This window comes from Halomonas rhizosphaerae (genome assembly GCF_030012485.1).
In the GTDB taxonomy this organism is placed as follows: domain Bacteria; phylum Pseudomonadota; class Gammaproteobacteria; order Pseudomonadales; family Halomonadaceae; genus Halomonas; species Halomonas rhizosphaerae.
In genome coordinates, this window is the sequence record NZ_JASCQQ010000039.1 from 115,344 (window position 1) to 172,683 (window position 57,340).

At 68.0% G+C, this 57,340-nt stretch carries 49 protein-coding genes (2 of these 49 only partly in view); 28 read left to right on the top strand and 21 right to left on the bottom strand.

Features of this window, described 5'->3' with window-relative positions; translation table 11 throughout:
- The 3 genes from ylqF to htpX form a co-directional block, all read left to right on the top strand.
- On the top strand, positions 1-132 hold the final stretch of the coding sequence (ylqF, locus tag QLQ86_RS19130) for a ribosome biogenesis GTPase YlqF (protein ID WP_282818067.1). It extends 834 nt beyond the left edge of the window; only the last 132 of its 966 coding nucleotides appear in the window; its start codon lies off the left edge, out of view; it ends in the stop codon at positions 130-132.
- Positions 133-208: 76 nt separating this feature from the next.
- A complete protein-coding gene (locus QLQ86_RS19135) occupies positions 209-1,438 on the top strand; it encodes a pyridoxal phosphate-dependent aminotransferase (RefSeq protein ID WP_282818068.1) in 1,230 nt (409 codons plus the stop codon).
- A 121-nt stretch (positions 1,439-1,559) separates the two neighbouring features.
- Positions 1,560-2,459, top strand: a complete 900-nt coding sequence (gene htpX, locus QLQ86_RS19140) for a protease HtpX (RefSeq protein WP_282818069.1) — start codon at positions 1,560-1,562, stop codon at positions 2,457-2,459.
- Positions 2,460-2,611: 152 nt separating this feature from the next.
- Here the strand turns inward: htpX and pdxB are convergent, their stop codons facing one another.
- A complete protein-coding gene (pdxB, locus tag QLQ86_RS19145; RefSeq protein WP_282818070.1) occupies positions 2,612-3,775 on the bottom strand; it encodes a 4-phosphoerythronate dehydrogenase PdxB in 1,164 nt (387 codons plus the stop codon).
- 116 nt (positions 3,776-3,891) lie between these two features.
- Between pdxB and QLQ86_RS19150 the strand changes: the two genes are divergently transcribed.
- On the top strand, positions 3,892-4,173 hold the full coding sequence (locus QLQ86_RS19150) for a hypothetical protein (RefSeq protein WP_133635141.1): 282 nt from the start codon (positions 3,892-3,894) through the stop codon (positions 4,171-4,173).
- A 24-nt stretch (positions 4,174-4,197) separates the two neighbouring features.
- Here QLQ86_RS19150 and QLQ86_RS19155 read toward each other — a convergent pair whose 3' ends face one another.
- Positions 4,198-4,557, bottom strand: a complete 360-nt coding sequence (locus QLQ86_RS19155; protein WP_282818071.1) for a glutaredoxin family protein — start codon at positions 4,555-4,557, stop codon at positions 4,198-4,200.
- The gene (gene rlmKL, locus QLQ86_RS19160; RefSeq protein ID WP_282818072.1) at positions 4,554-6,758 is read right to left on the bottom strand and encodes a bifunctional 23S rRNA (guanine(2069)-N(7))-methyltransferase RlmK/23S rRNA (guanine(2445)-N(2))-methyltransferase RlmL; all 2,205 of its coding nucleotides are present in this window, start codon (positions 6,756-6,758) and stop codon (positions 4,554-4,556) included. Before rlmKL ends, QLQ86_RS19155 begins: the two co-directional genes overlap by 4 nt.
- Before the next feature lie 261 nt (positions 6,759-7,019).
- On the opposite strand from rlmKL, the gene rmf reads away from it, so the two are divergent.
- Complete coding sequence (gene rmf, locus QLQ86_RS19165; protein ID WP_082042631.1) at positions 7,020-7,226, top strand: ribosome modulation factor; 207 nt, start codon at positions 7,020-7,022, stop codon at positions 7,224-7,226.
- Between the two features lie 102 nt (positions 7,227-7,328).
- On the opposite strand, the gene QLQ86_RS19170 is transcribed toward rmf, so the two are convergent.
- Positions 7,329-8,354: a quinone-dependent dihydroorotate dehydrogenase gene (locus QLQ86_RS19170; protein ID WP_282818073.1), complete on the bottom strand. Its 1,026-nt coding sequence runs from the start codon at positions 8,352-8,354 to the stop codon at positions 7,329-7,331.
- A gap of 202 nt (positions 8,355-8,556) precedes the next feature.
- On the opposite strand from QLQ86_RS19170, the gene mgtE reads away from it, so the two are divergent.
- Positions 8,557-9,909 (top strand): magnesium transporter, encoded by a 1,353-nt coding sequence (gene mgtE / locus QLQ86_RS19175; RefSeq protein ID WP_282737037.1) that lies wholly within the window; start codon positions 8,557-8,559, stop codon positions 9,907-9,909.
- An 87-nt stretch (positions 9,910-9,996) separates the two neighbouring features.
- Here mgtE and QLQ86_RS19180 read toward each other — a convergent pair whose 3' ends face one another.
- The 4 genes from QLQ86_RS19180 to QLQ86_RS19195 form a co-directional block, all read right to left on the bottom strand.
- Complete coding sequence (locus tag QLQ86_RS19180; protein ID WP_282818074.1) at positions 9,997-14,838, bottom strand: NAD-glutamate dehydrogenase; 4,842 nt, start codon at positions 14,836-14,838, stop codon at positions 9,997-9,999.
- 189 nt (positions 14,839-15,027) lie between these two features.
- The gene (trmA, locus tag QLQ86_RS19185; protein WP_282818075.1) at positions 15,028-16,134 is read right to left on the bottom strand and encodes a tRNA (uridine(54)-C5)-methyltransferase TrmA; all 1,107 of its coding nucleotides are present in this window, start codon (positions 16,132-16,134) and stop codon (positions 15,028-15,030) included.
- A 64-nt stretch (positions 16,135-16,198) separates the two neighbouring features.
- On the bottom strand, positions 16,199-16,975 hold the full coding sequence (gene murI, locus QLQ86_RS19190; protein ID WP_282818076.1) for a glutamate racemase: 777 nt from the start codon (positions 16,973-16,975) through the stop codon (positions 16,199-16,201).
- Positions 16,976-17,130: 155 nt separating this feature from the next.
- On the bottom strand, positions 17,131-17,676 hold the full coding sequence (locus QLQ86_RS19195) for a hemerythrin domain-containing protein (RefSeq protein WP_282737075.1): 546 nt from the start codon (positions 17,674-17,676) through the stop codon (positions 17,131-17,133).
- 211 nt (positions 17,677-17,887) lie between these two features.
- On the opposite strand from QLQ86_RS19195, the gene QLQ86_RS19200 reads away from it, so the two are divergent.
- Positions 17,888-19,228 carry a replication-associated recombination protein A gene (locus tag QLQ86_RS19200; protein WP_282818077.1) on the top strand — a complete coding sequence of 447 codons (1,341 nt, stop codon included), beginning with the start codon at positions 17,888-17,890 and terminating at the stop codon, positions 19,226-19,228.
- 133 nt (positions 19,229-19,361) lie between these two features.
- On the opposite strand, the gene lolA is transcribed toward QLQ86_RS19200, so the two are convergent.
- Positions 19,362-19,991, bottom strand: coding sequence for an outer membrane lipoprotein chaperone LolA (gene lolA / locus QLQ86_RS19205; protein WP_282818078.1), 630 nt, complete (start codon positions 19,989-19,991; stop codon positions 19,362-19,364).
- 114 nt (positions 19,992-20,105) lie between these two features.
- Positions 20,106-23,300: a DNA translocase FtsK gene (locus QLQ86_RS19210; RefSeq protein ID WP_282818079.1), complete on the bottom strand. Its 3,195-nt coding sequence runs from the start codon at positions 23,298-23,300 to the stop codon at positions 20,106-20,108.
- 155 nt (positions 23,301-23,455) lie between these two features.
- Here QLQ86_RS19210 and aat point away from each other — a divergent pair, with 155 nt between their 5' ends.
- From aat to infA, 3 genes are all read left to right on the top strand, one after another.
- Positions 23,456-24,190, top strand: coding sequence for a leucyl/phenylalanyl-tRNA--protein transferase (gene aat / locus QLQ86_RS19215; RefSeq protein ID WP_282737030.1), 735 nt, complete (start codon positions 23,456-23,458; stop codon positions 24,188-24,190).
- A 31-nt stretch (positions 24,191-24,221) separates the two neighbouring features.
- Complete coding sequence (locus QLQ86_RS19220) at positions 24,222-24,959, top strand: arginyltransferase (RefSeq protein ID WP_282737029.1); 738 nt, start codon at positions 24,222-24,224, stop codon at positions 24,957-24,959.
- Between the two features lie 135 nt (positions 24,960-25,094).
- Positions 25,095-25,313 carry a translation initiation factor IF-1 gene (infA, locus tag QLQ86_RS19225; protein WP_040185975.1) on the top strand — a complete coding sequence of 73 codons (219 nt, stop codon included), beginning with the start codon at positions 25,095-25,097 and terminating at the stop codon, positions 25,311-25,313.
- Positions 25,314-25,461: 148 nt separating this feature from the next.
- Here the strand turns inward: infA and clpA are convergent, their stop codons facing one another.
- From clpA to icd, 3 genes are all read right to left on the bottom strand, one after another.
- A complete protein-coding gene (clpA, locus tag QLQ86_RS19230; RefSeq protein ID WP_282818203.1) occupies positions 25,462-27,738 on the bottom strand; it encodes an ATP-dependent Clp protease ATP-binding subunit ClpA in 2,277 nt (758 codons plus the stop codon).
- Between the two features lie 137 nt (positions 27,739-27,875).
- Positions 27,876-28,202, bottom strand: a complete 327-nt coding sequence (clpS, locus tag QLQ86_RS19235; protein ID WP_282737073.1) for an ATP-dependent Clp protease adapter ClpS — start codon at positions 28,200-28,202, stop codon at positions 27,876-27,878.
- A gap of 230 nt (positions 28,203-28,432) precedes the next feature.
- Complete coding sequence (gene icd / locus QLQ86_RS19240) at positions 28,433-29,689, bottom strand: NADP-dependent isocitrate dehydrogenase (RefSeq protein ID WP_282737028.1); 1,257 nt, start codon at positions 29,687-29,689, stop codon at positions 28,433-28,435.
- A 177-nt stretch (positions 29,690-29,866) separates the two neighbouring features.
- On the opposite strand from icd, the gene QLQ86_RS19245 reads away from it, so the two are divergent.
- From QLQ86_RS19245 to QLQ86_RS19290, 10 genes are all read left to right on the top strand, one after another.
- Positions 29,867-32,104, top strand: coding sequence for an NADP-dependent isocitrate dehydrogenase (locus QLQ86_RS19245; RefSeq protein WP_282818081.1), 2,238 nt, complete (start codon positions 29,867-29,869; stop codon positions 32,102-32,104).
- A gap of 135 nt (positions 32,105-32,239) precedes the next feature.
- Positions 32,240-32,851, top strand: coding sequence for a pseudouridine synthase (locus QLQ86_RS19250; RefSeq protein WP_282818082.1), 612 nt, complete (start codon positions 32,240-32,242; stop codon positions 32,849-32,851).
- Positions 32,848-33,297, top strand: coding sequence for an NUDIX domain-containing protein (locus tag QLQ86_RS19255; RefSeq protein WP_282737025.1), 450 nt, complete (start codon positions 32,848-32,850; stop codon positions 33,295-33,297). The genes QLQ86_RS19250 and QLQ86_RS19255 overlap by 4 nt, the downstream gene beginning before the upstream one ends.
- Positions 33,298-33,399: 102 nt before the next feature.
- The gene (gene mnmA, locus QLQ86_RS19260; RefSeq protein ID WP_282818083.1) at positions 33,400-34,509 is read left to right on the top strand and encodes a tRNA 2-thiouridine(34) synthase MnmA; all 1,110 of its coding nucleotides are present in this window, start codon (positions 33,400-33,402) and stop codon (positions 34,507-34,509) included.
- The gene (gene hflD / locus QLQ86_RS19265) at positions 34,509-35,150 is read left to right on the top strand and encodes a high frequency lysogenization protein HflD (RefSeq protein WP_282737023.1); all 642 of its coding nucleotides are present in this window, start codon (positions 34,509-34,511) and stop codon (positions 35,148-35,150) included. The genes mnmA and hflD overlap by 1 nt, the downstream gene beginning before the upstream one ends.
- A gap of 46 nt (positions 35,151-35,196) precedes the next feature.
- Positions 35,197-36,561 (top strand): adenylosuccinate lyase, encoded by a 1,365-nt coding sequence (gene purB, locus QLQ86_RS19270; protein ID WP_282737072.1) that lies wholly within the window; start codon positions 35,197-35,199, stop codon positions 36,559-36,561.
- Positions 36,558-37,736 (top strand): cupin domain-containing protein, encoded by a 1,179-nt coding sequence (locus QLQ86_RS19275; protein WP_282818084.1) that lies wholly within the window; start codon positions 36,558-36,560, stop codon positions 37,734-37,736. Before purB ends, QLQ86_RS19275 begins: the two co-directional genes overlap by 4 nt.
- Before the next feature lie 4 nt (positions 37,737-37,740).
- Complete coding sequence (locus tag QLQ86_RS19280) at positions 37,741-38,172, top strand: GNAT family N-acetyltransferase (RefSeq protein ID WP_282818085.1); 432 nt, start codon at positions 37,741-37,743, stop codon at positions 38,170-38,172.
- Between the two features lie 389 nt (positions 38,173-38,561).
- Positions 38,562-40,160: an isocitrate lyase gene (locus tag QLQ86_RS19285; RefSeq protein ID WP_282818086.1), complete on the top strand. Its 1,599-nt coding sequence runs from the start codon at positions 38,562-38,564 to the stop codon at positions 40,158-40,160.
- Between the two features lie 215 nt (positions 40,161-40,375).
- The gene (locus tag QLQ86_RS19290; RefSeq protein WP_282737019.1) at positions 40,376-40,843 is read left to right on the top strand and encodes an outer membrane lipoprotein; all 468 of its coding nucleotides are present in this window, start codon (positions 40,376-40,378) and stop codon (positions 40,841-40,843) included.
- Between the two features lie 124 nt (positions 40,844-40,967).
- Here QLQ86_RS19290 and QLQ86_RS19295 read toward each other — a convergent pair whose 3' ends face one another.
- Positions 40,968-41,249, bottom strand: coding sequence for a hypothetical protein (locus QLQ86_RS19295; protein ID WP_282737018.1), 282 nt, complete (start codon positions 41,247-41,249; stop codon positions 40,968-40,970).
- Positions 41,250-41,482: 233 nt separating this feature from the next.
- Between QLQ86_RS19295 and QLQ86_RS19300 the strand changes: the two genes are divergently transcribed.
- Positions 41,483-41,965: an FKBP-type peptidyl-prolyl cis-trans isomerase gene (locus QLQ86_RS19300; protein ID WP_282818087.1), complete on the top strand. Its 483-nt coding sequence runs from the start codon at positions 41,483-41,485 to the stop codon at positions 41,963-41,965.
- A gap of 80 nt (positions 41,966-42,045) precedes the next feature.
- Here QLQ86_RS19300 and QLQ86_RS19305 read toward each other — a convergent pair whose 3' ends face one another.
- Positions 42,046-42,690, bottom strand: coding sequence for a CDP-alcohol phosphatidyltransferase family protein (locus tag QLQ86_RS19305; RefSeq protein ID WP_282737016.1), 645 nt, complete (start codon positions 42,688-42,690; stop codon positions 42,046-42,048).
- A gap of 1 nt (position 42,691) precedes the next feature.
- On the bottom strand, positions 42,692-44,884 hold the full coding sequence (locus QLQ86_RS19310; protein WP_282818088.1) for an FAD-dependent oxidoreductase: 2,193 nt from the start codon (positions 44,882-44,884) through the stop codon (positions 42,692-42,694).
- Positions 44,885-45,073: 189 nt separating this feature from the next.
- On the opposite strand from QLQ86_RS19310, the gene msrA reads away from it, so the two are divergent.
- On the top strand, positions 45,074-45,706 hold the full coding sequence (gene msrA / locus QLQ86_RS19315; RefSeq protein WP_282737014.1) for a peptide-methionine (S)-S-oxide reductase MsrA: 633 nt from the start codon (positions 45,074-45,076) through the stop codon (positions 45,704-45,706).
- Here the strand turns inward: msrA and QLQ86_RS19320 are convergent.
- Positions 45,628-46,887, bottom strand: coding sequence for an MFS transporter (locus QLQ86_RS19320; protein WP_282737013.1), 1,260 nt, complete (start codon positions 46,885-46,887; stop codon positions 45,628-45,630). The two genes, msrA and QLQ86_RS19320, sit on opposite strands and share 79 nt — an antisense overlap.
- 110 nt (positions 46,888-46,997) lie before the next feature.
- Here QLQ86_RS19320 and QLQ86_RS19325 point away from each other — a divergent pair, with 110 nt between their 5' ends.
- Positions 46,998-47,885: a LysR family transcriptional regulator gene (locus QLQ86_RS19325; RefSeq protein WP_282818089.1), complete on the top strand. Its 888-nt coding sequence runs from the start codon at positions 46,998-47,000 to the stop codon at positions 47,883-47,885.
- 5 nt (positions 47,886-47,890) lie between these two features.
- On the opposite strand, the gene QLQ86_RS19330 is transcribed toward QLQ86_RS19325, so the two are convergent.
- Both QLQ86_RS19330 and QLQ86_RS19335 read right to left on the bottom strand, forming a co-directional pair.
- The gene (locus QLQ86_RS19330; protein ID WP_282737011.1) at positions 47,891-48,508 is read right to left on the bottom strand and encodes an NlpC/P60 family protein; all 618 of its coding nucleotides are present in this window, start codon (positions 48,506-48,508) and stop codon (positions 47,891-47,893) included.
- 219 nt (positions 48,509-48,727) lie between these two features.
- Entirely contained in the window at positions 48,728-51,193 is a 2,466-nt protein-coding gene (locus QLQ86_RS19335) for a DUF1266 domain-containing protein (RefSeq protein WP_282818090.1), read from the bottom strand.
- Between the two features lie 206 nt (positions 51,194-51,399).
- Between QLQ86_RS19335 and QLQ86_RS19340 the strand changes: the two genes are divergently transcribed.
- The 3 genes from QLQ86_RS19340 to QLQ86_RS19350 all read left to right on the top strand — a co-directional run bounded on the left by QLQ86_RS19340 (position 51,400) and on the right by QLQ86_RS19350 (position 54,959).
- Positions 51,400-52,845: an NAD-dependent succinate-semialdehyde dehydrogenase gene (locus QLQ86_RS19340; protein WP_282818091.1), complete on the top strand. Its 1,446-nt coding sequence runs from the start codon at positions 51,400-51,402 to the stop codon at positions 52,843-52,845.
- A 34-nt stretch (positions 52,846-52,879) separates the two neighbouring features.
- Positions 52,880-54,178: a 4-aminobutyrate--2-oxoglutarate transaminase gene (gene gabT / locus QLQ86_RS19345; protein WP_282818092.1), complete on the top strand. Its 1,299-nt coding sequence runs from the start codon at positions 52,880-52,882 to the stop codon at positions 54,176-54,178.
- A 166-nt stretch (positions 54,179-54,344) separates the two neighbouring features.
- A complete protein-coding gene (locus tag QLQ86_RS19350; RefSeq protein ID WP_282737007.1) occupies positions 54,345-54,959 on the top strand; it encodes a hypothetical protein in 615 nt (204 codons plus the stop codon).
- Between the two features lie 71 nt (positions 54,960-55,030).
- On the opposite strand, the gene QLQ86_RS19355 is transcribed toward QLQ86_RS19350, so the two are convergent.
- Entirely contained in the window at positions 55,031-55,273 is a 243-nt protein-coding gene (locus tag QLQ86_RS19355; protein WP_282818093.1) for a GlsB/YeaQ/YmgE family stress response membrane protein, read from the bottom strand.
- Positions 55,274-55,340: 67 nt separating this feature from the next.
- Positions 55,341-55,889 (bottom strand): DUF924 family protein, encoded by a 549-nt coding sequence (locus QLQ86_RS19360; protein ID WP_282737005.1) that lies wholly within the window; start codon positions 55,887-55,889, stop codon positions 55,341-55,343.
- Positions 55,890-55,974: 85 nt separating this feature from the next.
- On the opposite strand from QLQ86_RS19360, the gene QLQ86_RS19365 reads away from it, so the two are divergent.
- On the top strand, positions 55,975-56,193 hold the full coding sequence (locus QLQ86_RS19365) for a hypothetical protein (protein ID WP_282818094.1): 219 nt from the start codon (positions 55,975-55,977) through the stop codon (positions 56,191-56,193).
- A 165-nt stretch (positions 56,194-56,358) separates the two neighbouring features.
- A protein-coding gene (locus QLQ86_RS19370) for a solute:sodium symporter family transporter (protein WP_282818095.1) crosses the window boundary here: on the top strand, positions 56,359-57,340 show its 5' portion. Its footprint extends 614 nt past the window's final position; only the first 982 of its 1,596 coding nucleotides appear in the window; its start codon is at positions 56,359-56,361; the stop codon falls past the right edge of the window.

The following is a 57,340-nucleotide window of genomic DNA, read 5'->3' on the forward strand; positions in this document are numbered from 1 at the left end:
GAGGTGCTGCTTCACGAGCTGCGGGACGGCAAGCTAGGCCGGTTGACCCTGGAGACGCCGGCGGACATCCCGGCCGAGCCCGAACCGGACGCCGCCGACGCGGTTGGTAGCGACGGTGCCGAGCCCGCATAATCACCGGCAATAATCCCCCGAGACGACGCCCGCCCCGGCAGAGGCGGCACACCGACATCACTGGATCTCAGCGCCCATGGACACTCCCCCGATCAGGAAATCGCACAAGCTCGAGAACGTCTGCTACGACATCCGCGGCCCGGTGCTCGAGCACGCCAAGCGGCTGGAAGAGGAAGGCCAGCGCGTCCTCAAGCTGAACATCGGCAACCCCGCCCCCTTCGGCTTCGAGGCGCCGGAAGAGATCCTCCAGGACGTGATGCGCAACCTGCCCACCGCCCAGGGCTACTGCGACTCCAAGGGGCTCTACTCGGCGCGCAAGGCGATCATGCAGGAGTGCCAACGCAAGGAGATACCCGGCGTCGGCATTGAGGACATCTACATCGGCAACGGCGTCTCCGAGCTGATCGTGATGGCCATGCAGGCGCTGCTCAACGACGGTGACGAGGTGCTGATCCCGGCCCCGGACTACCCGCTGTGGACCGCGGCGGCCAACCTCTCGGGCGGCCATGCCGTGCACTACCTGTGCGACGAGCAGGCCGACTGGGCGCCGGACATGGCCGACATCCGCGCCAAGGTCACCGCCCACACCCGGGCGATCGTGATCATCAACCCCAACAACCCCACCGGGGCCGTCTATCCGCCGGCGGTGGTGCGCGAGCTGTTGGAGATCGCCCGCGAACACGACCTGGTGGTGTTCTCCGACGAGATCTACGACAAGATCCTCTACGACGGGGTCGAGCACATCTCCACCGGGGCGCTGGCCGGCGAGGACCAGCTGGTGGTGACCATGAACGGGCTCTCCAAGAGCTATCGCTGCGCCGGATTCCGCAGCGGCTGGATGATCCTCTCGGGGAACATCGCCAAGCAGCGCGCGGCCGACTTCATCCAGGGGCTGACCATGCTGGCCTCGATGCGCCTGTGCGCCAACGTGCCGGCCCAGCACGCCATCCAGACCGCCCTGGGGGGCTATCAGTCGATCAACGACCTGATCCTGCCCGGCGGACGCCTGCTCGCCCAGCGCGACATCACCGTCGAGAAACTCAATGCCATCCCCGGGGTCAGCTGCACCCGACCCAAGGGGGCCCTCTACGCCTTCCCGCGGCTCGACCCCAAGGTGTTCAACATCCGCGACGACCAGCAGCTGGTGCTCGACCTGCTGCTGCAGGAGAAGATCCTGCTGGTGCAGGGCACCGCCTTCAACTGGCCCGACCCCGACCATGTGCGCATCGTCACCCTCCCCTGGGCCGACCAGCTCGAGGACGCCCTGGACCGCTTCGCCCGGTTCCTGTCGCGCTACCGCCAGTAGGCCGGAGCATCCCCCTTCTGCCCGCCGCTTGAAACCCGGCGGGCAAGCGCGTATCTAAGCAACAGCTTGTGCAGGCCGCTGAGAGCGGCAACCCCTTTCCGACGACTGGAGATTTCCGGCAATGATGAGAATCCTGCTCTTCCTGGGCACCAACCTGGCCGTGATCGTGGTGGCGAGCATCACCCTGCGCCTGCTGGGGGTGGAGGGCTACCTGACCGAACAGGGCATGAACTTCAATGCCCTGCTGATCTTCTGCTTCATCTTCGGCATGGCCGGCTCGATGGTCTCGCTGTTCATCTCCAAGTGGATGGCCAAGCGCACCACCGGCACCGTGATCATAGAGTCGCCGTCCAACGCCACCGAAAAGTGGCTGGTCGATACCGTAGCGGAATTGGCCCGCGACGCCGGCATCAAGACGCCGGAGGTGGGCATCTTCCCGGCGCAGCAGTCCAACGCCTTCGCCACCGGCTGGAACAAGGACGACGCCCTGGTGGCAGTCTCCGCCGGCCTGCTCAACCGCATGCGCCCGGAGGAGGTGCGCGCGGTACTGGCCCACGAGATCGGCCACGTGGCCAACGGCGACATGGTCACCCTGGCCCTGATCCAGGGCGTGCTCAACACCTTCGTGATGTTCTTCGCCCGCGTGGTGGCCCAGCTGGTCGACAGTTTTCTGCGTCGCGACGATGGCGGCGGCTTGGGCTTCATGGGCTACTTCGCGGTGGTGATCGTCGCCGAGATCGTCTTCGGGCTGATCGCCTCGGCCATCGTCGCCTGGTTCTCGCGCTTCCGGGAGTACCGCGCGGACAGCGCCGGGGCGCAGCTCGCCGGCAGCGGCGCCATGATCAACGCCCTGGCTCGCCTCAAGGCCGAGACCGAGATGCCCGACCAGATGCCGGACACCATGCGGGCCATGGCCATCACCAAGGGCCAGACGCGCTCGCTGATGGAGCGGCTCTTCGCCAGCCACCCACCGCTGGATGATCGCATTCGTGCGTTGAAGGAAGCGGCCTACCGGCAGTAACGGCGATCCGCGGCGAGCTGCCCCGCCGCTGCACTCAGCACAGGCCGTATCCGCGTCCTCAAGGAGACCGCCTACTGGCAGTGACGCCATTCCCCTGATACAGCGGGCCCCCCAATTCGGCGGGCCCGCTGTCGTTTGTCGCCCCATCGTCGTCAGGCGGTGGCAACCCGGAAGCCCGCGCCGCTCAGCAGCGGCGCGAGATCTCGGGCCCCCTCGCGAAGCTCGATGTCTAGGGTCGCGAGCTCCCGGCGCAGTGGATAGGCGGCCCGGCAGGCATCGAAGCCCTTGGCCATGCCCTGGCGGCGGGCCTCGCGATGCAGGCTGTCGTGGTCACGCCGCACGTCGTAGACGGCGCGAAGGCACAGGCGCAGCGCCTCCTCGGGGCCGAGGCCGGCATCCAGGACGAGACGCCTGACCGGGGGCGGGGGCGCGAGGTCCGCCAGCGTCAGTCGCGCCGGCAGGCCGACATGCCGGGCCAGGGCGCGATAGATCCGTTGGGTGCCGCGCAGCTTGCCGTCCAGGCTGTAGCCGGCGACATGCGGCGTGGCGATGGCGGCGAGATCCGCCAGGCCGCTGTCGATGGCGGGTTCGTGCTCCCAGACATCGAGCACCGCGCTGACATCGCCCTGCCCCGCCAGCCGCTGCCGCAGTGCCTGGCCATCCACGCAGTCGCCGCGTCCGGCGTTGAGCAGCACGCAGCCCGGGGCCAGGGCCGCGATGCGCTGGGCATCGAGCAGGTGCCATGTCGGATGGGATCCCTCGGTCACCAGCGGGGTATGCAGGCAGATCACGTCGCATTCGTCGATCAGGGTATCCAGGTCCACGAAGCCGGCCAGCCCCTCCCCCTCGGTGACTTCTGCCGCCACGCGGGGCGGATCGCAGGCCACGCAGTCGACACCCATGGCCGCGAGGCGCGCCAGCAGGCACCCGCCCACGTTGCCCACACCGACGATGCCGACGCGCCGCTCGGCCAGCCGCCAGCCCTGGCGCTCGGCCAGGGTCGAGAGGCTGCCCAGCACGTAGTCCACCACCGCCTCGGCATTGCAGCCCGGGGCACTGGCAAAGGCGACGCCGCGCTCGGCCAGGGCCCCCTCGTCCACGTGGTCGGTGCCGATGGTGCAGGTCCCGACGAAGCGCAGCCGGGCGGCGTGGGCCAGCAGGGCCTCGTCGACGCGGGTGATGGAGCGCACCACCAGGGCGTCGGCTTCCTGAAGCGCGGCGGCATCGATCTCGCGCCCCGGCAGGCGGACCACCTCGCCCAGTGCCCCGAAGCAGGTATCCGCGGCGGGCACGTTGGCGTCGACGACGATTCTCATGGCTGACTCCCGTCCTGCTGGTGATACGACTTGTTCAGTGTGCCCAAGCCCTTACAATACCGCCATTGCCACTCGCGCGCCGCAGACCTGCGGCGCCCTCCACCTCGGGAGCTGCCGTGATCGTCCGCTGGGAAACCGACCATGACTATGTGCTGGTGCATGTCCATCAGGACATGTTCGGCGACTGGATCTTCAGCCGTGCCTGGGGGCAGATCGGCACCCAGTTCGGCGGCCTGAAGCATCGCCTGGCCGATGACCACGACCAGGCGATGATGTGGCTGGCCGACGAGACCACCATCCTGTCCTCACGGGGCTTTCGCAAGGTACTGGAGGTGGAGGCCGAGAGCGCCGAGGGACGCGACGCCGTCAGCCAGCTCTCGCTGCTGGACTCGCTGTAGGCGCCGAGTGCCGGGCGAGGGCCATCAGCCCAGATAGCGCCGCCCGCCGCGCAGGGTTGCCCCCTTCGTCGCCCTTTTCGTCACCCCGGGCGACGTCTCGCCACTCAGCTGTTGCTGCAGCTGCTGCCAGGCGGTCTCGTCCAGCCAGCCCCGTGACGCCAGCCAGCCGGCCAGGCGGTGGGGTTCCATGCCGCGGTCCAGCTCCTTCCCCGCCTCGTCCACCAGGACCGGGATGCGCACCCCATAGCGCGCGACCAGCCCCTCGTCCTCGCTGATCTCGACCCGCTCCAGCCGGTACCGCTCGGCACATAGGGTCGCCAGCACCGCCTCCAGCTGTTCGCAGAGATGACAGCCCAGGGTGGTATAGAGCCTCAGTCGGATCATGCGCCCTCCCGATGGCGAATCAGGAATACATGATGCAGGTCCGGGCGGCGTTGAAAGTCAGGATCGAATGTCTTCGCCGAGATATCCTCCACCCGGAACTGCTCGGCGAGGTCCGCATCCAGCGTGAAGCGCCGCTGGTTGTTGGAGAACACCAGGGTCCCCCCCGGCGCCAGACGGGCCATGGCCAGGCGCACCAGCCGGCCGTGGTCGCGCTGGACGTCCAGGGTATCGGCCATCTTCTTGGAGTTGGAGAAGGTCGGCGGATCCAGGAAGATCAGGTCGAACTCGCCGCCGGCGGTCTCCAGCCAGCGCAGGCAGTCGTCGCGCACCACCCGATGGCGCCCCGGGTCGAGCCGGTTGAGGGCGAAGTTGTCCCGGGCCCACTCCAGGTAGGTGTTGGAGAGATCGACGCTGACGCTCTCGCTGGCCCCGCCGGCCGTCTCCGTGCCCTCTTTCTGCGAACCGAGGGCGGCCTGGACCGTGGCGGCCCCGGTATAGCAGAAGAGGTTAAGGAAACGCTTGCCGGAGGCCATCTCGCCGAGCAGGCGTCGCACCGGGCGATGGTCGAGGAAGAGGCCGGTGTCCAGGTAGTCGCGCAGGTTGACCCACAGCCGCGCCCGGCCCTCGCGCACCTCGAAGCGCTCACCGCTGGCCGCCTGCTTGCGGTACTGCGCCTTGCCGCTCTGCCGCTCGCGGCGCTTGACCACGACCTTCCCGGCATCGACGCCGAGCACGTCGGGTATCACCCCCAGCGCCTCGTGCAGCCGCTTCTGGGCCTGGGCGACATCGACGGACCTGGGCGGCGCATACTCCTGGACGTGCACCCGGTCGCCGTAGAGGTCGATGGCCAGGGCGTACTCGGGCATGTCGGCATCATAGAGCCGGTAGCAGCTCTCGCCGCTCTTCTTGAGCCACTTCTTCAGCCGCCGGCGGTTCTTCTCCAGGCGGTTGGCGAACATCTGCGCCCCCTCGGAGCGCACGGGGGCGGCCTCCCCGGACGGCGACTCCTCCGCCTCGGGAATCGCCATCAGCAGCAGCTTGGCCTCCAGGGGGCCGTTGCGCAGCGAGTACTGCTTGCGGGCGCGCAGCCCGATGCGATGCCCGAGGTCCGGGTTGGCGGTGAAGACCGCCAGCTGCCAGCCTGGGAAGGCCACCCTGACCCGCTCGCCGAGCTGGCCGTAGAGGCGCACCAGTTCGGGAAGCTCGCCGAGGCGCTCGCCGTAGGGGGGATTGGTCATCACCAGTCCGCGGGGCGAGTCGGGCAGCCCCTCGGGGCGCGCGAGCCCGGTCAGCGAGCCCCCCTCGAGCTCGATCAGCGCCGGCACGCCGGCGCGCATGGCGTTGGCCTTTGCCGCGGCCAGCGCCGGGGGACTCTCGTCGAAGCCATAAAGCCGCGAGCGGCAGCGCTTTCGCCCGATGCTGGCCCGTGCCTCGGCCTCGCGCTTGAGCTCCCGCCAGCAGCGCTCGTCGTGGCCGGCCCAGCCGTGGAAGCCGAAGCGCTCCCGGGCCAGGCCCGGGGCGATATCGGCGGCCATCAGGGCGGCCTCGATCAGCAGGGTGCCGGCACCGCACAGCGGGTCGACCAGCGGAGCCCCCTCCCGGGCCATCGCCGGCCAGCCGGCGCGCACCAGCAGGGCGGCGGCCAGGTTCTCCTTGAGCGGCGCATGGCCCACGTCGCGGCGATAGCCACGGCGGTGGAGGCTGTCGCCCGAGAGGTCCACGCCCAGGGTCAGCCGCCCACGGTGCAGGTGGGCATAGAGGCGCAGGTCCGGCTGCCGGGTATCGACGTCGGGCCGCGGCCGGCCCTCGGCGTGGAGGCGGTCCACCACCCCGTCCTTGACGGTCTGGGCACCGAAGCGGGTGTGGCGGATCGCCTCGGCGCGGCCGTGGAAGTCCACCGCCAGGGTCGCGCCCGGTGCGAGGTGGTCCCGCCAGTCGATGGCCGCGGTGGCGGCACGCAGCGCCTCGGGGGCCTCGACGCCCTCCTCCTGTGCCAGGCAGAGCACCAGCCGGTTGGCCAGCCGCGACCAGAGGCAGATGCGGTAGGCGCTCTCGAGGCTCGCGCGCAGGTGGACCCCGGCCACCGTGGTCTTGCCGGGCACGGCACCCAGGGCGGCCAGCTCATCGGCCAGCAGCAGCTCGATGCCCCGCGGGCAGGTGGCCAGAAGATCCAGTGAATCAGGGGAATGCAGTTCAGTCATGACATATCCATCGGCGTGGCGCCTGGCCGGAGTGAAGGCGTGACGGGCAGGTAAACGCCTTGTTACAAATCATCGGTCGACAATCGTCGTCATCCTGGGCTATCAATGACTGAGTAGCTACTGAATGACGCATGCGTTCTGTCAGCGGGCCTCGAGTCGTCGTGCAGCACGGAGTTGCCGCAGAGACCGATGTTGCCCGGGCAACATGAATCCGGTCTCGAGGCCGGGTTCTCGTCGGTACCTTCATCAAGAGGTAGTCCAATGAAACGACAGAAACGTGATCGCTTCCAGCGTGCCTATGTTCATGGGTACAAGGCGGGACTCTCAGGTCGTTCCCGCGATGACTGTCCAAGTCAGGATATCAATCTACGCGAGTACTGGATGAGCGGTTGGCGTGAAGGTCGTGGGGATCAATGGTCGGGCATGACGGGAGTCTCCGGCATTCACAAGAACCCCATGGTGATGTGACCCCCGCATTCACCGGGTCATCAGCCCATCGTCAGAGGTGTTGACGAACATATCAAGCCCATGGCCGTGCCATGGGCTTTTTAGTGGCCGCCCGCCGGGCCCTCACTGCCCGGCGAAACGGGCCTGCAGCGCCCGGGCACACTCCCCCACCAGCGCCGGCCCACGATAGATGAAGCCGGAATAGAGTTGCACCAGATCGGCGCCGGCCGCCACCTTGGCCAGCGCCGCCTCGCCGCTGTCGATGCCGCCCACGCCGATGATCGGCATGCCGGGGAGGCGGCGGCGCAGCTCGCGGATCACCGTGTTCGACGGGTCGAACACCGGCCGCCCGGAGAGCCCCCCCTGCTCGTCGGCATGCTCGAGCCCCGCTACCGCCTCGCGTGAGACCGTGGTGTTGGTGGCGATCACCGCGTCGATGGCGTTGTCCTCGAGGGTGCGAGCCACCAGGCCGACCTCCTCGGGGCTCATGTCCGGGGCGATCTTCACCGCCAGGGGGACGCGGCGACCGCCATCACGGTCGAGCCGGGTCCCCTCCTCGCGCAGCGCACCGAGCAGCGCATCCAGATGCTCGCCGAACTGCAGGTTGCGAAGCCCCGGGGTATTGGGGGAGGAGATGTTCACCGTGATGTAGTGCGCATGGCCGTGCACCTTGCGCAGGCAGGTCAGGTAATCGTCCACCGCCTGCTCCACCGGCGTGGTGAGGTTCTTGCCGATGTTGATGCCTATCACCCCGTCGTAGCGGCTCGCCTGCACACGGGCGACCAGGTGATCCACCCCGGCGTTGTTGAAGCCCATGCGGTTGATGATGGCGCCGGCCTCCGGCAGGCGGAACAGCCGCGGCCGGGGGTTACCGTCCTGGGCCCGGGGCGTCACGGTGCCCACCTCCACGAAGCCGAAGCCCAGTGCGCCCAGGGCATCGAGATGCTCGGCGTTCTTGTCCAGCCCGGCGGCCAGGCCCACCCGGTTGGGAAAGCGCAGCCCCATCAGCTCCACCGGGTCCTCGACCCGCCCGCCACCGAGTCGCCCCGCCAGGCCCAGGCGACCGGCCAGGTCGAGCCCCTTCAAGGCGACCCCGTGGGCGGTCTCGGCGTCCAGGCGAAACAGCAGCGAGCGGGCGAGCGAATACATGGCGACTCCGGACAAGGGTGGCAGACGGGGCGGCAGAGTATAGCAGTGCCGCGGACGGGAAACGACGCCGTCACGTTGCCATGCGGCCGCCGCCGCGGGGTCCCGCGCCGGCACCGTCAAGGGCCGTTCTGTGGTCTACTGTGGGCAACGTCGTTGCGATCACGGCCGGATGGGCCGTGCAGCCGAAGCCAGGGAGACCCATATGGCCGATACCACCGAAACCCTCGAGGACCGCCTCTCGCGCATTCACCGGGCGCTGGGCGACGAGCGGCTCGATGCCGTCGACGACGTCCTGGCCGACCTGGAGCCCGCGGAGGTCGCCCTGCTGCTGGAGTCGCTGCCGCCGGCGGCGCGCATCAAGCTGTGGGAACGGGTACCGGGCGAGGTCGACGGTGAGGTCCTGCTTCACGTGCACGACGAGGTGCGCAGCACCCTGCTCGATGACATGGACCATGCCGAGATCGTGGCCGCCACTTCCGGCCTCGACACCACGGACCTCGCCGAGATCTTCGAAGACCTGCCCCAGCAGGTGGCCGAGGACATGCTGCGCTCGATGGACGAGCTGCAGCGCAGCCGGCTGCAGGAGACCCTCTCCTTCGAGGAGGACAGCGCCGGTCGCCTGATGCGCACCGACACCATCGCCGTGCGCGCCGACGTCAGCCTGGAGACGGTCAAGCGCTTCCTTCGCTGGAAGGAGACGGTGCCCGACAACACCCATGCGCTGATGGTGGTCGACCGCAATGGCTTCTTCGTGGGGGTGCTGCCGCTGGCCCGCCTGGTCGCCAACGACCCCGAGATGGCCGTCGCCGACCTGATGGACCAGGAGGTGGACAGCATCCAGGTGACCATGCATTCCCGTGAGGTGGCCACCCTCTTCCAGACCCACGACCTGGCCTCCGCGCCGGTGGTCGACGAGGACGGCCTGCTGCTCGGGCGCATCGTCATCGACGACATCGTCGACGTGATCCGCGAGAACTCCGAGCAGGCGCTGATGAACATGGCCGGCCTGGACGAGGAGGAGGACCTCTTCGCGCCGGTGATGCCCAGCGCCAAGCGACGCGCCGTGTGGCTCGGCATCAATCTGGTCACCGCCTTCCTGGCCGCCTGGGTGATCGGCCGCTTCGAGGATGCCCTGGACAAGATCGTGGCGCTGGCGGTGCTGATGCCCATCGTCGCCAGCATGGGCGGCATCGCCGGCAGCCAGACCCTGACCCTGGCGATCCGCGGCCTGGCCCTGGGCCAGATCAGCCGCACCAACAGCAGCTGGCTGCTGCGCAAGGAGATCGGCATCGCCGCCCTTAACGGCGTGCTCTGGTCGCTGGTGGTGGCCGTGCTCGCGGTGCTCTGGTTCGGCAGCATCGCCATCGGCGTCATCATCGCCGCCGCCCTGGTGATCAACATGCTGGCCGCCGGCATCGCCGGCATCGTGATCCCGCTGATGCTCAAGCGCGCGGGCATCGATCCCGCCCTCTCGGGGTCGGTGATCCTGACCACGGTGACCGACGTGGTGGGCTTCATGGCCTTCCTGGGACTGGCCACGCTGTTCCTGCTATGACCGCTGCCTCGCATGTGAGGCCCTAGAGACACGAACCCCCGCCATCGGCGGGTGTTCGTGCTTACGGCCATGTGCACGGCGGATCGGTCAGGTCTCGCGATTGCTCTCGGCCAGGTCGACCAGCTCACGCACGGCCACCGCGAAGAGCGGGAAACCGCCATGGCTGCCGCTGCTCACCTCCTCGAGCAGGCGGCACCAGCGCCGGTGCATGCCCTGGTGGAGCGAGAGCCATTGCTCCACCCGCTCCACGGCGTCGCGCGGGCCGCCTTCCATGCCCAGCACGCTGGTGGTCAGCGCCAGCTGCTGGCGATCGATGTCATCGCGGAAGGTCTCGCGGGCCTGGGCCTGCCAGCTGTCGCGCACCTTGAGATCGGTGATCTGCTGGATCATCCACGGCAGTTCCAGGCGATCGCCGATCTCGTAGTACACCTCGGCGACACGCTGGGGCTTCTCGTTGGTCTGGCGGGCCGCCTGGATGATGCCGAGTGCCGCGTAGAGGCTACCGGCGGCTGCCACGGTAGAGGCCAGAGCCTCCGGCACGCCGGCCTCCGTGAGCTCGTTGCGGCGGGACTCCCAGGCCTCATGCTCCTCGCCCCGCAGGCGCTTGCCGATGTTCTCCTGCAGCTGAGCCAGCCGCGGGGCGAAGAAGTCGATGGCATCCCGCGTGCTCATGCCGGTACGGTTGCGCAGGAACCAGCGGGTGGCACGACGCAGCATGCGCATCAGGTCGAGCATCATGGCGTACTGCACCGCGCTCGGCACCCGGTTGTCCAGCGCCTCGATCTGCTCCCACAGGCGCGGCAGCTGGAAGCTGTCGCGCGCCACCACATAGGAGCGGGCGATGGTGGCACGGTCGGCGCCGGTGGAGTCGATCAGCCGGCGCACGAAGACGATGCCCATGTGGTCGACCAGGTCGTTGGCCACCTGGGTGGCGACGATCTCGCGCTTCAGGCGGTGGTCGTACATCTCCTCCTTGTAGCGCTCGACCAGCACCCCGGGAAAGATCCGCTCGACGAACTTGACGATGGTCGGGTCGTCGGGCACGTCCGAGACGATCAGGTCGCCCTTGAGCACGCTCTTGGCGTAGGAGATCAGCACCGAGAGCTCCGGCAGCAACATCCCCTGCTCGTTGGCGGCGCGCTCCTTGAGCACCTCGTCATCGGGCAGGAACTCCAGCTCGCGGTCGATCTGGCCGGCAGCCTCGAGCTCGCTGATGAAGCGCCGGAAGGGCCCGATGCCCTGCCGGGAGAGGAGCTCGGCGAGATCCAGCGCCTGGGTCTGGCGATAGTTGTCCAGCAGCACCAGGTCCGAGACCTCACCGGTCATGTCGGCGAGCAGCTGGTTGCGCTGCTTCTCGGTCATGTCGCCACGCTTGACCACCTCGTCGATGAGGATCTTGATGTTGACCTCATGGTCGGAGCAGTTGACCCCGCCGGCATTGTCGATGAAGTCGGTGGTGACCCGGACGCCCTGGGCGGCCGCTTCCATGCGCCCGCGCTGGGTGAGGCCGAGGTTGCCGCCCTCGCCGATGACGCGGCACTGCAGCTCGCGGCCATCGATGCGCAGGCCGTCGTTGGCCTTGTCCCCCACCTGGGCGTCGGTCTCCTCGCTGCTCTTGACGTAGGTGCCGATGCCGCCGTTCCACAGCAGGTCGACCCGTGACTTGAGCATGGCGCGGATCAGCTCGTTGGGGGCGAGCTTGTCCTCCTTGATGCCGAACAGCGTCTTCATCTGCTTGGAGATGGGGACGGTCTTGGCCGAGCGCTTGAACACCCCGCCGCCCTCGGAGATCAGCTCGGCGTTGTAGTCCTCCCAACTGGAGCGCGGCAGGGAGAACAGCCGCTGGCGCTCGGCGAAGCTCGCCGCCACGTCCGGGGTCGGGTCGACGAAGATATGCAGGTGGTTGAAGGCCCCCACCAGGCGGATCCTGTCGGAGAGCAGCATGCCGTTGCCGAAGACGTCGCCCGCCATGTCACCGATGCCGAGCACCGTGAACTCGTCCTGCTGGGTGTTCAGCCCCAGGCCGCGGAAGTGGCGCTTGACCGATTCCCAGGCGCCCTTGGCGGTGATGCCCATCTTCTTGTGGTCGTAGCCGTTGGCCCCGCCCGAGGCAAAGGCATCGCCCAGCCAGTGGCCGTACTCGGCCGAGATCTCGTTGGCGATGTCGGAGAAGGTCGCGGTGCCCTTGTCGGCGGCCACCACCAGGTAGGCGTCGTCGTCGTCGTGGCGCACCACATCCCGAGGCGGAACGATCTCGCCCCCCACGCGGTTGTCGGTGACGTCGAGCAGGGCACGGATAAAGGTCTTGTAGCAGGCAATGCCCTCCTGCTGGATGGCGTCGCGGTCCCCGCCCTCGGGAAGGCGCTTGCAGATGAAGCCGCCCTTGGCGCCCACCGGCACGATCACCGCGTTCTTGACCTGCTGCGCCTTGACCAGGCCGAGCACCTCGGTGCGGAAGTCCTCGAAGCGGTCGGACCAGCGCAACCCGCCCCGCGCGACTTTGCCACCGCGCAGGTGCACCCCTTCCAGGCGCGGCGAGCAGACGAAGATCTCGTAGGCCGGCCGCGGCCTGGGCATGCCGGTGACCCGGGAAGGCTCCAGCTTGAAGGACATGTAGTCCTTATGACGGCCACCGTCACTCTTCTGGTAGTAGTTGGTGCGCTGGGTTGCCTGGATCAGCTCCATGAAGCGGCGCAGCAGCTGGTCATCGTTGAGGCTGGCGACATCGTCGAGCAGACGGATGATGCGTGTCGTGCAGGCCTCGATTTCGCCTTCCGGCGGACGTTCGGCCGGATCGAAGCGCAGCTCGAAGAGCGTCACCAACTCGCGAGTGATCTCCGGATGGTTGACCAGGGTGGTGGCCATGTAGCCCTGGGAGACACCAAAGCGGATCTGCTTGAGGTAGCGAGCATAGCCCCGCAGCATGGCCACCTCGCGCCAGTCCAGGTTGGCGCCTATGATCAGCCGGTTGAAGGGGTCGTTGTCGGCTTCCCCGTTCCAGATACGCTGGAAGGCCTCGACGAAAGGCCCGCGCATCTCCTGCAGGTTGACCTCGGTACTGGTGTGATGCTCCAGGTCGAAGTCGTGGATCCAGTAGCTGCCATTCCGCGCCTCCAGCTCGTAGGGGCGCTCGCCGATCACCCTGAGCCCCAGGTTCTCCATCATCGGCAGCACGTCGGAGAGCGGGATGGGCTGGTCACGGTGGAACAGCTTGAGGTTGACCCCGCTGCCCTCCTCCTCGACCAGTCGGTAGAGGGAGAGCGCCAGCGGACAGCCGTCATCCAGTTCGCTGATGTGCTGCAGATCGTAGACCGCGGTGCGCGCAGAGAAGTCGTCGCGATAGCTGGCGGGGAAGGCATCGCGGAAGCGGTCCATCAGCAGGTTGGCCTGCTCCTCGCCGAACCCCTCGATGGCGGCGCCCTGGAGGTCGTCGCGCCAGTTGCGGGCCAGCGTCGCCAGCTTGGCTTCCAGCCGCCGCAGGTCGTAGTCCGCCGGCTGATCCCCCGTGAAGCGCAGGATGAACTGGATGCGGGCCAGCACCGACTCAGAGAGGTAGGTGTTGAAGTCGCCGAAGGTGGCGTCGAGCTCCTCGCAGAGCATGTCCTGGATGCGCAGACGCAGCTCGGTGGAGAAGACGTCGCGCGGCACGAAGGCCAGGCAGGAGTAGAACTTGCCGGAGCGGTCCTCGCGGATGAACAGCCGCACCCGACGCCGCTCGCGCATGTCGAGGATGCCCAGGGCCGTCTGGGTCAGCTCGTCGGTATCGATCTGGAAGAGATCATCGCGGGGATAGACCTCGAGGATATGCAGCAGGTGCTTGCCGTTGTGGCCCTTGGGATTGAAGCCGGACTTGTCCATCACCGTCTTGATCTTGCGGCGCAGGATCGGCACGTTGCGCGGCGACTCGTTGTAGACGGTGGCGGTGTAAAGACCGAGGAAGCGTCGCTCGCCGATGACCCGCCCCTGGTCATCATAGCGGTCGATCGAGATGTAGTCGGGATAGGTCGGGCGATGGATGCGCGCATGATGGGCGCTCTTGGCGAACGAGAGCAGTTGGGGGACCAGCACGTAGTGGTCCCCCTCGACACCCTGGTCGGTGCGGATACGCTCCTGGTAACGGGGCTGGTCGAGGCGGAACACGCCCAGCTTGCTCTCGTCGACCCGATCGAGGCGCTGCCGCCCCTCGGCTTCGTGGACGACATACTCGTCGTAACCCAGGAAGGTGAAGTTGTCATGCAGCAGCCACTCGAGGAAGGTGATGGCCTCCTCATGGTCGGCGGCATCGATCTGCTCCGGGCGCGAGGCCTTGAGCTCGGCGACGGCCGCCCGGGCCTGCTCGCGCATCGGCTCGAAGTCGGCCACCGCGGTGCGCACGTCGCGCAGCACCTCCTGCAGGCTCGCCTCGATGTCCTCGAGCAGCGTCGGGTCCGAATGGCGGTCGACCTCGATGGCGATCAGCGATTCCCGGCCCTGCGGGGCGTCGGCCTGCCGCGTCGGGGTGACCCGCATGAGCCGGTGCTGGCCATCGCGCTCCGTCGCCAGCACCGCATTGTGGATGGCATGGACGGTCATGCCGCGTCGGTTGAGCTCGATGCGTACCGAGTCGACCAGGAAGGGCATGTCCTCATGGAGCACGGCGATGAAGGTGTGGGTGGACTGCCAGCCATGCTGCTCGAAGTCGGGATTGAACACCCGCACCTTGGGGTCGGCAGGATCGAACTGCTGCAGGAAGTGCCACACGGAGAGGGTGGCGCCATAGATGTCGTCGAGACGGCGGTCGGCCAGGTCATCGAGCGGTACCGTGGCATAGAAGTGGCGGGCGAAGGCCCCGACCTGGGCGGCCTTGTCCTCGTCCAGACGGCCTTGCAGCCGCTCCTCGAGTTGCTTGAGCAGATCCTGGCGGGTCTCCTCGTGTGCGACGTGTTGCATCCATCACCTCGGCTGCCTGCGGCCGCCGAAGGCGGCCGGGAGAACTTGACGTGGCGGCCTCCTGGCCGCATCGCCTTCCAGCTTACGTCACTTCCCGAGCCCACCCCAGCCACATGCCCCTTCGCTCATGGAGCATGTCGGTTGCGCATCGCCGCTTGACATCGAGCCGGCCACGTCGGTCCGTACCCCTCAGTCACGTCGCTCCAGCAGGACCCCGCATTCACAGTGGTGCGTCCAGGGAAACTGGTCGAAGAGCGCGAAACGCCGGACGTCGTGGGTGCGGGTCAGCGTCTCTAGGTTGTCGGCCAGGGTCTCGGGGTTGCATGAAATATAGACGATACGCGCATAGTCGCTGAGCTGCCGGCAGCTTTCCTCATCAAGCCCCGCCCGGGGCGGGTCGACCAGCACCGTGGAGAACGCGTAGTCGTCGAGGGCCATCTCGGTCACCCGACGCCCACCCTTCTCGCCCTGCAGGGCCTGGGAGAACTCCTCGGCGGACATGCGGCCGACCTCGGCGTTGCCGATGCCGTTGGCCTCCAGATTGACCCGGGCACTGGCCACCGAGGTGCGCGAGATCTCGGTGGCCAGTACCCGCCGGAAGTTGCCGGCCAGCGCCACGGTGAAGTTGCCGTTGCCGCAGTAGAGCTCCACCAGGTCACCGTCCTGGCTGCCGCGGGTGACATCCCGGGCCCAGGCCAGCATCGCGCGGCAGATCTCGGCATTGGGCTGGGTGAAGCTGTTCTCCACCTGCTGGTAGACCAGGTCGTCGCCGTCCACCGCCAGGTGCTCCCACACATGGTCACGTGCCAGCACCAGCCGCTGCTTGCGGGCGCGGCCGATGACCATGATGCCCAGTGCCTGCTGGAGGGCCCGGGCCTCGGCCTCCCAGGCCACGTCGAGCCGGCGATGGTAGATCAGGGTGACCAGCGCCTCGCCGGAGAGGGTGGTGAGGAACTCGATCTGGAACAGCCGGCGGCGCAGCAGGTCGTTGTCGCGGATGGCGTCGAGCAGCCGCGGCATGAGGTCGTTGATCTGCCGGCTGGCCACCGGGTAGTCGTCCAGGCGGATCACCGTCTTGCGTTTCGGATCCTCGGGGTCCACCTCGAACATGGCATAGAAGAGGTCATCCCCCTCGTGCCAGAGGCGGAATTCGCAGCGCTGGCGATAGTGACTCGGCGGCGAGGGAAACACCTCGAGCATCGGCGGCGCGAAGCGGGCGAAGTCACGGGTGATGCGCTCGCGCTTGGCCTCGAGCTGCTGGTCATAGCGGGCGGGGTCGACGACGGGAATGGCCACGGCGGCTCCTGGGATGAAGATGGCAAGATTGAGGGGGTTACGGTGATGCCGACACTCGCTCGGCTCAGGCGGGATGCAGCAGCCTCGGCGGGGCGAAGCCGAAGGTGGCCAGTCCCCTGCCCAGGCGTTCGTCGGGGGCGGTGATGAAACTCGGCTCGCTGCCCTGGCGAGGGGCGAGAGCCGTCACCACCTGGGCCACCCGCCGGGCGATGGCCTCGCCGGAGTCGATCCAGGTCACCTGCCGCGGCGCCTCCTCGACCAGCCACGAGGCCAGCAGCGGGAAGTGTGTGCAGCCGAGCACCACGGTATCCAGTTCCGGATCCTTCCACAGCGGGGACAGGGCCTGGCGCAGGGTCGCCCGGTCGGGAAGCTCCCCGGCCACCAGGCGCTCCGCCTCGGTGACCAGGGCGTCCGCGGCGACCCGGGTCACCCGGCAGTCGGCGGCGAAATCCTGGATCAGCTGCAGGGTGTAGGGCCGTGATACCGTGGCACTGGTCGCCAGCAGCCCGAGATGGCGCGTCCGGCTCATCTGAGCCGCCGGCTTGATGGCGGGCACGGTGCCGACCACGGGAATCGCCAGGCACGTGCGCAGGGCGTCAAGCGCCAGGGTGCTGGCGGTATTGCAGGCCACCACCAGGGCGCTGCAGCCGCTGGCCGCCACGGCGGCCTCGCAGACGGCCCGGATGCGCGGCACCAGCCAGGCGTCCTCGCGCTGGCCATAGGGCAGCATGGCATTGTCGCAGGCATAGGCCAGGGCGGCCTCGGGCAGGCGCCGGCGCAGCGCCTGGACCACCGACAGCCCGCCGACGCCGGAATCGAAGACCAGGATCGGACCGGCCATCACCCTGACCCCCGACGCCGCAGGGCCGGGTGACGCGAGCAGGACGATGGCAGGGCGAAGAGGGACAGGTTGGGCATGACGAGCAATTGGCCGCTGAGAATGCCGGCCATTCTACCCCAGACCCGGGGTCGAGCCGAAACGCCGGCCCTATGCGGTCAGGTCATCGGCTCGGGGGCATCTCTCAGCTCGGCGTAGAGCTCGGGGTAGGCCTCCTGCAGCCGCTCGAGCTGCGCCTGGGCGCCCTCGGGGAGCGCCGCCGCGAGGGCCTCGAGATCCTGGTCGTTGAAGTTCTCACGGATCAGCGGGAACAGCAGCTCACGCTCGTCACGCAGGTAGGCACGGTGACTCTCCAGATAGGCCTTGAGGTCCTCGGCGAAGCGATCCATGGGCACCACGGCATCCATCAGGATCATATCGAGGTCGTTGGACAGCCGCTTTAGCCGGGACTGCAGCGCCCGATAGTCCCGGGACAGGCGCTCGGTGACCTCGGCGCTGGAGGGATCCAGTTCCTTGAGGCGCTCGGTACAGACCTTCTCGAGAGGCTGGGTGAAGCCCTCCTGATAGTCGAGGATGTAATCGACGACCTCCCGGACCAGCTGAAAGTTGGGACGCTCGCCGCACGCCAGGGACTTCTGCTTGAGCTGCAGGACGTGCAACATGCGCGCCATGTTGGCATGATCCTGACGCAACTGCTTCAGCATGGGCATGACGGGAGTCTCCTCTGTGGCGATGTGGTACAGAAGGCTGTCTATCTTGGATTCGCCGCGGCAGGTCGGGTTCACCGAGCCATGGCCCCCGGCAAGGCCGACCTGTCTCAAGCTAGCCCCTCGGGGGGAATTCCGCCTGTCGCCCAAGGTCGTATTGCCTGCGACGACACATCCACTCTAGCAGTCGCGAGCCAAGGAGTCAGAAATGGATCTCTTCCAGGGCAACACCCCCGACGATGCCGCGCCGCTCGCCTACCGGATGCGCCCGCGCCGGCTCGAGGACTATGTGGGGCAGCAGGCGCTGGTCGGCCCTGGCAAGCCGCTGGCGCGCATGGCCGAGAGCGGCGTGGTGCGCTCGATGATCCTCTGGGGCCCCCCGGGGACCGGCAAGACCACCCTGGCCGAGATCCTCGCCGAGGTGTCCGGCGCCCACCTGGAGCACCTCTCGGCGGTGATGGCCGGGGTGAAGGAGATCCGTGCCGCCGTCGATCGGGCCCGGGACATGCAGGCCCGCCATCGCCCCACCCTGCTGTTCCTCGACGAGATCCACCGCCTCAACAAGAGCCAGCAGGACGCCCTGCTGCCCCACGTGGAGTCGGGGCTGCTGACGCTGATCGGCGCCACCACGGAGAATCCCTCCTTCGAGGTCAACTCGGCGCTTCTATCCCGGGCACGGGTGCACGTGCTGAAGTCGCTCGCCGAGGAGGAGCTCGTGGAGGTGATGCAGCGAGCGCTGGACGACGAGGCGCGTGGCCTGGGCGCCCGGCGGATCCAGGTGGACGACGGGGTGCTGGCGCTGCTGGCCCGAGCCGCCGCCGGCGATGCCCGGCGCGCCCTGGGCCTGCTGGAGACCGCCTGTGACTTCACGGTGGCCGAGGGCGACGGCGAGCGCCTGCCTCGCCAGGCACTGGAAGACGTCATCGGCCACCAGGCCAGCGCCTTCGACAAGCAGGGCGACCACTTCTACGACCTGCTCTCGGCGATCCACAAGTCGGTACGCTCCTCGCGACCGGACGCCGCCCTGCTCTATATCGCCCGTTTCCTGCAAGGCGGCGGCGACCCGCTGGACGTGATCCGCCGCCTCGCGGCCATCGCCTCGGAAGACGTGGGCAACGCCGACCCGCGTGCCCTGCCCCTGGTGATGGCCGCCTGGGACGCCTACCTGCGCCTGGGGGACTACGAGGGCCAGCGCGCCATCGCCCACGCCGCCATCCACCTGGCGGTGGCCCCCAAGAGCAACGCCATCGACCGGGCCTGGAAGGCCGCCAAGGCCTTCGTGGCGGAGCAGCCACAGCTGGAAGTGCCGAGCTACCTGCGCAACGCCCCGACCAAGCTGATGGCGTCCCTGGGTCACGGCCAGGGCTACCGCTATGCGCACCACGAGCCCCACGGCTATCCGGCCGGCAGCAGCCATGACTGCTGGCCAGCCGCCGTCCCTCGCCAGCACTTCTATGCGCCCACGGAATATGGCCAGGAGAAGCGCTACGGCCAGCTCATGGCCTGGCGGGAGCAGCTCGACGCCGAGGCGGACGACGCTGGCGCGTAGCGTCGCAAGCTGCAAGCTGCAAGCTGCAAGCTGCAAGCTGCAAGCTGCAAGGCAGCCTACCCCCAAACGAAAGGAGCAAGCCAAGGGGGTTCCTTGAAGCTTGCTCCTTGTCGCTTGCGGCTGGCCTAAGGCCTCACTGCGTATCGCGGATCACGTCGGTGCCTTCGGGGATCTCGAAGGTAAAGCGACTGTCGTCCAGCGGTTCGTTCATGCGCACGTTGTCGAACTCGATGGCGGTGCGCTGCCCGGTGCTGTCGGTCATCTGCAGCAGGTCCAGCGCCTCGCCGCGGAAGGTCATCTGCAGTTCCTCGAACAGGGTATCGCCATCCTTGGGCACCAGGGTGAAGGTCTCGCTGCCACCCTGCTGGCGACGGGTGACGTCATAGCTGCCGGTCAGCTCGTCGGCACTGCCGGAGAGCAGCAGGGCCGGGGTGTGGGTCACCCGCTGGTCCAGCGCCTGCACGGTCGCCTGCTCCAGGTCCGGGTCGTAGAGGGTGACCTCCTCGCCGGCGGAGATCACCAGCTGTTCGTAGGGGGCATCCACTTCCCAGCGGAACTTGCCGGGACGCGACAACCACATGCGGCCACGGGCCTCCTGCAGGCGCTGGCCGCTGCCATCGAGGATCTGCTGCTCGAAGTCCGCCACGTAGGTGTCGAGCGGCTCGAGAATGTCCGCCAGGCGTTCGGCGCCTTCGCTGGCGAGGGCCGACATCGGCATGGCGAGCGTCATGGTCAGCGCGGCGAGGGTCTTCTTCACTGTCATCGTCTCTGTCTCCCTGAACGGGTCCATCATGGCATCCTGTCACTCGGACCCGGGACACCCCGGCGGGTTGCATCCCGGCCAGGGCTTCCATCATTGCTGCAAGGTTGCATCGCGTCAGTCACCCACCGGCGGCGGGGCCAGCACCTCACGCGCACCATTGGTGCCCATGGTGGAGACCACCCCGGCCATCTCCATGGACTCGACCAGCCGCGCGGCCCGGTTGTAGCCGATCTTGAAGCGGCGCTGCACCGCCGAGATGGAGGCCCGACGACTCTCGGTGACGAAGGCCACCGCCTCGTCGTAGAGGGCATCCTGCTCGGCGTCGTCATCACCGCCGCCCTCGGCCTCCAGGCCGGTGAGGGCCTCGGCGGAGACGCCGCCGGAGAGGATCTCGTCGATGTACTCCGGCTCGCCGCGCCGCTTCCAGTCCTCGACCACCCGATGCACCTCGTCGTCGTCGACGAAGGCACCGTGTACCCGGGTCGGCATGCCCGACCCGGCCGGCAGGTAGAGCATGTCGCCATGGCCGAGCAGGTTCTCGGCGCCCCCCTGGTCGAGGATGGTGCGCGAGTCGACCCGGGACGAGACCTGGAAGGCCATGCGGGTGGGGATGTTGGCCTTGATCAGGCCGGTGACCACGTCCACCGAGGGACGCTGGGTGGCGAGAATCAGGTGGATGCCGGCGGCCCGGGCCTTCTGGGCCAGCCGCGCGATCAGCTCCTCGACCTTCTTGCCGACGATCATGAACATGTCGGCGAACTCGTCGATCACCACCACGATATAGGGCAGCTTCTCGAGCACCGGCGGCGACTGGTGCATCTCCCAGGGCTGGGGCTCCCAGAGCGGGTCGGCCACCTGGGCGCCGGCCCGCTCGGCCTCGTCGAGCTTGCCGTTGAAGCCGGCGATGTTGCGCACGCCCATGGAGGCCATCAGCTTGTAGCGACGCTCCATCTCGGCCACGCACCAGCGCAGCGCATTGGCGGCCTCCTTCATGTCGGTGACCACCGGCGCCAGCAGGTGCGGGATGCCGTCGTAGACGGACAGCTCCAGCATCTTGGGGTCGACCATGATCATGCGCAGCTCGTCGGGTGTCGCCTTGAGCAGCATGGAGATCAGCATGGCATTGACCCCCACCGACTTGCCCGAGCCGGTGGTGCCGGCCACCAGCAGGTGGGGCATCTTGCCGAGGTTGGCCACCACCGGGCCGCCGCCGATGTCCTGGCCCAGTGCCAGGGTCAGCGCCGAGGCCTCCTGCTGGTAGCGGTCGGAGTCGATCACCTCGCGCAGACGGATCATGGCGCGATGCGGATTGGGAATCTCGATGCCCACGGTCGGTCGGCCGGGGATCACCTCGACCACCCGCACGCTCTTGACCATCAGCGAGCGCGCCAGATCCTTGGCCAGGTTACTGATCTTGGAGACCTTCACGCCGGCCGCCGGCTTGATCTCAAAGCGGGTGATCACCGGGCCCGGCCAGGTATCGACCACCTCGGCCTTGACGCCGTATTCGCGCAACCGCGTCTCGAGCAGTTCGGCCATCTCGGCCAGCTGCTGCTCGGAGTAGTTACGCTGCTGGGGCTGTGGCGGCGTCAGCAGCCGCAGGCTGGGCAGGTCGCCATCGGGCTCGGGCAGCTGGTCGAGCACCGGGCGTTGGTTCTGCAGGTGCTCCACGGTCCACAGTGCCGGCCCCTCGGGCTCGTCGGCGGCCTCGCGCCCCTGCTCGGCGGTTGCCACCCGCGGCGCTGCCTCAGGCACCGGCTCCGGCGGGGCAATCCCCGGCTCACGCTGGCTGGTCGCCGCCTCCCGGACATCCATGGCGTCTTCGCTCGCCGGTTCCCAGGCCAGATGGGGCTCGCCCGCATCGTCGGGTTCCTCCCAGTCGGTGTCCTGCCAGTCGACCAGACCCGGCTCACGGCGCCGCCCCTCACGGGCAGGCGAGTGCGGCGAGGCACCCGAGGAGGCCCGGGCGGGGGGCGGTGCAGCGTCTTCCTCGTCGCCCTTGGCGCCGCCGGAGGAGGCCTCGACGGCCCCGCCGAGGCGGGCCTCGTCACGATCCGCGCGCAGGGCGGGGCCATGCCAGGCCGGCATCACCTCGTCGTCATCGGGCAGCACCGGTTCGGGCACCGTCTCCGGGACCCGGCGTGCGCTGTCCTTGTCGCGACCCTCCTGCCCGACGCGCGACGTCTCGCCAGGCACGGGAGGAACGGTTTGGCGAGCCTGCGGCGTCGGCTCGGGTGCGGCCTGGGGGACCCTGGCGTCAGCGGACATCCCCTCGATGGGGGGCGAGGCGGCAGGCATCCGCTGCTCCCCCGGCGGGGTGATTGCCACCCGCGGCTCCACGGCCTCACGGGAGGCCCGGGCGGTGTAGGCCGCCTCGGGCTTCTTGGCCGAGGGCGTGCGCTCGGGCACTTCCCAGGGAATGTCGGTCTCGCCGTCGTTGCCGAAACCGGGTTCGCGGCGCGAGACCCCGTCAGCGGCCAGCACCGGTTCGGCCTCGCGACGACGACCGCCCCCCAGACGCTGCCACCAGCGGGGCCGTTGATCGTCCCCGGGCGAGGCCTCGTCGGCGCCTCGCTCATCGGCCTCGGCGACCGAGGGCTCGCTTTCCTCCCGGGCCTGGTCGCGCCGTTCGGCGCGTCGTTCACGCACCAGGCCGAAACGGTCAGCCACCCAGCGCCACAACACCAGGCTGCGGTGCCCCAGTTCGTCCATCACCGTCAGCCAGGAGAGTCCGGTGAACAGGGGGAAGCCACAGAGCAGGGCGGCTACGGCGAGCAAACCGGTCCCGCCCGTCCCCACCAGGGGGATAAGGGCGCCGACCAGCCCCTCGCCGAGGATGCCCCCCGTGGAATAGGGCAAGGGGCTATCGGGGCGGTAGAAGTGCAGCGCCCCCAGGGTGGTGGAGCCCAGCAGCAGCAGCACGAGCCCCCCGCAGCGCACCGCCAGGGCAGTGGCATCCCACTCGAAGCGCACCTGCCGCGAGCGGATCAGCCACCAGGCGGCGAACCCCAGCATGCCGGGCCACCACAGGGCACTGACACCGAACAGCGAGTAGAGCACATCGGCGAGCCAGGCCCCGATGGGCCCCATCCAGTTGGCGACCTCGGTCTCGGGGCCGCTGCGCGACCAGCCGGGATCCTGGGCGCGGAAGCTGTAGAGCGCCAGCAGCAGGAACACACAGGCGGCCAGCAGCAGGATCACCACGCCCTCGCGCGCCGACCCCTGCAGCCGCAGGCCGAAGCGCTTCGCCGTCTCCCTGGCATTCGCCGCCGTCACCCGACGTGACGAGGTCCTCTTCTTGACACTCAAGCGGCCATCCCCCTTGCGCCAACATGGCGTCTTCTGGATTTCACTGAGCTCAATCATACCGAGCAAGTGCTCACCATCACAGGGGCCTGCATGCCTTGAGCCCCACCCCGCCGCACGGCAGACTGGGCGGGTCGTCAACGAGGAAGACGCTGCCCATGCTCCCCTGGCTCCCTGACCGCCCCGTGGGCTTCCCGCCCGTCGCGTCTGCCCTGCGCGACCCCGACGGCCTGCTGGCCGCCGGCGGGGCCCTGACCCCGGAATGGCTGCTGGCCGCCTATCGCCGCGGCATCTTCCCGTGGTTCAGCAATGACCAGCCGGTCCTGTGGTGGAGCCCGGACCCGCGCATGGTGTTGTTTCCGGACGAGATTCGGGTGCGGCGCAGCCTCACCAAGCGGCTGCGCAACGGCGGGTTCCGGGTCACCGCCGACACCGTCTTCGAACGGGTGGTGGCGGCATGCGCGGCCCCCCGCGACGGCCAGCCCGGCACCTGGATCACCGCCGAGATGCGGGCGGCCTATGGGCGCCTGCACCGGCTGGGCGCCGCCCGTTCGGTGGAGGTCTGGCGCGCAGGCGAGCTGGTGGGCGGCCTCTACGGGGTGGCCATGGGGCCGGTGTTCTTCGGCGAATCAATGTTCTCCCGTCAGGCGGATGCCTCGAAGGTGGCACTGGTGCATCTCGCTCGCGCCATGGCCGCCGGGGGTGGCCGGCTGATCGACTGCCAGATGCACACCGGCCACCTGGCCAGCCTGGGGGCCAGGGACATCGCCCGGAGCGAGTTCATCGGCTATCTTGAACAGTGGCTGGGCGATGCCGGCAGTGACTGCCGGGAGACGGTCGACGGCGCCTTGGCACCGACCTGGTCCTTCGATGCGATCGACACCCTTGCATGACCGGGCCACCGATTCAGAGGAGATGGCAGCCTTGAGCAGCAATGCCCCCCGGCAGCCGGTCAGGGACCTGCGTTTCTTCCTGACCGTGCCCCATGCCTGCAGCTACCTGGAAGGCCGCGAGGCGACCACCCTGTTCCTCGACCCTCAGGAGTCGCCGGGCCAGGGCGTCTACGATGCCCTGGCCCTGCTCGGCTTCCGCCGCAGCGGCCGTCACCTCTATCGCCCACACTGCGATGCCTGCAACGCCTGCATCTCGGTACGTATCCCGGTGGCCGAGTTCGCGCCGAATCGCACCCAGCGCAAGCTGGCCCACCGCAATGCCGACCTGACGCTGCACGTGCGCCCCGCCCTCTTCGATGCCGAACACTATGCGCTTTATGCCCACTACGTCCGGACCCGTCACGCCGACGGCGACATGTATCCACCGAGTCACGAGCAGTACCGTACCTTCCTGACCCTCGACCAGACCTATGCCCGACTGCTGGAGTTCCGCCTCGACGGCCGGCTGGTGGCCGTCTCGGCCTTCGATCAGCTCGAGCACGGCCTCTCGGCCATCTACACCTTCTTCGATCCCGCGCCGGAACTGGAGCGTCGCTCGCTGGGCACCTTCGCCGTGCTCTCGCTGATCCAGCGGGCCAGGGACCAAGGCTTGCCACACATCTATCTGGGCTACTGGATACGTGAGTGCCGCAAGATGAACTACAAGCAGTCCTTCCGACCGCTGGAGATGCTCGACGGCCGCCACTGGCGACGCATGATTGCCATGTAAGAGTGACCGGTGGGCAGGTTCCTTTGCCTTGACGAGCGGCATGCGGCACAATATCGCGCTATCCTGTCGGCACGGGCGGCGAGGCCGTGAGACCGTGCCGCCTTCTTTCGTCATCATCAGCGAGGAACCGCCTATATGGCACGTGAAGACCATATCGAAATGGAAGGCGTCGTGGTCGATACCCTTCCCAACACCATGTTCCGCGTCGAGCTGGAGAACGGCCACGTGGTTACCGCCCATATCTCGGGCAAGATGCGCAAGCACTACATCCGCATCCTCACCGGCGACAAGGTGAAGGTCGAGCTGACCCCCTACGACCTGTCCAAGGGCCGCATCGTCTACCGCGCCCGCTGAGCCTCGGCCGGGCACGCCACAACGCCCCGCCCCCAGACTCGAGCGCCGGCCGCACCCCGCGTCCGCCGCCTCCCCCGCTGCAAGGCCTGAACGAACAACGCCCCGTCCGCAGACAGGGCGCTGTGTGACGCTGGGTGCCCGAGCCCCGTCAAGGGGCGTCGGCCAGTTCCGACTCCGTGGATAGGTGGAGCTCGCCATCTTCCACGCTGACGTGCACCACCCCGCCGTGCTCGGCCAGCTCGCCAAACAGGATCAGCTCGGCCAGCGGCTTCTTGAGCTTCTCCTGGATCAGGCGAGCCATCGGGCGTGCCCCCATGTCGGGGTCGTAGCCCTTCTCGGCAAGCCAGTCCCGGGCGGCCTCGTCCACGTCGAGCTGGACCCGCTTCTCGTCGAGCTGCGCCTGGAGCTCGACCAGGAACTTATCCACCACGTTACGCACCACCGAGGTGGGCAGGGAATGGAACTGGATGATGCCGTCCAGGCGGTTGCGGAACTCCGGCGAGAAGGTCTTGCGAATCACCTCCATGGCGTCCGTGGAGTGGTCCTGGGTCTGGAAGCCGATGGAGCGCCGCGTGGCCTGCTCGACCCCGGCGTTGGAGGTCATGATCAGGATCACGTGACGGAAGTCCGCCTCGCGGCCGTTGTTGTCGGTCAGGCGGCCGTGGTCCATGACCTGCAGCAGCAGGTTGAAGACCTCGGGATGCGCCTTCTCGATCTCGTCGAGCAGCAGCACGCAATGGGGCTGCTTGGTGATCGCCTCGGTCAGCAGGCCTCCCTGGTCATAGCCGACGTAGCCGGGAGGCGCGCCGATCAGCCGCGACACGGTGTGGCGCTCCATGTACTCCGACATGTCGAAACGCACCAGCTCGATGCCCATGATATGGGACAGCTGCCGAGCCACCTCGGTCTTGCCCACCCCGGTCGGGCCGGCGAACAGGAAGCTGCCCACTGGCTTGTCCGGCGACTTGAGGCCGGCCCGCGAGAGCTTGATCGCCGCGGCAAGGCTGTCGATCGCCTCGTCCTGGCCGAACACCAGCATCTTCAGGTCGCGATCGATGTTGGCCAGCAGCTTTCGGTCGGAGCTGGAGACGCTCTTCGGCGGGATCCGCGCGATGGAGGCCACCACCGCCTCGACCTGGTCAACGTCGATGGTGTCCACGCGCACCTCCGGCGGCAGTAACCGCTGGTGGGCGCCGGCCTCGTCGATCACGTCGATGGCCTTGTCGGGCAGGTGGCGATCGTTGATGTAGCGGTCCGACAGCCGGGCGGCACTCTCCAGGGCCGCATCGGTGTACTTCAGCTGGTGGTGCTCCTCGAAGCGCGAGCGCAGCCCCTTGAGGATGCGGGTGGTGTCCTCCACCGAGGGCGCCATGACATCGATCTTCTGGAAACGGCGCGCCAGGGCGCGATCCTTCTCGAAGATACCGCGGTACTCCTGGAAGGTGGTGGAGCCGATGCAGCGCAGCTCTCCCGAGGAGAGCAGCGGCTTGAGCAGGTTGGAGGCGTCCATCACTCCCCCGGAGGCAGCGCCGGCGCCGATCACGGTGTGAATCTCATCGATAAAGAGGACCGCATTGGGCTGCTTGCGCAGTTCGGCCAGTAGGTTCTTGAGCCGCTTCTCGAAGTCGCCGCGATACTTGGTGCCGGCCAGCAGGGCACCCATGTCCAGGGAGTAGACCACCGCATCGCTGATGACGTCGGGCACGTCCTCCTCGACGACGCGCTTGGCCAGTCCCTCGGCGATGGCGGTCTTGCCCACGCCGGCCTCGCCGACCAGCAGCGGGTTGTTCTTGCGCCGGCGGGCCAGGATCTGCACCACCCGCTCGAGCTCGTGGTCGCGGCCGATCAGCGGATCGATCTTGCCCAGCCGCGCCTGCTCGTTGAGGTTGGTGGCATAGCTGGTAAGCGGGTTGGAGCCGGTCTCGGCGCCGCCCTCCTCGGCCTCCTCGGCCTCCGGCGAGGGAGACGACTGGCTCTGGCCATGACCGGCCACCTTGGAGATACCATGGGCGATGTAGTTGACGGCATCGACCCGCGCGACGTTCTGCTGCTTGAGGAAGTAGACCGCCTGGCTCTCCTGCTCGGAGAAGATCGCCACCAGCACGTTGGCGCCGGTGACCTCGCTCTTGCCGGAGGACTGGACATGGAAGACGGCACGCTGGAGCACGCGCTGGAAGCCCAGGGTCGGCTGCGTCTCCCGGTCCGACTGGTCCTCGGGGATCAGCGGCGTGGTGGAATTGATGAAATCCTGCAGGTCGGACCGCAGCTTGTCGAGGTTGGCCCCGCAGGCACGCAGCACGTCCGCCGCCGAGGCGTTGTCGAGCAGCGCCAGCAGCAGGTGCTCCACGGTCATGAACTCGTGGCGCTTGGAGCGGGCCACGGTGAAGGCCGTGTTCAGGGTCAGTTCAAGTTCTTTACTCAGCATGGCAGTCCCCTTCTCGCCGCCCAGGGCTTCGTGTCGGATCATTCATGGTCCGGCATCATCAACATCGGGTACAAACGGTGCCGTTGCAAGTCTCCCTTCAACGCAGGACCGTCACTGTCCCTCTTCGACCATGCCGCTCAGTCAGCCGCCTCGATGTCGCACAGCAGCGGATGCTGACACTCTCTTGCATATTGATTGACCTGATGGCTTTTGGTTTCCGCGATGTCGCGGGTGAAGACGCCACAGGTGGCCTTTCCCCGGGTGTGCACGGTCAGCATCACCTGCACCGCGGTCTCGCTGTCCATGTGGAAGAAGGTCTGCAGCACCTCGACCACGAACTCCATGGGAGTGAAGTCATCGTTGTGCAGCACCACCTTGTACAGGGGGGGACGCGCCACCTTCGGGTCGGCATTCTGCACCGCCAGATCGCCGTCGTCCTCCTCGTGGCCCGGGGGCCGTGTCATGCCCCCCACCGGGGTCACCGTGGTCACTCGCCGCGCCACCTCATCGTCTCTACTGAACATAAGAGCCACTATCCATCTCGACAAGCCGGAGGCCGTCCATCATCTCAACCGTGATTGGACGCCACCGCGCCGGCAGGGTTCACCGCCTGGGTTCGATACCAGGACGCCTTAACGCAAAGGGCCCCCATCCGCCGGGTGGCGGACGGGGGCCCCGGGTCCGGCGTCGCGACTTACATGTTGTCGGCGACGGCCTGGCCGAACTCGGAGCACTTGAGAAGCTTGGCATCGTCCATCAGGCGATGGAAGTCATAGGTAACCTCGCCCTTGGAGATGGCCTTCTCCATGCCCTTGAGCACCAGGTCGGCCGCCTCGACCCAGCCCATGTGGCGCAGCATCATCTCCGCGGAGAGGATCAGCGAGCCCGGGTTGACCTTGTCCTGGCCGGCGTACTTCGGCGCGGTACCGTGGGTGGCCTCGAACATGGCGGTCGTGTCGGAAATGTTGGCGCCCGGCGCGATGCCGATGCCGCCCACCTCGGCCGCCAGGGCGTCGGAGAGGTAGTCGCCGTTGAGGTTCAGGGTGGCGATGACGTCATACTCGGCCGGGCGCAGCAGGATCTGCTGCAGCATCGCGTCGGCGATAACGTCCTTGATGACGATCTCCTTGCCGGTCCTGGGGTTCTTCATGGTCATCCACGGGCCGCCGTCGAGCAGCTCGGCACCGAACTCCTCCTTGGCGAGCTCGTAGCCCCAGTCCTTGAAGGCCCCCTCGGTGAACTTCATGATGTTGCCCTTGTGCACCAGGGTCAGTGACTCGCGGTCGTTGTCGATGGTGTACTGCAGGGCCTGACGCACCAGCCGCTTGGTGCCCTCGACGGAGACCGGCTTGACGCCGATGCCGCAGTTCTCGGGGAAGCGGATGTTCTGGACGCCCATCTCCTCGCGCAGGAACTTGATGACCTTGTCGGCCTCCTGGCTGCCGGCCTTCCACTCGATGCCGGCATAGATGTCCTCGGAGTTCTCGCGGAAGATCACCATGTCGACGTCACCCGGCTTCTTGACCGGGCTCGGCACGCCCTCGAACCAGCGCACCGGGCGCTGGCAGACGTAGAGGTCGAGCTTCTGGCGCAAGGCGACGTTCAGGGAACGAATGCCACCGCCCACCGGCGTGGTCAGCGGGCCCTTGATGGACACCACGTAGTCCTTGACCGCTTCGAGGGTCTCTTCCGGCATCCAGGTGTCGGCATCATAGACGTGCGTGGCCTTCTCGCCGGCGTAGACTTCCATCCAGTGGATCTTGCGCTCGCCGTTGTAGGCCTTCTGCACGGCGGCATCGATGGCGATCATCATCGCCGGCGTCACGTCGACACCGATGCCGTCACCCTCGATGTACGGGATGATCGGATTGTTCGGCACGTTCAGGGTGTTGTCGGCGTTGGCGGTGATCTTCTGGCCACTCTCAGGAACGACGATCTTGTTGAACCCCATGGCGAACTCCCCTTTTGGTCTATTGAGTGGAGCCCGGAGTGTACCACTCCCCCCCAGCGGGGGTAAGCTGCGCGGGACACTTGTCGACAATCTTGATAGGCTTATCACATCCGCCGGGGCGCCCGCGCATGGCACCCCCTTCCATGCCACCGCAGTGACCAGAGAGATCCACGCCCCATGCCCCACACGCCGAAGATTATCTACACCTTTACCGACGAGGCGCCTGCGCTGGCGACCCACTCGCTGTTACCGATCATCGACGCCTTCACCGATGCTGCCGGTATCGACGTGGAAACTCGCGACATCTCCCTGGCGGCACGGATTCTCTCGCAGTTTCCCGACTACCTGGCAAAGGACCAGCGTGTCGAGGATCACCTGGCCGAACTGGGCGCCTTGGCCAAGACGCCGGAAGCCAACATCATCAAGCTGCCCAACATCAGCGCTTCCATGCCGCAGCTTCATGAGGCCATAAAGGAACTGCAGGGACAGGGCTATCCCCTGCCGGACTACCCGTACGAGCCGAAGAGCGACGAAGAGACGGACATCCGGGCCCGCTACGACAAGGTCAGGGGGAGTGCCGTCAACCCGGTGCTGCGTGAAGGGAACTCCGACCGCCGTGCGCCCAAGGCCGTCAAGGCCTATGCCCGAAAGTACCCGCATCACATGGGCGAGTGGAGCCAGGCCTCGCGCAGCCACGTCTCTCACATGCACGGCGGCGACTTCTACCACGGCGAGAAGTCGATGACCCTGGATCGCGCCCGCAAGGTGAAGATGGAACTGATCACCAAGAGCGGCCAGGCACACGTGCTCAAGCCCGATATCTCGCTGCAGGAAGGCGAGGTCATCGACAGCATGTTCATGAGCAAGAAGGCACTGCTCGAGTTCTACGAGCGGGAAATCGAGGATGCGCGCAAGACCGGCGTGATGTTCTCCCTGCACGTCAAGGCGACCATGATGAAGGTCTCGCACCCCATCGTGTTCGGCCACTGCGTGAAGATCTTCTACAAGGACGCCTTCGAGAAGCACGGCGCGCTGTTCGATGAGTTGGGCGTCGACGTCAACAACGGCATGGCGAACCTGTACGAGAAGATCGACACGCTGCCCGAGACCCAGCGCGAGGAGGTCATCCGCGACCTGCACGCCTGCCACGACCAGCGGCCGGAACTGGCCATGGTGGACTCGGCGCGCGGCATCACCAACTTTCACTCGCCCAGCGATGTGATCGTGGACGCCTCGATGCCCGCCATGATTCGTGCCGGCGGCAAGATGTACGGCGCCGACGGCCGCCTCAAGGACGTCAAGGCGGTGATGCCGGAGTCGACCTTCGCGCGCATTTACCAGGAGATGATCAACTTCTGCAAATGGAATGGTGCCTTCGACCCGGCCACCATGGGCACCGTGCCCAACGTCGGCCTGATGGCCCAGAAGGCCGAGGAGTATGGCTCCCACGACAAGACCTTCGAGGCCCCGGAGGACGGTGTCGCCAACATCACCGACCTGGAGACCGGCGAGGTGCTGCTCTCCCAGACCGTCGAGGAGGGCGATATCTGGCGGATGTGCCAGGTCAAGGATGCGCCGATCCGCGACTGGGTGAAGCTGGCGGTGGAGCGCTGCCGCGACTCCGGCATGCCGGCCGTGTTCTGGCTCGACCCCTACCGCCCGCACGAGAACGAACTGATCAAGAAGGTCAGGGCCTACCTCGAGGAGCACGACACCGACGGGCTCGACATCCAGATCATGTCCCAGGTCCGGGCGATGCGCTACACCCTCGAGCGCGTGGTCCGCGGCCTCGACACCATCTCGGTGACCGGCAACATCCTGCGCGACTACCTCACCGACCTGTTTCCGATCCTGGAGCTGGGCACCAGCGCCAAGATGCTCTCCATCGTGCCCCTGATGGCCGGTGGCGGCATGTTCGAGACCGGGGCCGGCGGCTCAGCCCCCAAGCACGTCCAGCAGCTCCTCGAGGAGAACCACCTGCGCTGGGACAGCCTCGGCGAGTTCCTCGCCATGGGAGCCTCCCTGGAGCATCTCGCCAAGCGGTTCGGCAACGCCCGCGCGACCCTGCTGGCCGAGGCGCTGGACAAGGCCACCGGTGAGTTCCTCGAGCACAACAGATCGCCCTCCCGCAAGGCGGGAGAGCTGGACAACCGCGGCAGCCACTTCTACCTCGCCCTCTATTGGGCCCAGGCGCTGGCCGCCCAGGACGAGGATACCGAACTCAAGCGACTCTTCACCCGCCTGGCCGAGACGCTGACGGCCAACGAGGCGTTCATTCTCGAGGAGCTGAACGGTGTGCAGGGGCACCCGGTGGACATCGGGGGGTACTACCATGCAGACCCTGAGCTGGCCCGTGCCGTCATGCGTCCCAGCAAGACCCTGAACGACGCCCTGGCCCTGGTCGCCCAGGACTGACGTATCGCCCGAGGCGACCTGCCGCCCTCTTCGGGCGGCCCTTCCGGCTCCCGTCCGCCCTTGGCGGAGGGAGCCGTTGCGTTATGGCATCGGGCGTTGATTGACGTCAGGTACTCGGTATAGTGGAAGGACACGATGAACCTTTACCTGCTGCACAAGCCCTACCGCATGCTCTCCCAGTTCACCGACCGTCGTGTCGACGAATCGGAGCGCCGCGCGACCCTGGCCGAGGTCATCGATGTGCCCGGCATCTACCCGGCGGGTCGACTCGACCATGACTCCGAGGGGCTGCTGCTGCTCAGCGACGACGGCGAGCTGATCCATCGCATCAGCGACCCCCGCCACAAGCAGCCCAAGTCCTACCGCGTGCAGGTAGAGGGTGAGCCCGACGAGGCCGCCCTGCAGGCACTGCGCGACGGCGTCATGCTCAAGGACGGCAGGACCCGGCCCGCGAAGGTGCGGCGCCTGGCCGAGAGCGGGCTGCCCGAACGCGACCCGCCCCTGGACACGCGACGCCACCCGCGCACCACCTGGCTGGAGCTGACGCTCACCGAGGGCCGCAATCGCCAGGTCCGCCGCATGACCGCCCATGTCGGCCATCCCACCCTGAGGCTGGTCCGGGTGGCCATCGGCCCCTGGCGCCTCGACGGCCTGGCCCCCGGGCAGTGGCGACGGGAGACCCTTCACGCCCCGCGCAGGCCGCCGGCAGGCGCTCGTCGGGGCCGAGCAACAGGAGGCCGACGATGAGCCGCTGGCAGCCCTATATCAGCGTGGCCACCGTGGTGGAGCGGGCCGGGCGCTTCCTGATGGTGGAGGAGGACCGTGGCGGGCCCGAGACCCTCTTCAACCAGCCCGCTGGCCACCTGGAGCCCGGCGAGCGCATCCAGGAGGCGGCCCTTCGCGAGCTGCGCGAAGAGACCGCCTGGCAGGTAGGCATCACCGACTACCTGGGCATGTACGTCTACCGCACACCGGATGGCCTGACCTTCCACAGCCACGGCTTCTTCGGCATGGCGCTGGCCCACCTGGGCAACGAGCTGGACCCGGCCATCCTCGCCGTGCACTGGCTGACCCTCGACGAGCTCGAGGCGCTGGACCGGGAAGGCCGCCTGCGCAGCCCGCTGGTGATGCGGCGCGTCCGCGATGCCCTGGCGAGCCGCTTCTATCCCATGGACGTGATCCACGAAAGATAAGCGCCGAGCACCGAGCCATCATCCGGATCGACGCTCGGCGCCTGGCGGCAAGATCATGTATAATCCCCGCCCATTTGAGCCACACCCGATTCGAGAGCGCCCATGACCGCCACCACAGGCAAGGTGATCGTCGGCATGTCCGGCGGCGTCGACTCCTCCGTGTCTGCCCTGCTGCTGCTGGAGCAGGGCTTCGACGTCGAAGGCCTGTTCATGAAGAACTGGGACGAGGACGACGGCACCGAGTACTGCACCGCCAAGGCCGACCTGGCCGACGCCGAGGCCGTGTGCGAGAAGCTCGGCATCCGGCTGCACACCGCCAACTTCGCCGCCGAGTACTGGGACAACGTCTTCGAACACTTCCTGGCCGAGTACCAGGCCGGGCGCACGCCGAACCCGGACATCCTCTGCAACCGCGAGATCAAGTTCAAGGTGTTCCTGGAATACGCCGAGATGCTGGGTGCCGAGAAGATCGCCACCGGCCACTACGTCCGCGGCGCCGTTCGCGACGGCCACGCACGCCTGCTCAAGGGGCTCGATCCCAACAAGGACCAAAGCTACTTCCTGCATGCCGTCCCCGAGGCCGCCATCGCCCGCACGCTCTTCCCGGTGGGCGAGCTGGAGAAGCCCGAGGTGCGCGCCATCGCGGAACGCCATGACCTGGTCACCGCGCGCAAGAAGGACTCGACGGGCATCTGCTTCATCGGCGAGCGCCGCTTCCGCGACTTCCTCAAGCAGTACCTGCCCGCCCAGCCCGGCGTGATCGAGACCCCCGAGGGCGAGGTGATCGGCGAGCACATGGGGCTGATGTATTACACCCTCGGCCAGCGTCAGGGACTCGGCATCGGCGGGCTCGCCAACCATCCGGACGCGCCCTGGTACGTCGCCGCCAAGGACCTCGAGCGCAACGTGCTCGTCGCCGTGCAGGGCAAGCATCACCCACTGCTCTATACCGATGCGCTGGCCACCGAGGCAGTGGACTGGGTGGCCGGCACGCCTCCGGCCGCCGAGGGCCGCTACACCGCCAAGACCCGCTACCGGCAGGCCGACGTGCCCTGTACTTTCCACACGCGGGAGGATGGCGGGGTGGCGGTACGCTTCGATGAGCCCCAGCGCGCCGTCACCCCCGGTCAGTCGCTGGTCCTTTACGATGGTGAGATCTGCCTCGGCGGCGGGGTGATCCGCGAGACCTGGAACGCCACGGAGCCTGCCTGATGACCGCCTCGACCCCGATCCACCGCGCCCCGGACACCCCGACGGCCCGCCAGGCCCTGGCACTCGCCGGGGTCTTCCAGGCCGCCAGCCTGGTCGACGAGCTTGCCCGCACCGGCCAGGTCGACCAGCGCGCCTGGGAGACGCTGATTCGCGCCACCTTGGACACCAACCCCGAGAGCTTCGAGGCGATCTACGGCGGCCACCCCAACAACCTGCGCCGCGGCCTCGAGGTGCTCGAGGGTGTGGTCGGCCGCCAGCAGGTCAACCCGGTGGTGCTGCGCTATGGCTTCTCGCTGCTGATGCTGATGAACAAGCTGCGCGGCAACGATGCCATGATGGATGACCTCGGCACGCGCCTGACCCGGATCCAGGGCCAGGCCGAGCACTTCGGCGAGACCCACGAGAACGTCATCGCCAGCCTCGGCGAGGCCTATCAGGAAACCCTCTCGACCCTCAAGACCCGGATCGTCGTCCAGGGCGACCCCTCGCTGCTGCAGAGTCGCATGATGCCCGAGCGGGTGCGCGCCATCCTGCTCGCCGGCATCCGTTTCGCCCTGCTCTGGCACCAGCAGGGGGGGCGGCGCTGGAAGCTGGTCTTCCAGCGAGGCGCCCTGAAGAAGACCCTCGACCAGCTGGGCTGACCCTTCCACATCCCTTGACCGGAACCCGACCATGCAAGCCGCTTCCCTGCCTCTCTCCGCCCTGACCGCCCTCTCCCCCGTCGACGGCCGCTACGCCGGCAAGGCCGAGGCCCTGCGCGAGCACTTCAGCGAGTTCGGCCTGATCCGCGCCCGGGTCATCGTCGAGATTCGCTGGCTGCAGCGTCTCGCCGAGCACCCGCAGATCACCGAGGTCCCCAGGCTCTCCGCCGAGGCCACCGCCTTCCTCGAGACGCTGCTGCGCGACTTCTCGCTGGAGGACGCCGAGCGCATCAAGGAGATCGAGCGCACCACCAACCACGACGTAAAGGCGGTGGAGTACTTCATCAAGGAGAAGATCGCCGGCCAGCCCGAATTGCACGCCGTCACCGAGTTCGTGCACTTCGCCTGCACCAGCGAGGACATCAACAACCTCTCCCACGGCGTGATGCTGACCGACGGCCTGAAGAGCTTGCTGCCGGTGATGCACCGCGTGGCCGACGAGATCGCCCGGCTGGCCCATGAGCACGCCGCCCAGCCGATGCTCTCGCGCACCCACGGCCAGACGGCGAGCCCCACTACCCTGGGCAAGGAGATGGCCAACGTCGCCTATCGGCTGCGCCGCCAGCTCGCGCAGATCGAGGGCGTCGAGATGCTGGGCAAGATCAACGGCGCGGTGGGCAACTACAACGCCCACCTCGCCACCTACCCGGAGGTGGACTGGGAGGCCAACGCCCGCACCTTCGTCGAGGGCCTGGGGCTGACCTTCAACCCCTACACCACCCAGATCGAGCCCCACGACTACATCGCCGAGCTGTTCGACGCGGTGTGCCGTTTCAACACCATCCTCATCGACTTCGATCGTGACGTCTGGGGCTACATCTCGCTGGGCTACTTCAAGCAGAAGACCGTCGAGGGCGAGATCGGCTCCTCGACCATGCCCCACAAGGTCAACCCCATCGACTTCGAGAACTCCGAGGGCAACCTGGGGCTTGCCAACGCCATCCTCGGCCACCTGGCCCAGAAGCTGCCGATCTCCCGCTGGCAGCGCGACCTCACCGACTCCACGGTGCTGCGCAACCTGGGGGTCGGCCTGGCCTACGGCCTGATCGCCTATGAGGCCTCGCTCAAGGGCATCGGCAAGCTCGAGGCCAACCCGGCGCGCATCGCCGAGGACCTCGATGCCAGCTGGGAGGTGCTCGCCGAGCCGATCCAGACGGTGATGCGCCGCTACGGCATCGAGAAGCCCTACGAGAAGCTCAAGGAGCTGACCCGCGGCAAGCGCATCGACCAGACCGGCTTCGCCGCCTTTATCGACACCCTGGAACTGCCTGCCGAGGTGAAGGCCGAGCTCAAGGCCCTGAGCCCGGCGACCTATATCGGCAACGCGAAAGAGCAGGCGAGGAAGCTATGAACTCCGATGCGCCGCTGCCCATGCTGGGCGGCCTGACCGCCGCCGAGTTCCTGCGCGACGTCTGGCAGCAGAAGCCGCTGCTGATCCGCGGCGCCTTCCCCGACTTCCAGTGCCCGCTGGACCCGGACGAACTGGCCGGGCTGGCCTGCGAGGAAGGCGTCGAGGCCCGCCTGGTGGAGGAACAGGGTGCCGACGGCCCCTGGCAGGTTCGCCACGGCCCCTTCGATGAGGCCACCTTCGCCACACTGCCCGAGCGGGATTGGACCCTGCTGGTGCAGGCCGTGGACCATTACGTGCCCGAGGTGGCCGAGTTGCTCGAGGCCTTCGACTTCCTGCCACGCTGGCGGCTCGACGACATCATGATCAGCTACGCCCCCCCGGGCGGCAGCGTCGGCCCCCATGTCGACCAGTACGACGTCTTCCTGCTGCAGGGCAGCGGCCAGCGCCACTGGCAGCTGGGCGGAAAGGTCGACGACGAGGCCCCCATCCTCGACGGCATCGACCTGCGCATCCTCGAGCGCTTCGAGGTGGCCCCGGGTGATGACTGGGAGCTCGAGCCGGGCGACATGCTCTACCTGCCGCCCGCCTGGGCCCATCATGGCGTCAGCCAGTCCGACGACTGCCTGACGCTCTCGGTGGGCTTCCGCGCCCCCTCCGCGGACGAGGCGATCACCTCGTTTGCCGACTATCTCGGCGAGCAGCTGCCGGCATCACGGCGCTACGCCGATGCCGGCATGGCGCCGCCCGAGGACCCCGCCGAGCTCGACGACGCCTCGGTGGCGCGCATGCGCCGCCTGATCCTGGAGACCCTGGACGACCCGGCCCAGCTGGCCCAGTGGTTCGGCCGTGTGATGACCCAGCCCAAGTACGTCGACCAGCTGGTCCCCACCGAGAGCCCGACCGAGGCCGAGGCCCTTGTCGCCGCCCTACAGGAGGGCGAGGAACTGGTACGAAGCCCCGGTTCGCGCTTCGCCTGGCGGGCCCTGGACGACGACCGCGCGACCCTCTTCGCCGATGGCGACGGGCTGAACTGTGCCCTGCCCCTGGCCCGGCATGTGGCCTCCGACGCCCCGCTGGACGCCGAGGCGCTCGCCCTGCCCGGCGCCGCCGCGCTGCTCGCCCGCCTGCTCGATATCGGCAGCCTCGGCTGGGCCGGGGACTTCGCGGAGGAGTGAGCCCATGGATACCTCCATCGAGATATGCGAAGGCGACTGGTCGGCACTCGGCGAGGCCGCCTCGGCGATTCGCCGGCTCGTGTTCATCGAGGAGCAGCGAGTGCCGCAGGAGGAGGAGTGGGACGGCCGCGACCCCGACTGTCGCCACTTCCTGGCCCTGCACGACAACCTCCCGCTGGGCACCGCTCGGCTGCTGCCCGATGCCCATATCGGGCGGGTGGCCGTGCTCGCCCAGGCCCGCGGCCTGGGCATCGGCGCGGCCCTGATGCGGGCCGCCATCGAGGCCGCCCGCCGCGATGGCCATGCCAGGGTGGAGCTCGCCGCCCAGACCCATGCCCTGGCGTTCTACGAGCACCTGGGGTTCGTGGCCTTCGGTGATGAGTTCCTCGATGCCGGCATTCCGCACCGCAATATGCGCCTCGCCCTGGACGCTTGAGTCGCGCCTCCCCTCCCTCCCCAAGGAAATTCGACTACAGGAAAGGCCGCTCGCCGCCCCCTCCTGTAGTCGAGCTACAACGCCCTCTCCCCCCAAGGGTCAATTGCTGAAGCCCGTCGCCAGGGCCATAGTGGCTCACATGGCGAGGGTAAAACGGCTGTTTGCCTGGCGACCGACAGGATCAGGCAGATCGGCTGGCATACCCTCCCCAGGGTTCGACCAAGGCCGTAGAGACAAGCCCCCGCCCTCTGGTCGACCCTGACAGTACTTCGCAGGTGCAGCATAAGGCATTGCCGAATGATGCAGCAGGCGACTCCAGCGGCCGCGACACCGGTTCTTTTCCGACATCGCGATCACGAGATTCCACTCCTGACCCGAAGGATGGCCCCATGACGACATTCAAAGACGAACTCAAGGCTCTGGCTCAACTGCGTGAAGCCCAGCAGGGCAAGTGGGACAACATCAACCCCGAGCATGCCGCCCGCATGCGGGTGCAGAACCGCTTCCAGACCGGCCTGGACATCGCCCGCTATACCGCCAGGATCATGCGCGAGGACATGGCGGCCTATGACGCCGACACCTCGCAGTACACCCAGTCGCTGGGCTGCTGGCACGGCTTCATCGGCCAGCAGAAGATGATCTCCATCAAGAAGCACTTCGGCACCACCAAGCGCTCCTACCTCTACCTCTCCGGCTGGATGGTCGCCGCCCTGCGCTCCGAGTTCGGCCCCCTGCCCGACCAGTCCATGCACGAGAAGACCACCGTGCCGGGCCTGATCGAGGAGCTCTACACCTTCCTGCGCCAGGCCGATGCCTGGGAGCTCAACCATCTCTTCCGCAACCTGGACGAAGCCAGGAAGGCCGGTGACCAGGCGAAGGCCGACGAAGCCATGGCGAAGATCGACGGCTTCGAGACGCACGTGGTGCCGATCATCGCCGACATCGATGCCGGGTTCGGCAACGCCGAGGCCACCTACCTGCTGGCCAAGAAGATGATCGAGGCCGGGGCCTGCTGCATCCAGATCGAGAACCAGGTCTCCGACGAGAAGCAGTGCGGCCACCAGGCCGGCAAGGTCACGGTGCCCCACGAGGACTTCATCGCCAAGATCAACGCCGTGCGCTATGCCTTCCTGGAACTCGGCGTGGATGACGGCGTGATCGTGGCCCGCACCGACTCCCTGGGCGCCGGCCTGACCCAGAAGATCGCCGTGACCAACGAGCCGGGCGACCTCGGCGACCAGTACAACAGCTTCCTCGACGGCGACGAGATCGCCTCGGCCTCCGATATCAATAACGGCGACGTGGTGATCAAGCAGGACGGCAAGCTGGTCAAGCCCAAGCGCCTGGCCTCCGGCCTCTACGAGTTCAAGCCGGGCACCGGCGAGGATCGGGTGGTGCTGGACTGCATCACCAGCCTGCAGAACGGTGCCGACCTGCTGTGGATCGAGACCGAGAAGCCCCACGTCGGCCAGATCGCCGGGATGGTCAACCGCATCCGCGAGGTCTGCCCGGACGCCAAGCTGGTCTACAACAACAGCCCGTCCTTCAACTGGACCCTGAACTTCCGCCAGCAGGTGTTCGATGCCTGGGAGCAGGACGGCAAGGACGTCTCCGCCTACGACCGCAACAACCTGATGAGTGCCGACTACGACGACACCGAACTCGGCCGGCTGGCCGACGAGTGGACCCGCAACTTCCAGCGCGACGCCGCCCGCGAGGCCGGCATCTTCCACCACCTGATCACCCTGCCGACCTACCACACCGCGGCCCTCTCCACCGACAACCTGGCCAAGGGCTACTTCGGCGACGAGGGCATGCTGGCCTATGTGGCCGGGGTGCAGCGCAAGGAGATCCGCGAGGGCATCGCCACCGTCAAGCACCAGGACATGGCGGGCTCCAACATCGGTGACGACCACAAGGAGTTCTTCCACGGCGAGGCAGCGCTCAAGGCCGGCGGCAAGGACAACACCATGAACCAGTTCGGCTGAGGCCACTGGCGGTAACGACTGGAACCCTTGGGAGGCCGATTGGCCTCCCTTTTTTCATATTGTTGACCGCAAGGCGACGCTACACTCGTGGCAGGAAGCCCGACGCGCTGGCCAAGCCGGTTCGCAGTGGGTAGACTCGTTAAAGAACACTGTCCATTAACCTTTGGTCACCATCCGGGACCGAGTGTTCGTCACGGACATCAAGGAGATCCTGCATGAAACGCCTTCTTCCCGTTTTGGCCATCGGCATCCTCACCCTGGCCGGCTGTGCCAACACCGCCCCCTATTCGGGCAACGTCTACAGCGGCAATCAGGCCAAGTCGGCCCAGACCGTGACCTTCGGGACCATCACCGCCCTGCGCCAGGTGCAGATCCAGGCCGACAGCCGCGCCGGCGGCCTGCTCGGCTCCGGCGGCGGTGCCGTGATCGGCGGCCTGCTCGGCAACCAGGTGGGCGGTGGCAGCGGACGCCAGCTGGCCACCGTGGCCGGCGCCATCGGCGGCGCCGTGGCCGGCACCAAGGTCGAGGAGTCGACCAACCGCATCACGGCCTGGGAAATGGAGATCCGCCAAGACAACGGCCGGAACGTGGTCGTGGTCCAGAAGGCGGACCAGAACTTCCAGGTCGGCCAGCGCGTCCGCCTGATCGGCAGCGGCAGCAGCGTCAGCGTGGCCCCCTACTGAGAGTGATGCTGGTCGCCTCGGCAGCATGGGCGGCCGTCAATGAACAAGGCCCGCGGAGCGATCCGCGGGCCTTCCTCGTTGCGTTCTTGTTGCGTTGGTGACATCCGGCGTCGCCGGGACATCCTCAGTGCAGGTCGACCTTGTTCATGGCCCAGCCGGCCAGCTTGGTGGCGACCAGCGCCACCAGGCCAATCACGATCACGGTGAAGAGCATGTCCACGGGCCGCACGATGAAAGTGGCACCCAGAACTGCCAGGGCCGGACACCATACCCAGCGATCATCCTCGCTGCGCAGCACGGCAGGCAGCAGCTTGTCGAGGATACCGCTGACGGAAGCCTCCCAGCGTTTGAGGAAGAGATACAGGAACACGGCGAAGGCGATCAGCCAGATCAGGGTCAAGGTCATGGCACTCTCCATGGAAGGGTCGATAGGAGGGAATCGGGAAAACGGACTCAGGCAAGGGTATCCCTGCCGGGTAGGCCACGCAACCGTCCGAAAGTCCCCCGACCCGGGACCGCAAAGGCGTGAATGCGGCTCAGGCTCGGCCCTCACATCCTGAATTTCCTCCATGCCCCTGACAGTCGCTTGACTGCCGCGTTACCATGTCGTGCTACATGCACTCACCGAAAGGTTCATCAATGCAGATTGCGCAGAATTCCGTTGTCGCGTTCCACTACACCCTGACCAACGATGCAGGTGAAGTGCTGGACAGCTCGGAAGGCCGCGAGCCGCTGACCTATCTCCACGGCGCCGGCAACATCATTCCGGGCCTCGAGAAGCAGCTGGAAGGTCGCGCCTCCGGCGACAAGCTCCAGGCCAAGGTTGCCCCGGAAGAAGGCTACGGCGAGGTCCAGCCTCAGCTCGTGCAGGAAGTGCCGCGTGACGCCTTCCAGGGCGTCGACAGCGTCGAGCCGGGCATGCAGTTCCAGGCCCAGACCCAGGGCGGCCCGCTGATGGTCACCGTGACCAAGGTCGAGGGCGACACGGTCACCGTCGACGGCAACCATCCGCTCGCCGGCCAGTCCCTGAACTTCGACGTGGAAATCGCCGAGGTCCGCGAGGCCAGCGAGGAAGAGGTCGAGCACGGCCACGTGCACGGCGAGGGCGGCCACGAGCACTGAACGTACGCGGTGACCGCACCGGCTGCCGAGAGGCGATACCGGGATCACGAAGGGGCAGCCATGGGCTGCCCCTTCGTCGTTCAGGGAGGCGATCGTTTCGGGCGCTCCTGCTCGAAGGCCCGCAAGGTGCGATGACCGCCCCACAGTCGGGTGGCGGTAGTCACCAGGCAGGCCCCGCCGAAGACCATCGCCAGCAGCGCGAAGTGGGCGGGGAACAGGCAGAAGAGCACGAAGGCCAGTACGGTCTCCGTGCCCTCGGTCAGGCCATGCAGGTAGTAGAAGGCCTTCTGCTGGAAGCGCGGCCGCTCGAGGCCGTGGCGGGTGGCCATGATGGCGAAGGCCAGGAAGGAGGTCCCGGTGCCGATGAAGGCGAACAGCAGGAAGGACGCCGCCAGGGCATTGGCCGCCGGGTCGGCCAAGGCGAAGCCCAGCACCACCGCCGCGTAGAAGACGAAGTCAAGGCCGATGTCGAGGAAGCCCCCGGCGTCGCTCGCCTCCCCCGTCAGCCTGGCGAGCGCGCCGTCCAGCCCGTCGCCGAGGCGATTGAGCAGGATGACCACCAGCGCCGGCAGGTACCAGCCGAGAGCCAGCAGCGGCAGGGCCAGCATCCCCACCAGGAAGGCGGCGACCGTCACCTGATCGGGGCGCACCCTGAGCGTCGCGAGACCGCGGGCCAGGGTCGACAGCGGGCCCTGGGTCAGCGGCATGGTCCAGCGGTCGAGCATGCTAGTTTCCTGCCTCGTCGGTCCCGTCGCCACCCCGACGCCAGGCGAAATAGCGCGCCAGCCAGCCCAGCAGGCGCTCCGGCTTGTGGGCATTCTTCCAGACCCCGGCCGTGGCCTTGACCGCCTCGCTGTGGGTCGGATAGGGATGGATGGTGCCCAGCAGCTTGTTGAGCCCGATGCCGCGGGTCATCGCCAGGGTGAACTCGGCCAGCATCTCCCCCGCCCCCTGGCCGACGATGGTGGCCCCGAGAATCCGGTCACGGCCGGGCACGGTCAACACTTTCACGAAGCCGCGGGTACTGCCCTCGGCAATGGCGCGATCCAGCTCGCTCAAGGCGTAGCGCGTGACCTCGACCTCGACGCCTGCATTGAGGGCCTCCCGCTCGTTGAGCCCGACCCGCGCCACCTCGGGGTCGGTAAAGGTGACCGCCGGCAGGGCTCTATAGCTCACCCGGAACCGTTTGAGCTCGCCGAACAGCGCATTCACCGTGGCATGCCAGGCCTGATGGGCGCTGGCGTGGGTCAGCTGGTAGGGTCCCGCCACGTCGCCGCAGGCCCAGACATTGGGCAGCACGCTCTGCAGGGATTCGTCCACGGCCAGGGTGCCGTCGGGCCGGGTCTCGACACCGAGGGCCTCGAGGCCCATTCCCTCGACGTTGGCCTGGCGTCCTACCGCGACCAGCAGGTGGGAGAAGGGCAGCCGCTCGATCACCGGTTCGCCCTGGGCGTCGCGCCGCTCGACCTCCAGGGCATGGCCACCGCCCTCCTCGGCCACCAACCGCAGCGCCCGAGTGGCGAGATGGACGGCCAGGCCCTCCTCGCCCAGCCGGGCCTCGACCTCGCTGGCCACCTCCCGGTCTTCACGAGGCAGCAACTGGCCGCCCATCTCCACCATCGCCACCCGGCTGCCCAGCCGGGCGAAGCTCTGGCCCAGCTCGCAGCCGATCGGACCACCGCCCAGCACTACCAGGCGCTCGGGGAGGGTCTCGAGCCGCCAGAGGTTGTCGGAGGTGAGCACCTCGATCTCCTCCAGGCCGGGCAGCGGCGGCACGCGCGGCCGTGCCCCGCTGGCGATGATCACATGGCGCGTGGTCAGTACCCGCTCGCCGTCGGCGTCGCGGATACGCACTCGCCAGGGATCCTCAAGCACGGCATCACCGGCGATCACCTCCACGCCCAGCCCCTCGTAGCGCTCGCGACTGTCGTGGGGCTCCACCTCGCGGATGGCGCGGTGGACATGGCCCATCACGGCGGCAAAGTCCACCTCGGGCGCCCCGGCGCTGACCCCGTAACGCGGGGCCTCGCGGATCTCGCTGGCGACCCGCGCGGCCCGGATCAGCGCCTTGGAGGGGACGCAGCCGGTGTTGAGGCAGTCCCCGCCCAGGCGGTCGCGCTCCACCAGCGCCACCCGGGCCTTCACCGCCGCGGCGATGTAGCTGGCGACCAGCCCGGCCGATCCGCCGCCGATCACCACGATGTCCTGGTCGAAGTGTCGCGGGCGGTCGAAGCGGCGGGCCAGTTGGCGCCGCTTGCCGATGGCCACCAGGGCACGGGCCAGCCAGGGAAAGAGGCCAATCAGCACGAAGGAACCGATCAGCCCCGGGGAGAGGACCCCGGAGAGCGACTCCAGGTTGCCGAGTTCGCGCCCCGCGTTCACGTACACCGCCGTGCCCGGCAGCATGCCGACCTGGCTGACCCAGTAGAAGGTCCGCAACCGCATGCGGGTGAGCCCCATCACCAGGTTGATGACGAAGAAGGGGAAGAGCGGGATGAGTCGCAGGGTGAAGAGATAGAAGGCCCCCTCGCGCTCGATGCCGGCGTTGATGCGGGCGAGCTGCGTGGCAAAGCGCCGCTCCAGCGGTGCGCGCGCCAGGGTGCGGGCGATCAGCGCGGCCAGCGTGGCACCGAGGGTGCTGGCGAAGGAGATCAGCAGCAGCCCCCAGCCGAAACCGAACAACGCCCCGCCGAGCAGGGTCAGCAGGGTCGCCCCGGGCAGCGAGACGGCGGTGATCGCCACATAGATCAGGAAGAAGCCGCCGGCGACGGTCAGCGGTTCCGCGGCCAGCCAGGCCTGGAAGCGATCCTGCTCGGCCTGCAGGTTGTCGAGGGTCAGGGCCTGATTGGCGCCGCTGAGGAAGTAGGCCGCGACCAGCAGGGCGATCACGGCCGCGAGTATCAGGCGTCGTCGTGTCAAGGGGGGACTCCCGTAGGTAAATGATGAAGGTCACCGCATCCGCGGACGTTGAAGACGCCCCTCTGTCGTGGTGGAGGGAAGAAACTTACGCGGAAGCGCCCCTGGTGTCCTGAAAGGAAATGGATCGATATGGAACCCAATGTCATCACTTCTCTCCAACCTATCATCCCTGTCCCGTGGAGCCATACGATGAGCCTGCTGCCCTTCCCTGCCTTTCGCCGCCTGACCCTGCTTGCCCTGCCGACCGTGCTTGCCATCGCCGGCACCGCCCAGGCCGATGAAGAGACCGCGAGTGCCGTCTTCGCCGGCGGCTGCTTCTGGTGCATGGAGGAAGCCTATGACCAGGTCGAGGGGGTGCTGGAGACCACGTCCGGCTACAGCGGCGGTCGCACCGAGGACCCGACCTACGAGCAGGTAACGGCAGGCGGCACCGGCCACGCCGAAGTGGTCAAGGTCGACTACGACCCCGACCGGGTGGACTACGAGACCCTGCTGCACGTGTTCTGGCGCAACATCGATCCCTTCGCCGAGGACCGCCAGTTCTGCGACAAGGGCGCCTCCTACCGCAGTGCCATCTTCCCCCTGGACGCGGAGCAGCGCGCGCTGGCCGAGGCCAGCCGGGACGCCGTCGCCGAGCGCTTCGACGAGCCCATCGCCACCGAGATCAACGACTTCGAGGCCTTCTACCCGGCCGAGGCGTATCACCAGGACTACTACCTCGAGAACCCGGTGCGCTATCGCTTCTACAAGTCGGCCTGCGGCCGGGTCGAGCGGCTCGAGGAGGTCTGGGGGGACGAGGCCGGCGCCAGCGCGGCGTCCTGATCCTCGCGGCGTTCGCGCCGCCACAGCCAGGCGGCCAGCCCCAGGGTCACCGCCAGCATCAGCCAGGAGGCCAGCGCCACGCCGTTCCAACCGGCGGCCCGCCAGAACGGCTCCAGCCAGAAGCCCCCCAGGCTGGCGCCGCTGTAGTAGAACACCAGGTAGAGGGCGGAGGCGCTGCCCCGCGCCGAGCCAGCCCGACGCCCTACCCAGCTCGAGGCCATGGAGTGGGCCAGGAAGAAGCCGAAGGCGTTGAGGGTCAGCCCGGCGATGATCCAGCCGAGCGACCCGGCCAGGGTCACGGCCGTGCCGCCGATCAGGATCAGGATCCCCAGCATCATGCACACCGGCTGAGACCAGCGGGCGGCGAGCCGGCCGGAGAGCGAGGAGCCCAGGGTACCCCCCAGGTAGGTCAGGAAGATCAACCCGAGCACCCGAGTCCCCAGCCCGAAGGGGGCATCGGCCAGCCGGAAGGTGATGTAGCTGTACTGATTGATGAAGATCAGGAAGTTGAGCCCGCCGAGCAGGTAGGCGCCGAACAGCAGCGGGTTGCGAAGGTGTCCGCCGAGGTCGGCCAGGGCCCCGCGCAGCTCGAAGCGCCTCGGCGTGAAGGCAGGGGCAGCGGGCAGCAGCTTCCAGAACAGCACCAGCCCGACCAGCGTCATCGCCCCCACCACCAGGAAGCTCGCCGGTGCCCCGCCGACCTCGGCCACGGCGCCGCCCACCACCCGGCCACTGATGCCGCCCAGCGAGTTGGCGCCGATATAGAGCCCCACCGCCGAGAGCAGGGCCGGGCGCTCGAACTCGTCGCCCATCCAGGCGATCGCCACCGCCGGCAGCCCGCCCAGCACGAAGCCCTGCAGGGCGCGCATCGCCAGCAGCGTCTCGAAGTTCGGCGCGAAGGCCAGTCCCAGCGAGAGCAGCCCGGCCGCCAGCAGGGTCAGGCGCATGATGGCGCCCCGGCCTATGGCATCCGAGAGCGGGCCGAAGACCAGCAGCGAGGCGGCCAGCGCCAGCGTGGCGACCGACATCACCAGGCTGACCCCCAGGGTCGAGACCTCGAAGGTCCCGCGCAGCGCCGGCAACAGCGGCTGTGGGGCATAGAGGTTGATGAAGACCAGAAAGGAGCCCAGGCACAGGGCCAGGGTCGCGCGCCACCAGGCGCGGGTATGTGCGGCGATCATGGCGTCCTCCGACTTGGCAGGCCATGATCCACCGGCGAGAATGATAAGCCAAACAGAATATCCAGATCATCATCATCTGGCTTGCTTATGACTCGAATCCCGGAGCACCGATGAGCCTGCCCTTCGACCTGCGCACCCTCAGGGTCTTCCTGGCCGTGGCCGACCAGGGGGGCTTCACGGCCGCCGCCCGGGCCCTCCACGTGGCGCAGTCGGCGGTCAGCCAAACCATCGCCGGCCTGGAGAAGCGCCTGGAGCTGCCGCTCTTCCACCGCCACGAGCGACGCATCGCCCTGACCCCGGAGGGCGAGGCCCTCCTCCCCCACGCCCGGGCGCTGCTCGAACGCGCCGAGGCCGCGCACCTGGCCATGCGCGAGCTGCACGGCCTGGTCAAGGGCGAGGTGCGCATCGGCATCCCCTCGATGCTCGGCTCCTACTACTTCCCCCCGCTGCTGATGGGCTTCAAGGCCCGCCACCCCGGCATCCGCCTGACCGTGGTGGAGGCCGGTGCACGCCGCCTGCAACGCATGATCGCCGACGGCGAGCTGGACCTGGGCGTTGTGATCGACGACGACAGCAGCCGTCACCTGGAGCGGCGCCGCCTGGTACGCGAGGAGATGGTGGTCTGCGTGCCGCGGGAGCACCCCTTCGCCCGGCGCTCGAGCGTCTCCGCCGAGGCCTTCTTCGGCGAGACCCTGGTGCTGTTCCAGGATGGCTACTTCCATCGGGAGTTCGTCGATGCCCTGGCGCGCGCGACCGGCACCACGGCCGATATCGCCTTCCAGTCGAACCTGATACCGCTGACCAAGGCGATCGTCCGCCAGGGCTTCGGCATCACCACCTTCCTGCGCCGGGTGGTGGAGGAGCCGGAGCTTCAGGCGGTCTCCTTCGACCCGCCTGCCTGGCTGGACCTGTCGCTGGCCTGGGGACGCGGCGCCTACCTGTCGCGGGCCGAGCAGGCCTTCCTGGACTTCGTGATGGCCCACCGCGAGGTGCTCTAGCCGAGTCAGCCCTCGCCGGTCTCGCCCAGGCGCCGGGCCAGCAGAGTCGGCTCCAGGGTGCGCCTCGCCTGCCAGAAGTGACGCCGCCAGAAACGATTGTCTAGCTCGGAGATCATCACGCCCCGGGAGGTGGAAGCGTGCAGGAAGCGGCCCTCGCCGACATAGATGCCCACATGGCGGTAGACGCCGGGAGGACGGAAGAACACCAGGTCACCGGGGCGCAGGGCATCACGCTCGACCTCGAGGCCGGCCCGCACCTGCTCCTCGGTGGTGCGCGGCAGGTCGAAGCGGAAGGTGTCGCTGAAGACGTTCTGCACCAGGGCCGAGCAATCGATTCCGCGGAAGGAGCTGCCGCCCAGTCGGTAGGGCGTGCCGGCCCAGCGCTCGTGCTGGGCCAGCAGGGCCCGGCGGATCAGCGTCGGGGGCGGGTTGTGCAGGCCGCGGGCTTCCAGGATGGGATTGTCCACGGGCGACATCAGCGGGTCGGCGGGCATTCCCGGCAGATCCCGGGCGAAGTAGGCGCCAACGGCCTCCTCCCCGATGCCACTCGGCGCGGCACAGCCGACCAGCAGCGCCAGCGATACCCCCATGGCGGTGATGCGACACACGCGTTTGACCAGCATCCTGCGACGACCTCGTTCCCTGAGCCGCACCCGGCCCGACGACGCCCTGCGTCTCCCGGCTCCGGATGGTGTCGCTGTGGCAGTGCTGCCGGAAACAGGCCCGGTGCACTGCCAGAGCGGCCTGTCGGCGGCTCGCTGCCTGGCAAAGGCTCCCGACAGGAGGAGCCATGTCATCAATCTCGGTGACTATAAACCATACTTTATTATCAAGGCGAGCGGTTAGTGGAGGGTACGGCTGTCGCCCGGCAGCGTATCGATATGCAGCGGCGCCCAGTGGCGCGGCCGTGCCCCGGGAAAGTCGAGGCTGGCCCAGGCCCCCGACAGCGGCGGCGCCCCCGAGAGCCAGGCCACCAGCGCCTGGCGGAAGCCTGCCAGGAAGCTCTCGCGCTCCGGGGTCTCGCCCATGAAGAACGAGAAGCCGGCGTGCAGCCCGCGGGCATACTCCTCCCAGCCCGCGTAGTGCTCGCCGGCCAGCCCATGGGCACGCTCGAGCAGGCCCTGGAACGCCCCCTCGCCGAGCCACCCCAGCTGACGGCCGGCAATGGCCAGGTCCACGGCCTGGGCGATGTCCCAGGCCGCCAGGTCGACCTCGTTGCAGCCGTCCTCGTTGTCCCTGACCCGCTGCAGGCGGAGCAGGTGAGCCCCCTCCTCCTCGCTGCACTCCCCGCTCTCGAGAGTGGCGATCTCGGAGGCCAGCCGACCGTGGTTGAGCGTGTAGGGGGCGTAGTTGATCTGGTACTCTTGGCGATCGCCGACCTCGATCAGGTACTCGAGGAACTCGTCCAGCTCCGCCTCCCCGTGAAGGGCATAATGCCCATCGACCCAGTCGCGGATGGCCGCGCACTCGCGCTCGCTCTCCGGCTGCGGCAGGCTCCAGGCCGGGCTGTTGAGTGGCCCGACCAGCGCCATGGCGGTGAAGTGGACAAGCGTCGGTCGCGGCCCGGGCTCGAGCCAGGCCCCGGCGCGCCAGTCGAGCCAGTGGAAGAGGCTCCCGGGGTCCTCCAGATGCCAGCGGATCTCGGCGACCATCGGGGGCTGTTCGGGCTCGGGCAACAGGCTCTCCCAGTGGGCCCAGGCCTGAAGGAGGCGACGGGCGTCGGGGTAGAAGCGGCACAGCGAGCCCTGCAGGGCCTCGGCCAGGCGGGCCAGGCGAGTCGCGTCGAAGTCCCCGCTGTCCATGGCCATCTGCAGATGAAAGGCGAACTTCTCGGCCATGTGGATGGTGGCGGCGTGACGGCTCGCCTGCCTGAGGGCATCGCGGCTCGCCAGCTCGTCCGGGACCGGGTGGCCGAAGGGCGTCTCGGCCGGCGGCAGGGCGCCATGGGCGGCATCGGCCGCCAGCTGGTTGAGATGGTGGGCCTGGGCCGGCAGCCAGTAGCGGGAGAGCGCCTCGACGCCCTCGTCGGCATGCAGGTCGAGGGTCTCGACCAGGTAGCGGCGCGCCTCCTCGCGTCGCGCGACCGGCAGCTCGGGCACTGGCCCCTGGCGGGCGGCGAACTCGGGCTCGCGCACCGCGGCCAGCGCCAGCGTCCAGTGGCGGGCATCGCCACGCCAGGCCCGCAGGGCGACGCGCGAAGCCTCGATGAGCTCCTCCGTCACCAGCCCCTGCAGGGCCGGGCGCCAGGGACTCACCGGCGAGTGCAGCAGCAGCGCCCAGTCCGCCTGGAGGGCGGGCAGCAGGTTGCGCCCCTCGAATAGGCTGCGCCCTCGCTGGTAGGCCCGTGCCAAGGCCGCCCAGTCGCTATAGCGCCGCAGCGCCAGGTCGGCGCCGTGGACGGCGAAGTCGCGGGCCTCTCGCGTTTCGAGCCAGCCCAGGCAGGCGCCGGCCCAGGCCAGGTCGATCAGCCGCAGCCAGTCCCACGCGGCCCACTCCAGCGGTTCCCCCTGGTCGAGGAAACCCAGCAGCACCCGACCGTAGTCGCGCTCGCCCCCCGCCAGCGTCTCCCGCCACTGCCGGCGCACCTCGGCGTCAGCCTCGAGCAGTCGTCCAGCATCCAGGTCCCAGGCCTGACGGTCGCCCTGGGAGGCCAGCCACAGCAGGCTGCGCACCAGGTCCTCGCGGCTGCGGATCTGCCAGGCCTCCTCCAGCCAGACCGACAGCCCCTGCCAGTCGTGGGGTCCGGCGGGCAGCTCGACGACCGGCGAGAAGGCGGCGCGCAGCCGCCAGACCTGATCTTCGGGGGCCGTCGGCCAGAGCGCGGGCGGTGTGGCATGGGTGGCCAGCCACTCCTGCAGCATGTCCCAGGTCACGCCAGCCCCGTCGTGCTCCAGGGCCGAGAGGGCCTCGCAGGCCTCGAAAAAGCCGTCATCGCCTCGCACCCAGCCCTCGGCGCTGCGGGCATGCAGCAGCCCCTGCAGCCAGGCATCGAGGCTCGAGTGATGGGCGCTGACCTCCTCGGCCAGCCGCTGGGCCCAGGCCCGCGCGCGCGCCTCGCCGAGCCAGCCCGCGGCGCCGCCCAGGGCAGTGACCTCCAGGCCGGCCAGGAGCCTGGCCGGGTCGACGCCGGCACCGCCGGTGCCCAGGGACTCCAGCAGGCACCAGCCCAGCTCACCGCGGTCGACCACCCCGAGGGCTGCCAGCCGCTCGACGGCCGCCTCGGCCTCCGCCGTCAGGGGATCGGGCGTGAAGGCCCAGTCACACAGCACCAGCTGCTGGGCCCACCAGGCATTCAAGGGATCGACCAAGGCTCACCTCGCGATAAATCCGGAACAGAAACGTGCCGCGCCGCGAACCGCGGCGAGTCGGCGCCATAGTGTAGCGGAAAGCGTTGCCGGCGCCGATGGCCGAGTGGCCACCGGCCGTGAAAAACGGGCGGTGCCGGGGCTTGGCGACTTGTTTTAAATAATGCACACTCGTCCAACAAGATGATCAACCCCGACGAGGAGTCCCCATGTCCGCGGAACCCCAGCTGCTGATCGACAAGGCCTATGTGGCCGGCCAGTGGCGCGAAGGCGCACGCCGCTTCGCCGTGACCAACCCCGCCACCGGCGAGACCCTGGCCGAGGTCCCGGACCTCGACGCCGAGGTGGCCCGCGAGGCCGTGACCGCCGCGGCAGACGCCTGGCCGGCCTGGAAGCGGCGCACCGCCAAGGAGCGCGCCACCCTATTGCGCGCCTGGTTCGACGCCATCATGGCCAACCAGGAAGCCCTGGCGCGGCTGATGACCCTGGAACAGGGCAAGCCGCTGGCCGAGGCCCGCGGCGAGGTGGCCTATGGTGCCTCCTTCGTGGAGTACTACGCCGAGGAGGCCAAGCGCGTCGCCGGCGAAACCCTGCCGAGCCACGGCGTGGACAAGCGCATCCTGGTGTTCCGTGAACCGATCGGCGTGGTGGCGGCGATCACCCCCTGGAACTTCCCGCTGGCGATGATCACCCGCAAGTGCGCCCCGGCCCTGGCCGCCGGCTGCCCGGTGGTGATCAAGCCCGCCGAGGCCACCCCGCTCACCGCCCTGGCCCTGGTGAAGCTCGCCGAGGAGGTCGGCATCCCGGCCGGAGTGATCAACGTCGTCACCGCCTCACGGCCGGCCGAGATCGGCGAGGTGCTGACCACCGATCCGCGGGTGCGCAAGATCTCCTTCACCGGCTCCACCCCCGTGGGCAAGCGGCTGCTGGCCCAGTGCGCCGGCACCGTCAAGAAGGCCTCCATGGAGCTGGGGGGCAACGCCCCCTTCATCGTCTTCGACGACGCCGACCTGGATGCCGCCGTCGAGGGGGCGGTGGCCTCCAAGTACCGCAACTCCGGGCAGACCTGCGTCTGCACCAACCGCCTGCTGGTCCAGGCGGGGGTCTACGAGGCCTTCCTGGAGAAGCTGGCCGCCCGAGTGGCCCGGCTCGAGGTCGGCAACGGCCTCGACGAGGGCGTGGTGCAGGGCCCGCTGATCAACGCCGCCGCCGTGGAGAAGGTGCAGAGCCACGTGCGCGACGCCCTGGACAAGGGCGGGCGGCTGGTCTGCGGCGGCGAGCCCCACGCGCTGGGCGGTACCTTCTTCCAGCCCACGATCATCGCCGACGTGACCCCCGAGATGAAGGTGGCCACCGAGGAGACCTTCGGGCCCCTGGCGCCGGTGTTTCGCTTCGAGACCGAGGAAGAGGCCATCGCCATGGCCAATGCCACCGAGTTCGGCCTCGCCGCCTACTTCTATGCCCGCGACTATCGTCGTATCTGGCATGTCATGGAAGGGCTGGAATATGGCATGGTGGCAGTCAACGAAGGCATTCTCTCCACCGAGCTGGCGCCCTTCGGTGGGGTCAAGGAGTCAGGGCTGGGACGCGAAGGGTCGCGCCACGGCCTGGATGAGTACACTGAACTAAAATACGTCTGTGTCGGCGGCCTGTGATCGCCCGCAACGTCTTACCAAGGAGGCAGGATCCATGAACAACGCACAGCTCAACGAACTCAAGCAGCGCTACGTGGCCAACGGCGCCGCGAGCCCGGCCACCCAGTTTGCCGACCGCGCCGAGAACGCCCTGGTGTGGGACGCCGACGGCAATCGCATCATCGACTTCGCCGGCGGCATCGGCGTGCTCAACATCGGCCACCGCCATCCCAAGGTGGTCCAGGCGGTCAAGGACCAGCTCGACAAGGTAATGCACACCTGCCAGACCGTGATGCCCTACGAGGGCTACGTGAAGGTGGCCGAAAAGCTCAGCCAGGTCACCCCGGTCCGCGGCCACGCCAAGGTGATGCTGGCCAACTCCGGGGCCGAGGCGCTGGAGAACGCCGTCAAGGTCGCCCGTGCCGCTACCGGCAAGAACAACGTGATCTGCTTCGACGGCGGCTACCACGGTCGTACCTTCATGACCATGGCCATGAACGGCAAGGTCGCGCCCTACGCCACCGACTTCGGCTCCATGCCGGGCAACGTCTTCCGTGCCCCCTACCCCGTGCCCTACCACGGGGTCAGCGAGGACGAGGCCCTGCGCGGCCTGAAGATGGCGCTCAAGACCGATGCCAACCCGCGCGATACCGCGGCCATCGTGCTGGAGCCGGTGCTCGGCGAGGGCGGCTTCTATCCGGCGCCGGCGAGCTTCCTCAAGGCGATCCGCGAGATCTGTGACGAGCACGGCATGCTGATGATCGTCGACGAGGTGCAGTCCGGCTTCGGGCGCACCGGCAAGATGTTCGCCATCGAGCACAGCGGCGTCGAGCCCGACATCATCACCATGGCCAAGAGCATGGCCGACGGCATGCCGATCTCCGCGGTGGTCGGCACCGACAAGCACATGGACGCCTCCGGCGCCAACTCCCTGGGCGGCACCTACACCGGCAGCCCGGTCTCCTGCGCCGCCACCCTGGCTGTGCTCGAGGTCTTCGAGCAGGAGAACATCCTCGAGAAGAGCCAGGCGCTCGGCGACAAGCTGGCCAAGCGCTTCACCCAGTGGCAGCAGGCGTTCGACTGCATCGACAACGGTCGCAACATGGGCGCCATGGCGGCCATCGACCTCGTCTCCGACAAGGCCAACCACACCCCGGACGCCGACCTGGCCGGCGCGCTGTGCAAGAAGGCCCGCGAGAAGGGGCTGATCCTGCTCTCCTGCGGCCTGTACGGCAACACCATCCGCTTCCTGATGCCGGTCACCATCGAGGATGAGATCCTCGAGGAAGGGCTCGCCATCGTCGAGGAGGCCCTGAAGGAGCTGGTCGGCAGCAAGAGCGCCGCCACCGCCTGACAGGGTTCGACCGGAAGACGGCACCCGCTACCGCCCGGCTGGAGACAGCCGGGCGGTTCGCGTTGGTGGCCCCGGGCCGTTGACGCCATGGAGGCGATTCCCTGCTATGGTCGCAGCGTCTCTATCCCGGCCCCTCGCTCTCCCGCTCGCATATCGGTATGGCACCATGATCCTTCGCACGCTCTCCCTGTTGCGCTCATTGCAGGGCGCTCATCACACGGTCACCGATGCCCAGGCCCGCATCCAGCAGGCTTGTGACTACCGCTGGCTCCGGCGACAGCTGGGCCACGGGATGGTCGGCGCCCGGCAGACCTCCCTGGCCGACGGCACCCCCGCCGTGTCGGTGGTGCTGCCCTTCGTGGCCACCCCCGCGCGGCGTCGCGGGGGACGCTGGCCCGAGGACCCCGATGAACGGGAGCGCTGCTTCGTGGAGGGAGCCCACGCCTGTCGGGCCGCCGGAGCCCCGGGCTATCGCAAGCTGGAGAGCCTCTCCCAGGGGCTGGTGCAGGGCGGCATGGCGGTGCTCAAGGACGCAGCGCGCTTCCAGTACCTGATCGACCATCAGGCCCTGCGGCTCGCCTGGCGGCGCCCGGGTGCCCTGCCGCCCGACCTCGCCCGGCAGCTCGGCCGGCACCTGCCCGACGGCGATGCCGAGCGCCATGGCCTCTTCCTGCTGACCCTCAAGGTGCCCGCCTCGCCCCCCGAGGGCACGCCGAACGGCGTCTGGCTGGACCGCTGCCTGGATCGCTATCGGCGCATCCTGCCCACCCCCGCCGGCTGACGGCCCACGCGAAACCGCCCGATTGTCACCAACCGGGCGGCCATCTCGCGCGTCGGGTCAGGCCGGCTGTCTCAGGCCTTCTTGACCTTGGCGATTATCCAAAGCAGCACCACGGCCCCGACGATAGCGGTGACCAGCGAGCCGATGAAGCCACCGGCTTGCAGGCCCAGCAGGCTGAACAGGCCACCACCGATGACGGCCCCCACCACGCCGACCCCGATATTGCCGAGGAGGCCGAAGCCGCCGCCTCGCATGATATGGCCGGCGATCCAGCCGGCCAGGCCACCGATGATCAACCAGGCAATGATTCCCATGGCATACGCTCCTTTTCCTTGATGAAGGGATTTCGATGGTGCCTTGCCCGGCGCCGAGAGAAAAGCCTCAGAACGCGGAACCGGGCTGGGCGAGAAAGGCCTGCTCCTCGCGGGTAGAGTCCCGCCCGAGTACGGCATTGCGATGGGGATAGCGGCCGAAGCGCGCGATCACTTCGCGGTGGCGGTGCTCGTGGCGCAGGTTCTCTTCCAGCCCCGGCTGGGCGAACAGGCGCATCGCCTCGTCATGGATCGCCAGCGACTCGCTGTGCATGTAGGGCATGAACAGGAAGGCCCGCCAGGGCACGTCCAGCAGCCGATCCGCCCGCTGGGCAACCGCCTCCTGGGCCAGCACCAGGGCCACTGGATCCCAGGCGAAGGCATGCGTCGATCCCCGATGGATATTGCGCGGAAACTGGTCGAGCACGATCACCTCGGCAAGGCGGCCGCGGGCGGATGTCCGCCACTGCCAAAACTCGCCCCGCCCCGCGGCCGAGAGCCAGTCACCGAAGCGCCGTGCGATCTCGGCATCCAGGGCCGGGTCCTTGCGGAACCACTGGGCGGGCGCGAGTTCCCTGAACCAGAAATCGATCACCGCCTCGGGGCGACGCTCTTCCATGCTGGCCTCCTCATCGCCCCGGGGTGGAGCTGATACCATCACAGGTTAGCCGTCCCACCCCCTGCCCACCACCGAAGGGAGCCCCATGACCACTTACGACCTGCTACAGATGCTGGGTTACGTCTTCAACATCCTGGGCCTGCTGGTCTGCATCGGCGGCCTGACCCTGGCCCGCCGCCCGGACCGCCGCCTGCTCGGTCGCAGCCTGGCGGTGCTGGGGTTCGTGATCGCCGCGGCCCCCGTGCTGGTGCAGCTCTTCGGCCTGGTCGAACCCGTGCCGGTGGGTGCCGTGCCGCCCCGCTAGGCGGAATGACATCACCCCTTCAATGTCGGACAATTAGACGAAAGGTGAATGGCGGTGCCGAGTCACGGGACTAGACTCGCCCATCAATCTAGTAAGTTTACCTACATTCTTGCCGCTGCCATCGGGGATGCGGCCGAATTCACGACTCACAAGGATGTTTCCGACATGCATGCCCTGACCCTGGCGTCCTTCCTGTTCTTCACGGGCCTGGTCGCCTTCATCACCTGGCGCATCACGCGCCGCGACGACCACACGACCTCGAGCGGCTTCTTCCTGGCCGGACGCAGCCTGACCTTTCCGCTGATCGCCGGCTCGTTGCTGATGACCAACCTCTCCACCGAGCAGATGGTGGGCCTCAATGGTGCGGCCTTCAGCGACGGTCTCTCCGTGATGGCCTGGGAGGTGGTGGCGGTCATCGCCCTGGTGGCGCTGGCGCTGTTCTTCCTGCCGCGCTTCCTGAGGAGCGGCATCGCCACCCTGCCCCAGCTGCTGGAGCTGCGCTTCGACAAGACCACCCAGCTGATCACCAACATCATCTTCCTGATCGCCTATGCGGTGATCCTGCTGCCGATCATCCTCTACTCCGGCGCCATGGGCCTGCAGGGCATGCTCGACCTGCAGGGGCTCACCGGCATCGAGTCGCCCACCGTGCTGCTGTGGCTGACGGTCTGGCTGGTGGGGCTGATCGGTTCCGTCTATGCCCTGTTCGGCGGCCTGCGCACCGTCGCCGTCTCCGACACCCTCAACGGCGTGGGCCTGCTGATCGGCGGCTTCGTGATCGTCTACTTCGGCCTGCAGGCGGTGAGCGGCGACGGCGGCGTCCTAGAGGGCTGGGCGATCCTCAAGGAGAGTGATCCCCAAAAGCTCAACTCCATCGGGAGCAGCGAGCAGCAGGTGCCCTTCGCGACCCTGTTCACCGGGGTCTTCCTGATCAACCTCTTCTACTGGACCACCAACCAGCAGATCATCCAGCGGACCTTCGCCGCCAAGACCCTCGCCGAGGGCCAGAAGGGCGTGCTGCTGACCGGCTTCTTCAAGCTGCTCGGCCCCCTCTACCTAGTGCTGCCCGGCATCATCGCCTACCACCTCTATGCCGACCAGGGCATCGTCGCCGACGAGGCCTACGGCCACCTGGTGTTCAACGTGC

Coding starts and splice junctions, on each gene's coding strand:
- QLQ86_RS19255 (WP_282737025.1), top strand. CDS start 32,848: ATGAGCCGCTGGCAGCCCTATATCAGCGTGGCCACCGTGGTGGAGCGG.
- QLQ86_RS19320 (WP_282737013.1), bottom strand. CDS start 46,887: ATGATCGCCGCACATACCCGCGCCTGGTGGCGCGCGACCCTGGCCCTG.
- QLQ86_RS19300 (WP_282818087.1), top strand. CDS start 41,483: ATGCAGATTGCGCAGAATTCCGTTGTCGCGTTCCACTACACCCTGACC.
- QLQ86_RS19325 (WP_282818089.1), top strand. CDS start 46,998: ATGAGCCTGCCCTTCGACCTGCGCACCCTCAGGGTCTTCCTGGCCGTG.
- pdxB (WP_282818070.1), bottom strand. CDS start 3,775: ATGAGAATCGTCGTCGACGCCAACGTGCCCGCCGCGGATACCTGCTTC.
- lolA (WP_282818078.1), bottom strand. CDS start 19,991: ATGACAGTGAAGAAGACCCTCGCCGCGCTGACCATGACGCTCGCCATG.
- QLQ86_RS19350 (WP_282737007.1), top strand. CDS start 54,345: ATGATCCTTCGCACGCTCTCCCTGTTGCGCTCATTGCAGGGCGCTCAT.
- QLQ86_RS19365 (WP_282818094.1), top strand. CDS start 55,975: ATGACCACTTACGACCTGCTACAGATGCTGGGTTACGTCTTCAACATC.
- clpA (WP_282818203.1), bottom strand. CDS start 27,738: ATGCTGAGTAAAGAACTTGAACTGACCCTGAACACGGCCTTCACCGTG.
- mnmA (WP_282818083.1), top strand. CDS start 33,400: ATGACCGCCACCACAGGCAAGGTGATCGTCGGCATGTCCGGCGGCGTC.
- QLQ86_RS19355 (WP_282818093.1), bottom strand. CDS start 55,273: ATGGGAATCATTGCCTGGTTGATCATCGGTGGCCTGGCCGGCTGGATC.
- htpX (WP_282818069.1), top strand. CDS start 1,560: ATGATGAGAATCCTGCTCTTCCTGGGCACCAACCTGGCCGTGATCGTG.
- msrA (WP_282737014.1), top strand. CDS start 45,074: ATGAGCCTGCTGCCCTTCCCTGCCTTTCGCCGCCTGACCCTGCTTGCC.
- QLQ86_RS19330 (WP_282737011.1), bottom strand. CDS start 48,508: ATGCTGGTCAAACGCGTGTGTCGCATCACCGCCATGGGGGTATCGCTG.
- QLQ86_RS19290 (WP_282737019.1), top strand. CDS start 40,376: ATGAAACGCCTTCTTCCCGTTTTGGCCATCGGCATCCTCACCCTGGCC.
- QLQ86_RS19275 (WP_282818084.1), top strand. CDS start 36,558: ATGAACTCCGATGCGCCGCTGCCCATGCTGGGCGGCCTGACCGCCGCC.
- QLQ86_RS19135 (WP_282818068.1), top strand. CDS start 209: ATGGACACTCCCCCGATCAGGAAATCGCACAAGCTCGAGAACGTCTGC.
- QLQ86_RS19195 (WP_282737075.1), bottom strand. CDS start 17,676: ATGCTGAAGCAGTTGCGTCAGGATCATGCCAACATGGCGCGCATGTTG.
- rlmKL (WP_282818072.1), bottom strand. CDS start 6,758: ATGACTGAACTGCATTCCCCTGATTCACTGGATCTTCTGGCCACCTGC.
- QLQ86_RS19305 (WP_282737016.1), bottom strand. CDS start 42,690: ATGCTCGACCGCTGGACCATGCCGCTGACCCAGGGCCCGCTGTCGACC.
- QLQ86_RS19285 (WP_282818086.1), top strand. CDS start 38,562: ATGACGACATTCAAAGACGAACTCAAGGCTCTGGCTCAACTGCGTGAA.
- QLQ86_RS19245 (WP_282818081.1), top strand. CDS start 29,867: ATGCCCCACACGCCGAAGATTATCTACACCTTTACCGACGAGGCGCCT.
- QLQ86_RS19250 (WP_282818082.1), top strand. CDS start 32,240: ATGAACCTTTACCTGCTGCACAAGCCCTACCGCATGCTCTCCCAGTTC.
- icd (WP_282737028.1), bottom strand. CDS start 29,689: ATGGGGTTCAACAAGATCGTCGTTCCTGAGAGTGGCCAGAAGATCACC.
- QLQ86_RS19155 (WP_282818071.1), bottom strand. CDS start 4,557: ATGATCCGACTGAGGCTCTATACCACCCTGGGCTGTCATCTCTGCGAA.
- infA (WP_040185975.1), top strand. CDS start 25,095: ATGGCACGTGAAGACCATATCGAAATGGAAGGCGTCGTGGTCGATACC.
- QLQ86_RS19280 (WP_282818085.1), top strand. CDS start 37,741: ATGGATACCTCCATCGAGATATGCGAAGGCGACTGGTCGGCACTCGGC.
- aat (WP_282737030.1), top strand. CDS start 23,456: ATGCTCCCCTGGCTCCCTGACCGCCCCGTGGGCTTCCCGCCCGTCGCG.
- clpS (WP_282737073.1), bottom strand. CDS start 28,202: ATGACACGGCCCCCGGGCCACGAGGAGGACGACGGCGATCTGGCGGTG.
- QLQ86_RS19170 (WP_282818073.1), bottom strand. CDS start 8,354: ATGTATTCGCTCGCCCGCTCGCTGCTGTTTCGCCTGGACGCCGAGACC.
- QLQ86_RS19200 (WP_282818077.1), top strand. CDS start 17,888: ATGGATCTCTTCCAGGGCAACACCCCCGACGATGCCGCGCCGCTCGCC.
- QLQ86_RS19180 (WP_282818074.1), bottom strand. CDS start 14,838: ATGCAACACGTCGCACACGAGGAGACCCGCCAGGATCTGCTCAAGCAA.
- rmf (WP_082042631.1), top strand. CDS start 7,020: ATGAAACGACAGAAACGTGATCGCTTCCAGCGTGCCTATGTTCATGGG.
- murI (WP_282818076.1), bottom strand. CDS start 16,975: ATGGCCGGTCCGATCCTGGTCTTCGATTCCGGCGTCGGCGGGCTGTCG.
- hflD (WP_282737023.1), top strand. CDS start 34,509: ATGACCGCCTCGACCCCGATCCACCGCGCCCCGGACACCCCGACGGCC.
- gabT (WP_282818092.1), top strand. CDS start 52,880: ATGAACAACGCACAGCTCAACGAACTCAAGCAGCGCTACGTGGCCAAC.
- QLQ86_RS19340 (WP_282818091.1), top strand. CDS start 51,400: ATGTCCGCGGAACCCCAGCTGCTGATCGACAAGGCCTATGTGGCCGGC.
- mgtE (WP_282737037.1), top strand. CDS start 8,557: ATGGCCGATACCACCGAAACCCTCGAGGACCGCCTCTCGCGCATTCAC.
- QLQ86_RS19295 (WP_282737018.1), bottom strand. CDS start 41,249: ATGACCTTGACCCTGATCTGGCTGATCGCCTTCGCCGTGTTCCTGTAT.
- QLQ86_RS19360 (WP_282737005.1), bottom strand. CDS start 55,889: ATGGAAGAGCGTCGCCCCGAGGCGGTGATCGATTTCTGGTTCAGGGAA.